We start from the raw sequence: 57,671 nt of genomic DNA, 5'->3' as shown, positions 1-57,671 counted from the left end.
CGCCGAGAACACGGCGACCGACGACAGCCTGAAGTACCTGCGCGTCTACCCCGAGGGGGAGATGTACGGGCCGGTCCTCGGCTACAAGCCGGTCAACATGAGCGCGGTCGGCATCGAGAGCGCGGAGAACGACTTCCTGTCCGGGGAGAGCGACAAACTCTTCGCGGACCGGCTCAGCGACATGTTCACCGGCAACGAGACCAACGGCGGCAACGTCGTGCTCTCGTTGAAGCCCAAGGCTCAGGAGGTCGCCTGGAAACAGATGACCAAGAACGAGCGTGGGGCGACGAAGGGCGCGGCGGTCGCGATCGACCCGCGGACCGGCGCGATCCAGGCGCTGGTCTCGATGCCGAGCTTCGACCCGAACGCACTGGTCAGCCACGACACCAAGGCGGCCGCGGCGGCGTACCAGAAGCTGAACAAGGACGAAGACCAGCCGATGCTGAACCGCGCGGTCGCCAACAACCTGCCTCCGGGCTCGGTGTTCAAGGTGATCGTCTCGGCGGCGGCTCTGGAGGCGGGTTACAGCCCGTCGTCGGAGATCGAGGCCGGCTCGGTCTACCGCGAGGGCGGCGCCACCATCCGCAACTCCGAGGAAGAGGTGTGCACCGGCTCCCAGGTGACCCTCAAGGAGGCGCTGACCCGCAGCTGCAACACCGGCTACGCGCGTCTCGGCGTCGAGCTCGGCGCGGACAAGGTCAAGGCGGCGGCCAAGGCGTTCGGTTTCGAGGACGACACCCTCAAGGTCGGCGACCTGGAGAGCGGCGCGGGTCTCACCGTCGCCGCCAGCCGTACGGGTGACATCGCCAACCAGGACGGCAGCACCGACACCGCCGCTCTGGCGCAGTCCTCGCTCGGCCAGCGTGACGTCCGGATCACCCCGCTGCAGGGCGCGATGATCGCCGCCACGGTGGCCAACGGTGGTGCCCGCAGGCAGCCGTACCTCGTGCAGCAGTTGCTCGGCCCGGACCGGCGGACGCTCTACACCGCCGAGCCGAAGACCCTGAACAACGCCGTCTCCTCGAAGGTCGCCGACGGCCTCAAGGAGATGATGGTCAGCGTCGTCGAGAACGGCACCGGCACGAAGGCTCAGATCAGCGGGATGACGGTCGGCGGCAAGACCGGCACCGCGCAGAACGCCGAGGGCGCCGACCCGCACGGCTGGTTCGTCGGCTTCGCCTTCAACGACAAGGGTGAGGCGGTTTCCGCGGTGTGCGTCATGCTGGAGAACGTTCCCGGCGGTAGCGCCAGCTCCGAGGCGGCCCGGATCGCCGGACTGATCATGAAGGCTGCGGCCCAGTGAACGGCCACCGTGAGCTCGGGAGGGGACTGAGATGATCCGCCCGGGTGTCACGCTGGGTGGGCGATACCGCTTGGAGGAGCGGATCGCCGGTGGCGGCATGGGTGACGTGTGGCGCGGCACGGACGACGTGCTGGGCCGGACCGTCGCGGTCAAGATCCTGCTGCCCGCCCTGCTGGACGAGCCGGGCTTCGCCGAACGGTTCCGTGGCGAGGCCCGGACCATGGCGACGATCAACCACCCGGGTGTGGTGGATGTCTACGACTACGGGAGCGACCAGCAGATCGCTTTTCTCGTAATGGAGTACGTGGAAGGTGACGCGCTCTCCCGTACTCTCAGCCGGGTCGGCCGGCTGACGCCCGCGCGGACCATGGCACTGGTCGCTCAGGCGGCCGACGCGCTGCAGGCCGCGCATGCCAACGGCATCGTGCATCGCGACGTCAAACCCGGAAACCTGCTGGTCCGGACGAACGGCACCCTGGTCCTCACGGACTTCGGCATCGCCCGTTCGGCGCTCGTCGGCCAGCTCACCGTGGCGGGCGCGGTGCTCGGCACCGCCTCGTACATCTCCCCCGAGCAGGCCGCCGGCGACGTGGCGACCTCCGCGTCCGATGTGTACGCGCTCGGCGTCGTCGCCTACCAGTGCCTCTCCGGGCACCGGCCGTTCGACGGCAGCACCCCCATCGAGATCGCCATGAAGCACGTGCGGGAGACCCCGCGCCCGCTTCCCGGTGACATCCCGCCGGCCGTCCGCGCCATCGTGGACCGGGCGATGGCGAAGGACCCGTCGGCCCGCTGGCCGAGCGCCGCGGCGATGGCGACGGTGGCGCGGCAGGCCGCGTCGTCGCTGACCACCTCGATACAGCCGCCGGTCTCGCAGCCGGTGCACACTCCCGGCCCGGCGAGTCCGGCGCCGTCGCACCCGCAGTCCGGGGCCGCCCGGGCCGCGGTGTCCCGCCCGGTCTCCGGGGCGCGGGGTGCCGCCTCCGTCCCGCCGGCCAACGTTCCCTCTTCACCGCCTCCGCCCATGCCGCCGCCCTACCGGCCACAGCCGGGACCGGCGGCCAACGGGTACTCGCCGCCGGTCGCGCCGTCGGCGAAACCGGAGAATTCGTTCGGCCGTCAGGTCCTTGTCGTTCTCGCCGTTGTGCTGGCACTTCTCGTGTTGCTCTGCGCCGGGGTCATCTCTTTCCTGTTACGACATGGCAACGGCAACTTCGCCGCGGACAATGCGCTGGGCTATAACAGCAGCTCTACGGCTATCCTCCGCTCGGGCGTGGTCGTCGACCCAGTGTCGGTGGCGTCGTACCGTCTTATGAAGGCCGATGCCCAGTTCGGCTGGATCCGACCGAACGAAGGACGACAGACGTTATGACGGCTCAGGCCCGCCTGCTCGGTGGCAGGTATCAGGTCGGCGAGCTGCTCGGTTACGGTGGCATGGCCGAGGTGCACAAGGGGCGCGACCTGCGTCTCGGCCGCGACGTGGCGATCAAGATGTTGCGGTCCGATCTGGCTCGTGACGCCACTTTCCAGGAACGCTTCCGTCGTGAGGCCCAGAATTCGGCAGCCCTGAACCATCCGGCAATCGTCGCCGTCTACGACACCGGTGAAGAGATCTCGTCGACCAACGAGAAGGTCCCCTTCATCGTCATGGAGTTCGTCAACGGCGAGACCTTGAAGGAGTTGCTCGCCCAGGAGCAGCGGTTGCAGCCACGCCGCGCCCTGGAGATCACCGCCGACATCTGTGCGGCGCTGGAGTTCAGCCACCGCCACGGGATCATCCACCGGGACATCAAACCCGGCAACGTGATGATCACGCAGAACGGCCAGGTCAAGGTGATGGACTTCGGCATCGCCCGGGCCCTGGCCAGCGGCGCCACCACGATGACGCAGACCAGCGCCGTGATCGGCACCGCCCAATATCTCTCCCCGGAGCAGGCCCGCGGCGAGTCCGTCGACGCGCGTTCCGATGTGTACGCGGCCGGCTGCGTCCTGTTCGAACTGGTCATCGGCCACCCGCCGTTCGTCGGCGACAGCCCGGTCAGCGTGGCGTACCAGCACGTCCGGGAGGACCCGCGGACGCCCAGCTCGATCGTCCACGACCTGCCGCCGGAGATCGACGCGATCGCCCTGAAGGCGCTGGCGAAGAACCCGGTCAACCGTTACCAGAGCGCCCAGGAGATGCGCGCCGACGCACTGCGTGCCGTCTCCGGGCGCCCGGTGATGGCCACCCCGGTGATGAGCCAGGCCGAGACGATGGCGATGGGCGGCGGCGCCGCCACCCAGCGGTGGCAGCCGCAGGGCGCCACCACCATGCAGCGGCCGATCGAGGCCACCATGGGGCCGCCGCGCCGCCAGGACAACAAGTCCTCGATGGTGATGGCGGTGCTGGCCGGTCTGGCCGTGCTCGTCGTGGTGGTCCTCGGCGTGGCTCTGGCGATGAGCAAGGGCAACGACAACGACACCACGGCGCAGACGCCCACCGCGACGGTGCCCAACGTGAAGGGGCTGTCGGAGAAGGACGCCAAGGCCAGACTCACGGAGCTGAAGCTGACCAACGTCACGATGCTCGACCCGACCAAGGAGAAGGACTGCGAGGGCAAGATCGCCACGCAGGACCCGACCGCGGGGGTGACGGTCCCGATCGATCAGGCGATCAGCCTGCAGGTCTGCAACGCGCCGGACGTGGCCACCATCCCCGAGGGGCTGGTCGGCGGCACCGGCAGCGCCGCCGAGGCCGCGCTGAAGTCGGCCGGTCTCGAGTCGAACATCCGCAACGTGGACAGCGGCTCGCCGGAGGGTCAGGTCGTCGCGATCCTGGTCGACGGCAACGAGGTCAAGGGCGGCCAGACGTTCGAGCCGGGCACCACGGTCACCGTGCGGGTCTCCCGGGGCAACCTGGTCAGCGTCCCCGAGCTGGAGGGCAAGACGCAGGCGGTCGCCGAGGCACTGCTCGAGCAGAAGGGCCTGGAGGCCGAGGTCAAGCTGGTTCAGGCCGACGGCGAACCCGGCACCGTGGTGGCGCAGAGCCAGCGGGCCGGCAAGAACGTCGAGAAGGGCACCAAGGTCACGATCAGCGTGGTCGAGGAGACGCCCGAGGTCGACCCGAGCAGCGGCAGTGGCCTGCCCTCGTCGGAGGACCCCGGTGACGGCACCGGTGGTGGCGAGCAGGAGGGCTGAGCCCGTCCGAGCATGAAGAAGGGCCGTGACCCCCTGGGGGTCACGGCCCTTTCAGCGTCACGCTGAGGCGAAAGCGGACCGCCGACGTGTTTCCACCTCGGCGGCGAGCGCCGGGGCCTTCTCCAGCGCTGTGGGGAGGCCGCACGAGGCGAGCCAGTTCGCCAGCATGGTGTGCCCGCCCTGGGTCAGCACCGATTCGGGGTGGAACTGCACACCCTCGATCGGCAGTTCGCGGTGCCGCATCGCCATCACGACACCCGACGCGGTCCGCCCGGTCACCTCGATCTGCGCGGGCAACGTCTCGGGCAGGACGGCCAGCGAGTGGTACCGCGTCGCGATGAACGGCTCGGGCAGCCCGGCCAGCACACCGTCACCCTGGTGGAAGACCTCGGAGGTCTTGCCGTGCAGCAGTTCGGGCGCCCGGGTGACGGTCGCCCCGAACGCCGCGCCGATCGCCTGGTGGCCGAGGCAGACACCGAACATCGGGACGGTTCCCGCGTACGCCCGGATCACGTCCATCATGATCCCGGCACGCTCGGGGGAACCGGGGCCCGGCGAGAGCAGGATGCCGGCCGCGCCGAAGCCGGCCACGTCGTCGACGCTGATCTCGTCGTTGCGCCGCACCTCGCACTCCGCGCCGAGCTGACCCAGGTATTGCACCAGGTTGAAGACGAACGAGTCGTAGTTGTCGATCACGAGAATGCGCACGTCGTCACCTAGCTTGCCTCGGGCGAAGGGTGGTTGGTGGTGTCGCTGTAGGGCAACTCGTCGGGGGCTTCCTCGCCGGGGATCGTGCCGTCGGACCCGCCGTCGACCTCCTGCCCGGTGCCGGACTCGACCTGGACGTCGTCGAACGGCAGCAGCGGGGTCGCCCACGGGAAGATCACGTACCAGAGCAGCGAGCCGACCGCCGTGAGCAGCACCAGCGAGAAGGTCAGCTTGCTCCGGAAGCCACCCGGGAACTTGCGCCAGATCCAGGCGTACACGGCTAGGCCTTCATCTCCGCCGGCATGCCGGCGTCGGCCGCGGTGGTGTCCCGGGGCACCGTCTTGACGAGGTCGGCGTGCACGACGAGGCGCTCGTAGTTGTTGAACTTCGGGTTGCAGGTGGTCAGGGTCAGGACCGCCTTGGTCGCCTTGGCCTTGGGCTTGTTGGGGACCGCCGCGACCACCTCGACCGCGGTCGGCTTGACGACCTGGTGGCCGGAGACCTGATAGACGTACCAGTTGTCGCGGGTCTCCACGCCGATCACGTCGCCGGGCTTCAGCTCGTCGAGGCGCCAGAAGATCTTCCGGATGCGGTGTCCGGCGACCGAGAAGTTGCCGATCTGGCCGGGCTTGGCGGTCTCCGGGTAGTGGCCGGGCGCGTACCGGATGTCGTCCGGCTTCACACCGTCGACGACCACCCAGTTCATGTCGAACTTCGGGATGTAGAGCACGCCGACGTACTGCGAGCCGGGCGGTGCGGGCGCCTGGACGCCGCTGCTGGCGCTGGGTGCGACGGTCGGGTCGGCCCACGAGTCGCGCAGGTCCTGCGCCAGGTGGTCCTGTTCCTCCTGGACCTTGGCCGAGTTGCCGAACACCTGGTAACCGGCGAACAGCAGCACCACCAGGCCGAAAGTGATCATCAGTTCGCCGGCGCCGCGGATGCCGGTGCGGATCCGCGAGCCGATCGTCGGCCGGGTCAGCTCGGAGTAGACGCTCTTGTAGCCCTCCTCGGTCTGCTCCGGCCGGAGCTTGACCACCCGCTCGCCCTTCTTGGGCTCGACCGGCTCGGCCGGCGGCTGCGGGGCACTCGCGACCCGCGCCACGGCGTCCGGATCGACGGTGGCCGCGCCGAGTGTGGCGTCCGGCCCGGCGGCCTCCCGGGCGGCCTGCGCCGCGCTTCCCGCGGCCTCGGTGCCGGTGGTCACGGTGGGCATCATGCTGGTCGGAGCAGCGAGGGTACGAATGACAGCCGTCGGACTGTGATCCCGGTGGGGGACGGCCGCGGCGGCCCACGAACCGGTGTCCTGGCCGGGGGCGGTGGCGGGAGCCGGGGCGGTGGCGGTGGTCGGCTGGTTCCAGCCGGTGGCCCCGCCGACCGCGTCGCGGGACTCGGGGGCCGGCGAGCGTGCCGGGTTCCAGCCGGTGGGGGCGGGGGCCGCCGTGCTCAGACGGCCGCTCCAGTCCGCTCCCGTGCCACCGGCGCCGGGGTCGTGGCCGGGCGCGGGCGGGGTGACCGGTCCGCTGCTCGCGGCCCAGCCCGGTGCCGGCGCGTTCGTGCCGCCGGCCCAGCTGGGGGTCTGCGGCGGCGGGTTGGTGCCGCCGGCCCAGCTCGGGGCCTGTGCCGCGGGGTTGGTGCCCCCGGCCCAGGCCGGAGTCTGAACGGGCGTCTGCGGGGGTGCCGCGGGCGGCACGGTCCAGGCGTCGCTCGCCTGCTGGGCGGCGCGTTCGGCGGACCCGCGATCCCAAGTGGAGGCCGGTCGCGGATCGGCGTTGCCGCCCAGGCCGACCGGGGGCGCCAGCGGGCCGCCGGGAACCCCGTCCGGGGAGGCGTCGCTGAGACGCGGGATGTACGCGGTCTGACCCTCGACGTCGCCGTCGGGTGCGCGGTGGCGGCCGGAACCGGCCCGGGGCGTCGGATTCTCCGGGGAGGTCACTGGGCAGCCTGCGCCGATCGGAGGTCGGTCGATCCGTCGTACGCCTGCACTCTCACGTTCTTCTCCACCTTTTCCGTGTAGCCGAGCCCGAAGTCGGCGACGGCCTCCCGGAACTGCCTGACTCCCTCTGCGGACTCCAACGCGTGACGCATGGATGTGGGTTCGCCAATCGCGGTGATCCTGAAGGGGGGAGAGAATACCTGTCCGTGGAGGAGCAGCGTGTTGCCGACACAGCGTACCGCGCTCGTGGAGATCACCCGGATATCCATGATCGTCATGGCTTCGGCGCCACCAGCCCAGAGAGCGTTCACGACCGCCTGGACGTCACCCTGATGCACGACCAGATCATCGTTGTCCGGAGCGTTCTCCGCGAAGTCCGTCCCACGACGGGGTGAGTCGTTGAGGGTGACGGACAGGCCCGGACCCTGCAGCGCGGTGAAGCCGGCCGGCTCGCGCATCGCGGCGGCGCTCTCCCGGGCGGCGCGGACCGGCTGGTCCACCTCGGCCAGACGCGCGGTCTCCTCGTCCACCTCGGCGAGCAGTTCGGCGGACTCCTCCTCGTGCTGGGCGAACCGTTCCCGCTTCTCGGTGATCAGCTGCGCCAGCTGGGGCCTGCGGTCGTCGCGCAGGGCCGTCCCGTCGGCGGTCGTCGCGGACGTCGTGAAGAGCAGGCCGGCCGCCAGCGCGATCAGCGGCACCCCGGCGGACCAGACCGATCGGCGGTCGCCACGCCGGGGCTTCAGGCCCCGCGCGACGCGCCGAAGAACGAGCCGCCAGGAGGGTCCACCAGCGGCGTTGTCCACGTCGCCGCCCCCTTGAATGACCACTCAGTCCCCCCTCAGAACCCGATCCCGGGTATTTTCCTGCCCCGGCGGGTGCCTGTTCGTGCAACCTCTTGACTACGCTAGCTGTCGAACAGTATTCGCCACGGGCAGCATTCGGGGTTTCCGGAGCCGCTCAGCGGTGGTTGTTCACCACTTGTTGCCCTCAGGAGAGCACCGTGCCGAAGTCACAGGTTCGCAAGAAGAAGGTCTACACCCCGCCGTCGGACATCAGCCCGGCGGTGAAGGCGGCGTCCAACAAGCCGAGTCCGGTCTGGCTGCCGTTCACGGCGGTGACCCTGATCGTCGTCGGCATCGCCTGGCTCGTCGTCTACTACCTCTCGTCGCAGCAGTGGCCGGTGGAGAGCTGGCGTTACTGGAACCTCGCGGTCGGTTTCGGCTGCATGGTCGCCTCGCTGGGCCTGCTGTCGCGCTGGCGCTGACCCGCCTGCTGTTCGTTGTTCCAAGCGCACCCCCGCTCTGCGTGGGGTGCGCTTTCGCCTGAGGGCCGGTCGCCGCGCGCCCATCTATTACTCATGGGTAACATAGGGTCGGCGTCCCGTCGACCGAGGAGGCACTACAGATGGGCATCGCGCAGATCGTCGCCACCGTCTCAGCGGGGGCGGTCACGGTGGTGGCCGTCTATCTCGCGGTGCGCGCCGTGCAGACCATCACGGCGGTGATCCGGCAGGGGCAGCCCGCCCCGGAGCGGTTCACCGAGCCGAAGACCCGGACGAAGACCATGCTGGTGGAGACCGTCGGTCACACCAGGATGCTGAAATGGTCCGCGATCGGCGCAGCGCACTGGTTCGTGATGTTCTCGTTCCTGGTGCTGTCGTTGCTGGTGCTCGAGGCGTACTTCGAGGTGGTCAGCCCGAGGCTGGGGCTGCCGCTGATCGGGCACTGGACGATCTTCGGTCTGGTCACCGAGTGGTTCGGCATCCTCGGCACGGCCGGCATCCTCTACCTGATCTTCGTCCGCCAGCGGCAGAAGCCGGGCGCGGTCAAACGGAGCAGGTTCCTCGGGTCGACCATGTGGCAGGCGTACTTCGTCGAGGCCGTGATCGTCGGGGTGCTGATCTTCGGCTTCCTGATCCGGGGCTTCAAGGTCGCGACGGACCACTTCGAGTACCCGTTGTGGGCGACCCCGGTCAGCCACGCGGTCGGCTCGGTCCTGCCGGCCTGGGAGGACGGCGCCACCTGGATGGCGCTCATCAAGATCTTCATCTCGATGACCTGGCTGATCACCATCTCGCTCAACCCGACGATGGGCGTCGCCTGGCACCGCTTCCTGGCGTTCTTCAACATCTACTTCAAGCGTGACCCGGAGAAGCCGGCCGGTTCCGGTCTCGGCCCGCTGAAGCCGATGATGAGCGAGGGCAAGCCGCTCGACTTCGAGGAGGCCGACCCGGAGAAGGACCAGTTCGGCGTCAACCAGGTCGAACAGTTCACTTGGAAAGGCCTGCTCGACTTCTCCACCTGCACCGAGTGCGGCCGCTGCCAGTCGCAGTGCCCGGCGTGGAACACCGCCAAGCCGCTCTCACCGAAGCTGCTGGTGCTGTCGTTGCGCGATCACGCGTACGCGAAGGCGCCCTACATGCTGGCCGGCGGCGGCAAGGACCTGATGGGCGAGGAGAAGGCCACCGAGGCCCAGCTCGCGCACATGGACGTCCTGGCGCTCGCCGAGGGCAACCGTCCGCTGATCGGCGGCGTCGACGAGAACGGCGTCATCGACCCGGACGTGCTCTGGTCCTGCACCACCTGCGGCGCCTGCGTCGAGCAGTGCCCGGTCGACATCGAGCACATCGACCACATCGTCGACATGCGCCGCTACCAGGTGCTGATCGAGTCGAGCTTCCCCTCCGAAGCCGGCGTGATGCTGCGCAACCTGGAGAACAAGGGCAACCCGTGGGGCGCCCCGCAGAACACCCGCGAGGACTGGACCAAGGGCCTGGACTTCGAGGTGCCGCGGGTCGGCGAGACCGAGGACTTCGAATACCTGTTCTGGGTCGGCTGCGCCGGCGCGTTCGAGGACCGGGCCAAGAAGACCACCCGCGCGGTCGCCACGCTGCTCAACGAGGCGGGCGTGAAATACGCGATCCTCGGCGAGGGCGAGACCTGCACCGGCGACCCGGCCCGCCGCATCGGCAACGAGTTCATCTTCCAGATGCTCGCCCAGCAGAACGTGGAGACGCTGACCGAGGCGCTCGGCGAGAACACCACCAAGAAGATCGTCGCGACCTGCCCGCACTGCTTCAACACCCTCGGCAACGAGTATGAGCAGCTCGGCCTCAAGGTCGAGGTGGTGCACCACACCCAGCTGCTGCAGCACCTGGTCGCCGAGGGCAAGCTGACGCCGGTCCAGCCGATCGAGGGCGACGTCACCTACCACGACCCCTGCTACCTGGGCCGGCACAACCGCGTCTTCGACGCACCCCGCGAGGTCCTGGGCGCGGCCGCCAACGTCATCGAGATGCCCCGCAACTCCGAACGCTCGTTCTGCTGCGGCGCGGGCGGCGCCCGGATGTGGATGGAGGAGCGCATCGGCAAGCGGATCAACGTCGAGCGCACCGAGGAGGCCCTGGCCACCGGCGCCAAGACCATCGCGGTCGGCTGCCCGTTCTGCTACACGATGATCGGCGACGGCGTCACCGGCAAGGGCAAGCAGGAGGAGGTCGAGGTCGTCGACGTCGCCACGGTCCTGCTCCGCTCCCTGAAGCAAGAGGCCTAGATCAAAGGCGAGTTCAAGTTCATGTCGTAGCCGGGTGGTGGGTGCGGACCGTCGCTCCCGCCGAGGGCCCGGCGGCTCCCGCCGGCCGCTGCGCGTCCGTAGCGCGGGAGCCACCGCGCGACCTGCGTGAGCGGTTGCGCTCACCCCTGAGGATCAAAACCACTCAACTGCCGCCGCCCCCACCGCCGTCGCCTCCACCGCCACCGCCGTCTCCGCCCGCGCTGCCGTCGCCGTAACTCATCACGGCGGCGGCGGTGACGGCCGCCTGGACGTCCTGGATGGCGCGGCGGACCGCGGCGGCCGCCCAGTCACCCTCGCTGATCTCGGCCAGCCGGGCGCGTACCCGTTTGCGGTCCAGATCCGGCAGCAGTCCGTGTTCCATGCCGGTGGCGGCCACCAGTGCACACAGTGCCGCGGTCCGGGGCGTGATCGGGTCGGGCCGGGTGACCGCCGAGTGGACCCGCTGCCGGGCGTCGGTGCGGGCCGGCGCCTCCGGACCGGCCACCGCCGGATATCGCGTCCGGGTGAAGACGAGCAGCATCGGGGTCTGCTCGACCCGCAGCACCTCGGCGGCGACCAGATCGTGCAGCACCCGCTTCTGGGTGCCGCGGGCGAACCGGGACACCCAGTGCACCGCCTTGCGCGGCCGGGCGTCACCGGCGATGCGGTCCAGGGCCTCGTCGGCGGCCGGGATCCCCACCGGGTCGCCCGCCGAGACCACGACCTTGCGGTCGGCGACGTCGATCCGGCGGGCCAGGGCGAGCTCCATCAGGATCGCCCCGCCGAGCCCGTGATCGATCCGGCCGCTGTCGATGATCCGGGCACCACGATCGTCATGTGCCAGCAGAACGAACTCTTCGAGTAGGTCCATACCTCGACGGTAGGCCCACTTGTCATCAGCAGGGTTAGTGCCGAACCGGTCCGGTCCGGCACAATGAGGTCCGAGGTGAAGCGATCATGGACGGCCTGTTACTGACCGCGTTGCTCCCACTGGTGGCCTTCGTGCTGCTCACGGGTGGCAACGCGTTCTTCGTGGCCGCGGAGTTCGGCCTGGTCACCGTCGACCGGGCGGAGATCGACGCCCGGTGGGCGGCCGGCGACAAGCGGGCCGGCACGGTCCGCACCGCGATGCACAATCTCTCGTTCCAGCTCTCCGGGGCGCAGCTCGGCATCACGCTGACCGCGCTGCTCACCGGATACCTGGCCGAGCCGGCTCTCTCCGAGCTGTTCAACCCGTTGGTGGAGCCGCTGGCCGGCTCGTCCACCGAGACCGTCACGCACGTGCTGGCCCTGGTGGTCGCGACCCTGCTCTCGATGCTCTTCGGCGAACTCGTGCCGAAGAACGCGGCACTGGCCCGCCCGATGCGGATCGCACTGCTCACGGCCGGCCCGCTGCGCGGCTTCTCCATCATGTTCAAGTGGCTGATCGCCGCGCTGAACGGCACCGCCAACTGGCTGGTCCGCCGACTGGGCATCGAGCCGCAGGAGGAGCTGGCCAGCGCCCGCTCGCCGGAGGAGCTGGGCCTGCTGGCCGCGATCAGCGCCCGGGCCGGCGCGCTGCCCAACGAGACGGCCACGCTGCTGCGCCGCACCATCCGGTTCGGCGAGAAACGGGCGGCCAAGGCGATGACACCCCGCGTCGACGTGGTCGGCCTGAAGATCACGGCGAGTGTCGCCGACCTGATCGCGGTGGCCCAGGAGACCGGGCACACCCGCTTCCCGGTGTACGAGAACACCCTCGACGCGGTCACCGGCGTGGTCGGGGTGAACGAGGCCCTCGGCGTCCCGCCCGAGCGCCGCGCCACGACCCGGGTCTCCACCCTGGCCAAGGAGCCGGTGTACGTGCCGGAGAGCCTCAGCCTGGACAAGGTGCTGGCCGCCCTGCGCGCCGCCGACGCCGACCTGGCGATCGTGGTCGACGAGTACGGCGGCACCGACGGCGTGGTCACCGTCGAGGATCTGATCGAGGAGCTGGTCGGTGAGATCGCCGACGAGTACGACACCGACGTCGCGGAGACCGGCAGCCAGGAGCTGACCGCACCGGGCGGCGAGAAGACGTTCCTGGTCGACGGCCTGCTGCGCGAGGACGAGACGCTGGAGCAGACCGGTTTCCAGTTGCCGGAGGGGCCGTACGAGACGCTCGCCGGTTTCCTGCTCGCCCGGCTGGGCCACATTCCGGTGGTCGGCGAGTCACTCGAGGAAGACGGCTGGGAGTTCACCGTGATGGAGGTCGACCGGCACCGCGTCGAGCAGGTGCGCGTGGTCGCGCCGCTGGAGCCGTCCGATGACTGAGCTGTTGTTCGTCGCGGTCCTGCTGATCGGGAACGGTCTGTTCGTCGGTGGTGAGTTCGCCCTGATCGCGTCCCGGCGTACCGCGCTGGAACCGTTGGCGGAGACCTCGCAGGCGGCCCGCTGGGCGCTCTCGGCGATGAGCCAGATCCCGTTGATGATCGCCGGTGCGCAGCTGGGCATCACGATCTGCACGCTGGTGCTCGGCGCGCTCGCCGAGCCGACCGTCGCGCATCTGTTGGAGGGCCCGATCACGGCCACCGGCCTGCCGGAGAACGCGGTGCACCCGGTCGCGTTCGTGGTGGCGCTGATGATCGTGACGTTCCTGCACACGGTGATCGGCGAGATGGTCCCGAAGAACATCACGCTGGCCGGCCCGGAGCGTTCCGCGCTCATCCTCGGACCGTTCATGCTGGGCTTCTGCATCGCCACGAAGCCGCTGCTCAACGCGATGCGCTGGGCGTCGCGGCTGATCCTGAAGCTGTGGCGGATCGAGACCACCGACGCGGTCAAGACCGTCTTCACCGCCGAGGAGCTGGCCGGCATGGTCACCCAGGCGCGCAGCGAGGGCCTGCTCGGATCCGAGCAGTACGCCCGGATCCACGCCGCGCTCGGCCTCAACAGCCGGACCGCGGACGACGCGCTGCTGCCCTGGTCGCGGGTCACGACGGTGGCGGCGGACGTGTCGCCGGCGACGTTGGAGGCGGTGGCCACCCGCAGTGGCCGTTCGCGGTTCCCGGTGGTGCAACGCGACACCCGCCGGGTGCTGGGCTTCGTGCACGTCAAGGACGTCCTGGGGTACGCGTCCACGCAGCGGCGACTGCCGATTCCGGCGGAGGTGATCCGTCCGCTGGCCGTGGTGCCGCCGGAGCGCAGCCTGGCGGACCTGTTGCTCACCATGCGACGGGATCGGCTGCACATCGTTCTGGTCAGTGACGGCCGGCGGCCGCTCGGAGTGATCACTTTGGACGACGTGTTGCACGCGGTGGTCGGCGAACCGGCGGCATCCGGTCAGCTGGTGGCGCGCGGGCGCTGACCTCGGTGTGTCCGGTCGGAGTCCCCGATACGGGGGAATACTCCATTTGGGCATACTCGCGACAATGCGGACAATAGCCGCATGCTTTCCTCTCGGCGGCGCGTCCTGCCGATCGGCGCCCTGTCAGCCGTCCTCGCCCTCGGCGGCGTCCTGCTCCTGTTCCTCCAGCACCTGCCCGCCGCCGCCCGCCCCCGGACGCCGGCGGCCGCGGTCAGCGTCCCCCCGGCCGTACTGCCGATGCCGGGCCTGCTCGCCAACGTCAGCGCCATCTCCGGACCGGCCCGCTCCGGCCAGATCCGGACCGCCGCCGCGCCGCTGACCGTCCGCTACGACTTCAACGGCGGCATCGCCAAGCCGATCGCCGACCACACCGGTGGGCACGAGTTGCGGCCCCTCGGGCAGAACGGGGGAGCGCTTCGGCTCGTACCCCAGGGGGCCGGTCTCGCCGTCGCCTACCCGGACCGCTGCACCCTGCTGGAGGACCACGCCTGCCCGCGCGCGATCCTCGAAGGACTGCGCGACGACGACCTGAACCCGGGCCGGCGGCCCCTGCGATACGGCGCGGCGGTACGGATGACACACGCCGACCTCGCCGACGGCGCCAACGTGGTGCAGAAGGGCTACTCGGTCGGCGGCGTCAGCCAGTTCAAACTGCAGGTCGACCATCAACTCGGTCACCCGAGCTGTGTGATCGCCGGGACGCAGGCCCGGATCTACCGCGCCGAACCGCACATCGACGTCGCCGACGGCCTCTGGCACCGGCTGGAGTGCCGTCGCGCGCCCGGCCGACTGGTGATGATGGTGGACGGGCTGGCGCGTGCCGGGGTGCCGATCCCGCCGCTGCTGACGATCGCCAACGCGGAGCCGATCCGGGTCGGCGGCAAGGGCCCGAACCGGGGGAACGACCAGTTCGCCGGCGAGATCGACGACGTCTTCGTCAGCATCGGCTGAGTTCCCTCGCGGCCGGGTCCCACTCACGCAGGTCGCCTGGCGGCCTGAGCGTTTCGGACGCGTAGCGGCCGGCGAAGACCGGCAGGCCCTCGGCGGGAGCGACGGTCAGCACCACCCACTCGGATGCGACATCGGTTTTGATCTGATTTTTAATGAGCCGTCCGGGTGAACCGAAATGCCCGAGTCGCGAAGTAGCTTTCCGTGGATGAAGATCCAGGTCACTACGGTTCCGGATGCTCGGCTGGTGGCTACCGCCACGCGGCGCGTGATGCGTCGACCGGTTCTGATCGCTCGCGTGACGGGGTGGGCGCTGCTGCTGCTCACGGTGTCACTGCTGGTGGTCACCGGGGAACTCGAACCGATGCCGCTCGCCGGCGGGGCGCTGCTCGCCCTGGCGCTGCCGGTCTTCCTGCACACCAGCACGGCACGGCAGGCCGCCCGGTCCGGGCGGCTCACCACCTACGAGATCAGCGAGCAGGGGCTGGCCAGTTCCAGCGCGGAGAGTCGGCACGCGTACACGTGGAAGGCTTTCCGCTCTGTCGAGCGGCTCTCCGGGCAGCTGCTGTTCGGCATGGGCGGCGCCCGGTTCGTGCCGGTGCCGACCGGCGGCCTCAGTGCCGCCCAGATCGACCAGGTGCTGGCGGCGGCCTCCGCGGGCGGCCTGCGGGTCGGTTAGTGGCCACCGGCCGGGAGCCCGCCGGTTAGTAGCCGCCGGTCAGGAGCCCGTCGGCCAGGTGCGGAAGTTCAGCGCCGAACGGCTCGCCGTCGGGCCGCGCTGACCCTGGTAGCGGGAGCCGTAGACGGCCGAACCGTACGGGTGCTCGGCCGGGCTGGACAGCCGGAAGATGCACAGCTGACCGATCTTCATGCCCGGCCAGAGCTTGATCGGCAGATTCGCCACGTTGGAGAGCTCGAGCGTCACGTGACCGGAGAAGCCCGGGTCGATGAAGCCGGCAGTGGAGTGCGTCAGCAGCCCCAGGCGGCCGAGGCTGCTCTTGCCCTCGAGCCTCGCCGCGAGCTGCTGTCCGAGACTGATCACCTCTAAGGTGGACGCCAGCACGAACTCGCCGGGGTGCAGCACGAACGGCTCGCCGTCGGCCACCTCCACCTGCGCGGTCAGGTCGTCCTGCTGCTCCGCCGGGTCGATGTGGGTGTACAGGTGGTTGTTGAACACCCGGAAGAACCGGTCGAGCCGCACGTCGATGCTGGACGGCTGGATGAGCGCCGGTTCGAACGGCTCCAGCGAGAGATCACCGTTCTTGATCTCGGAGATCAGGTCACGGTCGGAGAGCAGCATCGCAACACCATACCGACCTGGTTGTATCGGCATGTCCGGTGGATGTCTCGAACAAATGTTCGATAGAATGCCGACATGGCTTCCTGGTCCGATTTCGCCACCGCCGAGCCCCTTCTTGCCGCCGGCGTCCGTGCGCTCCTGCAGCAGTATGGGCCCGGCATGGGCTACCTGGCGACCATCCGCCCCGACGGCGGGCCCCGCGTGCACCCCGTCTCGCCGGTCTTCACCGACGACGGCCTCCACTGCTTCCTCGTCGACTCCCCCAAACGCCGCGACCTCGAACGCGACGGTCGCTACGCCCTGCACTCCTACCCACCGGAGGACAGCGACGACGAGGCCGTCCTCACCGGCCACGCCCGTCCCGTCACCGACCCCGAGATCGTCGCCCGCCTCTCCGCGGCCCTGCACGCCTCCGGCGACGTCGACTGGCGCCTCTTCGAGCTGACTGTCGACACCGCGATGCTGCGCTACCACGGTCCGGCCGGCGCCCTTCCGCTGGCGGTCCCACCCCATCGCACCACTTACGCCCAGACGTGGCACGCGCCCCGGCGGTTACAGCCGGCCCTCGCGATCGCCGGCTGACGTCTGTCGGCTGACAACTGGAGGGCGGTCCCGCCACAGAGCCGGATAATCAGGTACAGTGGGGCCGCTTGCGGGTGTAGTTCAATGGCAGAACATCAGCTTCCCAAGCTGACAGCGCGGGTTCGATTCCCGTCACCCGCTCCAAGTCGGAAGGCCTGTGTCCACGGATTGCGTGGACCGGGCCTTCTCGCATTTCTGCCGGGGGCCGAGCCCCGGACCCTCACGGTGCGAGTGGTTTCAGCTTGGTGGGCACTCCCGGGAATCCGGTGACGGCTGCGGGCCGCCTGGATCGCCCATACCGCGTATCGGCTGGTGGCGTCCCATGATGACGGATGCCGACTTGTCGACTGCCCCGATCTTGTTGCGCCCGGACTGCGGCGTCGCGGTGGGTAGGACGCCTGGCGCGCTGAAATGCCAGTGGCGGCTGTCGCCATGGCGCTACCGAACGATGTATACGCTGCTGTAGACGACTGTGTCATCTCCTGGATACGCTGTGACTATGGGCAGCGTGATGATCCGGGTGGACGAGTCCACCCGTGACGAGCTGACTCGCATCGCCAGCGAGGATCTTGGTGGTGCGTCGGCGGATGAAACGATCCGCCGGTTGTTGGCCGAGCACTGGCAGATGAAGGCCATCGCGGCCGTGGACACGTATCGGGCAACCGATCCTGAGGGCTGGGCAGAGTACGTAGCCGAGGCTGACAGGGAGGACCGGGCTTCCGCACCGTCGGCCGACATGTGGGACGAGGCTGCGTGACGGCCGTCCAGCCGTGGCAGGTCTGGTGGGCCGACCTCGACCCGACCGAGGGCCGCGAGCAGGCAGGCCGTCGTCCGGTGCTCGTGGTCTCCAGCGTCTTCCACCTGCGGTTGACCGGGGAGGCTCTGGTCACCGTGCTCCCAGTGACTACGCGCGAGCGCTCCGGCTGGCTGCATCGCGTCCCGGTGCGCCCCGCCAGCCGTCCGGTGGGGTTCGTCATCACGGAGCAGGTCCGGACGGTCGCCCGGTCGCGGCTGCAGGGGCAGCGGCCGGCATGGGTGCTCGCCGACGACGAGATTTCAGCGGTGAAGACCGTGCTACGGCAGATGATCGATGTGTAGGCGGTCCGCGACGTCATCGAACCCCGAGTCGCCTCTCCGAATCACGACGGTTCACTGAGGGAGAGGGCCCTCGGTGGGAGCAGCGGTCGGCACCACCCGCCGAGATGCGACAGGCACTTGATCGGATTTGATCTGCGCCGCGGCGATGTGGGCCGGATCGAGCTTTACGATGACCGTGTGTATCTGATGATTTCGAAGTATTTGAAGCCGATCGCCGAAGTCGACGCGGCCCGTGAGGATCACCTCACGTTCCTGGCCGAGATCGAGGCGAAGGGGCTGGCGGTGACCGCCGGCCGCCAGGACCCGCCGGTGGGTGGCATCGTGGTGCTGGACGTGGACAGCGCGGACGAGGCGCACCAGGTGATGGCCGGTGACCCCTACGTCGCGCGGGGCCTCGCCGCCTACACCGCCACCGGCTGGGTGCCGACCCGTGGCCTGCTGGCCGGTTACGAGCGGGTTCGCCGGACCGTCTGACGCCCGCTGTCACGGGTCCAGGTCGGCGCCCGTCAGCAGGCTCTTGATGCACAGTTCCGCGGAGACCTCCGGCGGGCACTCGTCGACGATCACCGACGTACCCAGGTACCGGTCGCCGAGGAGGGTGCGCAGGCCGCGGGCCTGTGCGCCGGTCGCGGCCCAGTCGTCGACGACCAGGACCCGGTCGGCGTGACCGATCAGGCGGCTGCGTACGCCCAGCCGCTGCACGTCCCCACGATGGTCGGTGGGCACGTCCGCCCAGATCATCGGTTCGGCGATGGGGCGCCGCGCCCCGGCCCGGTACGCCTCGACGAATCCCACCCCGAGTTCCCGGGCGACCAGCGGCCCCAGCATGAACCCGGTGACCTCGGGGGACACGACCACGGTCGGCTGCTGTGAGCGGAACGGTTCGGCCAGTGCCGCGCCGACGCCCGCGAGGATGCCGGGTTCGCGCCACCAGCCCGAGCGGTCGCTGACCAGATAGTCGCTGCCGACGTCGGTCCAGCGGAACTCGGCACGTAGAAGATCACGGAGATCGTTCGTCACGGGGACATCCTGTCACCGGCGCGCTGCCCTTCTTGGACCGATGGAATGACAGGGGACCTACGGGTGGACAGAACCGACTCAGCCTAGGGGTCAAGTTGATGCCCGACGTAACGCCGATCGGGCATGCTGTTCGGCAGAGCCATGCCTACTTTCACGCCGGGTCGTCGCCCGCTGAGCCCTGGGAACCGCGCCGGACTCGGCGCGGCTCTCGTGCTGCTCGCCGTCGTGTCCGCCGTGGAGTCGTCCGACGGGGCTGCGGTCCACTACGTGGGGTTGCTGGCGGCGGTGCCGTTCGTGGCCGCGGTGTTCGCGTCGTGGCAGCTCGTGGTCGCGGTGGGGGTGGCGTCGACTCTGGTCGGGGCGGCGTTCGTGGGCGCGTCCGGCAGTCACGGTCTGGCCGGCCTGGTCAATCTTCTGGGCATCATGGTGACCACCGGTGTGGCGGCGGCCGGCGCGATGATCCGGCAGCGGCAGGCGGACCGGATCGCCGAGTTGCTGCAGTTGGCGGCGGTGGCCCAGCAGGCGGTGCTGCGCCCGATCGGCCCGCAGGTGGGTGCCTTGGCGGTGGCCGGGCGGTACATCTCGGCGACCGCGGCCGCGGACATCGGCGGTGACCTCTACGAGGCGCTGAACACGCCGTACGGGGTTCGCATCATCATCGGTGACGTGCGGGGCAAGGGCCTGGACGCGGTCCGGCTGGCGAGCATCGTTCTGGGGTCGTACCGGCATGTGGCGTACGAGCGGGCCGACCTGAAATCGATAGTGGCCGACCTGGACCGGGCGGTGGCCCGCAGTGTCGGCGACGAGGATTTCGTGACCGCGGCCCTGGTCGAGGAGCGCGGCGGCACGCTGACCATCGTCAACTGTGGACATCCGGCGCCGTTGCTGCTGCGCCGGGGTCAGGTGATTCCGTTGGAGCCGCCGGCGCCGGCTCCGCCGCTCGGGTTCATGCCCGAGGTGAAGGCACGGGTCGAGCGTCTGGAGCCGGGTGACCGGCTGCTTCTGTTCACCGACGGTCTCGGTGAGGCCCGTCGGGAGGGCGAGTTCTTCCCGACCGCCGACCGGGCGTGGCGTCTGCTGGGCCACGGCACGGTCGGCGACGGTCTGGCGTCGTTGGAGACGGCGTTGACCGATTGGGTCTTCGGCCGTCTCGAGGACGACATCGCCCTGGTGCTGCTGGAGTACGCCGGACCGGACGGCGGCGCTGCCGTCGCGGTCCCGAGCTGGGAGGTCGGCGCCGCCGGTAGTTAGGCGGCGTTCTCCTCCGGTTCGGCTTGCGGCGGCGTGCGTGGCGCCGGCGCCGGGGCGTTGTTCTCGGGCTGCCGGTGCCGGCCGACGTAATTACGTGGCTGGTTGGCCGAGCGCGGCTCCGGGATCAGGCTTTTGATGGTGGCGAACATGGCGGCCCCCTTTAAGGCTCGATGCTTGCCGCGGCGAGATGTTCTTCGCCGTCTATCCGGTGAAACGAGCATGTTCGAACTGCGATACGCGGTCCGAGTGTCGAAGTCGGCAAATGGCCGAACGGCTGTCCCGTCGCCCACCCGATCGGAGTCCTTCGGCACACGAAGCGACGGAGAACGGCCGTAGTGCTGCCCGGCTTGTCGCTGGCTACCGATGAGTAATACAGTGGTAGTTACTGACCGGTAACTCGCGTCCGGAGAGCGGGGCCAGCACCATGACGCATTACAAGAGCAACCTCCGCGACATCCTCTTCAACCTGTTCGAGGTGTTCGGGGCGGACAAGGCGTTCGGGCAGGCCCCGTTCGACGAGATCGATGCGGAGACGGCGCGCGACGTGCTCGCCGAGGTGAACCGGCTGGCCCGCGAGGATCTCGCCGCCAGCTACACCGACAGCGACCGCAACCCGCCCGTCTTCGACGCCGCCACGCACACCGCGCCGCTGCCGGAGTCGTTCAAGAAGTCGTATGAGACCTTCATGGCCTCCGAGTTCTGGCGGCTCGACCTGCCGTCCGCCCTGGGTGGCACGTTCGCCCCGCGGACGCTCTACTGGGCCATCGCCGAGCAGATCCTCGGCGCCAACGCCCCGATCTGGATGTATTCGTCCGGTCCCTCGTTCGCCCACGTGGTGTGGACCGAGGGCACCGACGAGCAGAAGGAGTGGGCGAAGCTCTTCGTCGACAAGCAGTGGGGCTCCACCATGGTGCTCACCGAGCCGGACGCCGGTTCGGACGTCGGCGCCGGCCGGGCCCGCGCGATCCCGCAGCCGGACGGCTCGTGGCACATCGAGGGCGTGAAGCGCTTCATCACCTCGGGCGAGCACGACCTGACCGACAACATCATGCACTACGTCCTGGCCCGTCCGGTGGGCGTCGACGGCGTGGGCGGCCCGGGCACCAAGGGCCTGTCGCTGTTCATCGTGCCGAAGTACCACTTCGACCCGGCGACCGGCGAACTCGGCGAGCGCAACGGCGTCTATGCGACGAACGTCGAGCACAAGATGGGCCTCAAGGTCTCCAACACCTGCGAGATGACCTTCGGCGAGCACGGCGTACCGGCGAAGGGCTGGCTCCTCGGGGAACGTCACGAGGGCATCCGGCAGATGTTCATGATCATTGAGTACGCGCGGATGATGGTCGGCACCAAGGCGATCGCCACCCTCTCCACCGGTTACCTGAACGCGCTGGAGTACGCGAAGAACCGCGTCCAGGGCGCCGACCTGGCGCAGAACACCGACAAGGCCGCCCCGCGGGTGACGATCACGCACCACCCGGACGTCCGCCGGTCGCTGATGTTGCAGAAGTCGTACGCGGAGGCCCTGCGCGCCCTGGTCGTCTACACCGCGGGCTGGCAGGACAAGGTGGCCATCGCGACCGCGGCCGGCGACGAGAAGGCCGCGAAGGTCGCGAGCCGGGTCAACGACCTGCTGCTCCCGCTGGTCAAGGGCGTCGGCTCGGAGCGGGCCTACGAACTGCTCGGCCACGAGTCGCTGCAGACCTTCGGCGGTTCCGGCTTCCTGCAGGACTACCCGCTGGAGCAGTACGTCCGGGACGCGAAGATCGACACCCTGTACGAGGGCACGACCGCGATCCAGAGTCTCGACCTGATCTTCCGCAAGATCGTGAAGGACAACGGGCGTGCGCTCGCCACCGTCGCCACCGAGATCCAGGGCTTCGTGGAGAGCGAGGCCGGCAACGGTCAGCTCAAGAGCGAGCGGCTGGCCCTCGGTAAGGCGCTCGGCGAGATGCAGCAGATCCTCGGCACCACGATGGGCTGGCTGCAGGCCGTGCAGGGTGGCGACAGCCGGGAGCTCTACAAGATCGGCCTCAGCTCGCGGCGGATCCTGCTCGCCCTCGGCGACGTGGTGCTCGGCTGGCTGCTGCTGCGCCAGGCCGAGGTGGCGTTGACCGCGCTGGGCGGCGAGGTGTCCGAGGCGGACCGGAAGTTCTACGCCGGCAAGGTGGCGGCGGCCCGTTTCTTCGTCGGCGAGGTGCTGCCGCGCATCGGCTCGGACCGCCGGATCATCGAGAACACCACCCTCGACCTGATGGACCTGGACGAGGACGCGTTCTGATCAGACTTTTCCCACTCTCCTGAAAAAAGTGGAAGCCGGCGGACAAAGGAGTCCGCCGGCTTTCGCCTTCCGTGACGACGCTACGGTGCCGTAGCATCCTCGGTCGTGCGCCACATACCCTCCTCCCTGTCCACTGTGCTGCTGGCGGTCGGCCTGGGAGCCCTGGCCCCGTCCGCCGCACAGGCCGCGGACACCGCCACGACCCGCCTCGACGTCGGCATCGAGGTCGGTGCCGACCCCGCCGGTGTGGTCGCCGCCCTCGGCGACGGGGTGACCTACCACCGGGTCGACGGCCTGAACGCGATCGCCGTCGACGTCCCGCCCAGCACCCGCGCCGCCGCGCTGAAGACGCTCACCGCCCACCCCGACGTCCGGTACGCCGAGGTGGGCGCCGTCCTCAAGGCCGACGGCGACCCGCTCGACACCACCAACGCGCCCAAGTTCGAGGAGATGACCGTCCCGGAGGCGCGGACCTGGACCACCGGCCGACCGGACGTGCTGGTCGCGGTGCTCGACACCGGCGTCAGCCCGAACCCGGACCTGTCCGCGGACCGGCTCGTGCACCCGCGTGACGTCGTGGACGGCGACGACGACGCCACCGACGACGACAACCACGGCACGATGGTCGCCAACCTGATCGCCGCGGCGGACAACGGCGTCGGCTCCACCGGGGTGTGCAGCTCGTGCGGCATCATGCCGGTCCGGGTGCTGAGCCACCGCGACGGCGCCCCGGCCGAGGGCAGCAGCGCGGACGTCGCGGCCGGCATCGTCTGGGCCGCCGACCACGGCGCGAAGGTCATCAACCTGTCGATGAGCACGCCCACACGCAGCACGCTGCTGGAGGAGGCCGTCGAGTACGCCGACGGCAGGGACGCGCTGATCGTGGCGGCCGCGGGCAACGACCCCGGCTCGCACCGGCGCTACCCGGCGGCGATCGACAGCGTGCCGGTTCTCGGGGTGGGCACCTTCACGATGGGCGCCACCAACGCGCCGGACGACGAGTGGATCACGCTGAAGGCGCACTCCGGGTTCACCGTCCTGGACGCGAGCGGCACCCCGCGACGGCTCGAGGGCACCTCGGGTTCGGCGGCGGTGACCTCGGGGGTGGCCGCACTGGTCCACATCGGCGGACAGGACGGCGTGCCGATGCGGTCGGCCGGCTGGGCGATCGCGGCGTACGCCCAGCAGATCCACGGGTTCCCGGGGCTGCACGCGGCCTGGGCGATGTTCGCCAACGGCGCGCCGAACGGTGAGCAGCCGACGGTCTCGTTCGAGGTCCTTCCGCAGGGGCAGACGGCCCACCGCACGTTGAGCGTGCGCCCGGCCGCCTCGGACGACCACATGGTCACCTACCTGCAGCTGGTGGTCGACGGCAGGGTCGTGCAGGAACGCTACGGCCGGCTGACGAACGAGCCGCTGCGCTGGACCCCGCCCGCCGGATTCTCCGGAACGCTGCCGGTGGAGGTCTGGGCCAACGACTTCGCCGACACCGGCCGGGCGCCCGCCGTCAAGGTCACGTTCGACAACGCCGGACCGGTGGCCACGTCGGTCACGCCGGCGCAGAACACCCGGGTCCGCGGCACCTTCACCAGCGCCTTGTCCGGGGTCACCGACAAGGCCGGCGTGGCGAAGGCCGAACTGACGGCGAACGGCAAGGTCGTCGGCACCGACACCACGGCGCCGTACTCGCTCGCCGTGAAGACCGGAACCACCAGCGGAAACGTCAAGCTGGTCTGGAAGCTGACCGACCGGCTGGGCAACACCCGCAGCTACACCCGGACCGTGATCGCCGACAACACGGCGCCGACCGTGTCGATCACCAAGGCCCCGAAGAACAAGGCCAAGGTCAAAGGCACCGTCAAGGTGTACGCGAAAGCCACCGACGCCAGCGGCATCGCGCGGGTCGAACTGCTCGTCGACGGCAAGGTCGTCGCCACGGACAGGACGACGGCGTACGTCCTGAGCGTCAATGTCGCCAAGCAGAAGAAGACGATGAAGGTGCAGGTCCGGGCGTACGACAAACTCGGCAACGTGAAGTCCACGTCCACCCGGACCTGGTACCGGAAGTAGGCCGGATCAGCCGCGGGCGGTGTGCTGCCGTGTCAGGCGCATCGCCCCCGGCTGGGTGTCCGACCAGGGGTTCTCGCCGGTGTGCACGGCGATGCCGGAGGTCTTCATCTCGGTCACCACGCCGGTGAACTGGTCGTCCGGCATCAGCAGTGCGGACACTTCGGACACGGTCGGGTTGTGGGCGACGACCAGGACCGTGCGTACCTCGTCGGATACCGTGCGCAGCGCGTCGAGGACCTCGGTCCGTCCGCACAGGTAGAGCTCGTCCAGGTAACGGACCTCCGGCGCGACCCCGCCCGGCGCGCCCTGGGACAGGGCGATGGCCGCTGCCTGCCAGGTCTGCCGGGTCCGCCGGGCCGAGGAGCAGAGCACCAGGTCGGGCCGCAGACGTTCGTTCGCCAGCCAGGCGCCGGCCGCGTCCGCATCGGATTCGCCGCGTTCGGTGAGTGAGCGGTCGTAGTCGTCGAGAGTGCCGGGTGTCTCCGCTTTGGCGTGCCGCAGCAGGATGAGCGTCCGCGAGATCATGGACAACAGCTTGCCTGATTGGAACTCGGCCCGTACGGGTATCGCTCGTTCGACGCATTCACCGCGATGAAGACGTATTCACCGCGATGAGACCGAAGAGCGGGCACCCACCGAAGGAGGGTCCGATGGGCATCGGCGCGAGCATCTTCCTACTGGCTCTGGGCGCGATCCTGGCGTTCGCCGTGGAGGCGGACATCAGTGGCCTGGACATCAACGTGATCGGCTGGATCCTGATGATCGCCGGACTGGCCGGCCTGGTCATCACACTCTGGTTCTGGAACAGCCGGCGCCGCACCGTGGTGACCCGGTCGACGCAGGCCCCGGTTGCCGGAGCCGGTTACACGTCGGAGTACCGCGAAGTGCGGCGCGACGACGTGCCGCCGCCCCCGCCCTCGGCGTACTCCTGAGTGGTCGGTGGCCCGGGCTTCGGCCCGGGCCACCGCTGTCAGGCGTTCAGGGTTCAGGCGTAGAGGGCGAAGTACACCGCGATGTGGTGGCAGATCGCGGCGACCAGCGTGCAGGCGTGGAAGAACTCGTGGTGCCCGAAGACGGTCGGCCAGGGGTTCGGCCGCCGCATCGCGTAGAAGACCGCGCCGATCGTGTAGATGGCGCCACCCACGAGCAGCAGCACCAGGCAGGTCACGCCACCGACCTGCAGGACGTCCGGGATGATCGCGACGGCCACCCAGCCGAGCGCGACGTAGAGCGGGGCGCCCACCCAACGCGGCAGGTGCGGCCAGATCATCTTGAGGGCGACACCGCCGAGCGCACCGCCCCAGACCAGGCTGAGCAGCACGACCTGCATGGTGTCCTGCAGCAGCAGCATGCAGAACGGGGTGTAGCTGCCGGCGATGAAGATGAAGATCATCGAATGGTCGGCCCGGCGCATGATCTGGTAGCCGCGTTCGCTCCAGACACGCCGGTGGTACAGCGCGCTGGTGCCGAAGAGGCCGCACACCGTGATGCTGTAGATCAGGCAGCTGACGAAGGGTGCGATCCCGGGCCGGGTGAGGGCGATCGAGCTGAGCACGATGCCGCAGACCAGGGCCACGAAGAACGCGTACTGATGCAACCGGCCGCGTAGTCGCGGCTTGCCGAGATCGGTCGGCTTCATCCGGAACGGGGCTGAGGTCGTCACGCGATCTAGGTTACGGCACCGTAGGTTACTGGGGGGTAGTGATGCCGGATACGGTTCCCTCCGGTGGATGATTTCCACGTGAAGGTTCGGCGAGGTCACGCTGGAAACAGCCGGTTCGGGGCCTGGCGCCGGGTGGGATTCGGGACGAAGGTCCCCTCTTGCGGATCCCGCAGGACTTCGGTCTGGCGAGTCCGGCGGCGATGGCCCAAAATCCACAAGATCACGCCCATTTCGGGTACGCCGTAAGCACTCGTCCCATTCGTTCCCGGGAACGCGTCGTGGTTACAGTGGACAAGATCACATCTGTGGCCGATTCTCAAGGTCAAACGAGTCATCGCCGCCTGACACGGAGTTGATCAAACAGCGGATATCCTCCAGAACGGTGTGTTGGACGACATCACGTCGCTCCAACCGGCCCGACCAGCGACTACGGTACGTTTCCGTGGACTCGATTGACCTGAACGCGGACCTCGGCGAGGGCTTCGGCATCTGGCAGCTCGGCGACGACGACGCGCTGCTCGGCGCCGTGACGTCAGCGAACGTGGCATGCGGCTTTCACGCCGGGGACCCCTCCACGATGCGACGGGTCTGCAAACAGGCCGCGGAGCGCAACGTCGCGGTCGGCGCCCAGGTCGGATACCGCGACCTGGCCGGCTTCGGCCGCCGCCGGATCGACTACGACCCCGACGACCTGCGCGACGACATCCTGTACCAGATCGGCGCCCTGGAAGCGTTCTGCAAAGCGGCCGGCACCCGCGTGCGATACGTGAAGCCGCACGGCGCCCTCTACAACACCGCCGCGATCGACGCCGTGCAGGCCTCCGCCGTGGTGGCCGCGGTGCTCTCCTACGACGCGTGGCTGCCGATCCTCTGCCAGCCGGGATCGGTGCTCGCCGAGATGGCCCAGCAGTCCGGCCTGACCGTGATCGCCGAGGGCTTCGCCGACCGCGGCTACCTGCCGAACGGCCGCCTGGTGCCGCGCAACGCCACCGGCGCCCTGGTGACGGACCGGGAACAGGTCGTCGAGCGGGCGGTCCGGATGGCCGCCGGCGGCGAGGTGATCGCCACCGACGGCTCCGTCGTGCCGATGCGGGTCCAGTCGATCTGCGTACACGGGGACACACCCGGCGCGGTCGAGCTGATCCGGGAGATCCGGAACGCGCTCGAATTCGCGTTGCAGGTGGTGCAGCCCTTCAACCTGAGCCGCGGCTAGACACCTGCCGCGGTCGGCATCCGCGTGGTGACTTGCGGCCCGCAGCACGGCCTCACGACGGGTGTGGTGATTTGGGGCGCTCAGCGCGCCCGTATTCACCACACCCACAACAGTGTGGTGATTTCGGGCGTCCAGCGCGCCCGTATTCACCACACCGCCAGGGGCGTGGTGAATTGGGCGTCCAGCGCGCCCGAAGTCACCACGCGGATGGGCTTCGCGCCCTGACCACGAAACGTGTCTAGCCGTCCAGGCCGCGCAGGACCAGGGGCAGCCGGTCCGGCCCGTTCGCGTCCACCACGATCGGCACACCCCAGTCCTGGCGGGTCAGGTGACAGGCACCGTACTCGGTGTCCGCGTCACAGGTCGCGGCCTGAGCCACCACCTGCAACACCCCCTCGGGTACGCCCGGATTGAGCACCAGGCGGCGGGACAGCTCGGTGCTCACCCCGTCGCCCTCCAGCAGCAGTTCGGCGGGCGACGCCGACACGGTCAGCCGCAGCGGCGAACCGAACTGGCTGTCCAGTTTCTGCCCCGGCGCCGGCGTGAAGATCACGTCGAGGGTGACCTCGCCCGGCGCCAGATGCGACGGCGGCCGCTCGGTCCTGTGCCGCTCCCCGGAGACGGTCCGCACCGCGCCCGGCGCCAACCGGACCAGCCGGTGCGCGGCCGACTCCACGACGAACACCTCACCGGCCGCGGTCACCAGCACGTCACTCGGCTCGGCGAGACCGGAATCCACCGTGGACACCTGGCCGGTCGCCGGGTCGAAACGGCGAACCGCACCGTTGTACGTGTCCGCGACCAGCACCGACCCGTCCGGCAGAGCGGCGACACCGAGCGGATGCTGGAACAGCGCCTCGGCGGCCGGACCATCCACGTGTCCGAAATCGAACAGGCCCTGACCGACCGCGGTGTGCAGCGCGCCGTCCTCGACGTACCGCAGCGCGGACGTCTCGCTGTCGGCGATCCAGAGACGCCGGCCGTCGGCGCTCACCGACAGGCCGGACGGCTGAGCCATCCAGACGTCCGGCAGCGGCCCGTCCCGCAGCGCCTCGACGGTGGTGCCCGCGTACACGCCGACGGTCCGCTTGATCGGATCGAACCACCAGAGCTGGTGGATGCCGGCCATCGCGACGATGACCCGGCCGTCGAACCACGCCACGTCCCACGGCGAGGACAGGTCGGCGGCGAGCGCGTCGTGGGCGTGGTCGTCCACGGTGGAACGCCACGGCTTGCCCGAACCCGCGACCAGGGACAGTTCGCCGGTCGTCGTGTTCAACGCCCGCAGCTGGTGGTTGACCGTGTCGGCGATGACCACGTCGTACCCGGCCGTCTCGGCGACGTCGGCGGGAAGCAGAACCAGGCCCTGCGGCTCGTTGAACGGCTCCCGCCGGTCACCGCCGAATCGCCGGACCAGGGACTCGCCGTCCGCGGACAGTTCGGCCACCGAGTGCCGGGCGGAGTCGGTGACGAGTAGATTCCCGTTCGGCAGCTCGATCGCCTTGCCGGGATAGTTGAGCAGGCCCGCCGGTGCGGGCGGGGGAACGTACGGGCCGTCGCCGCGGTGCAGGGTGCCGTCCGCCTCGTGCTTGACGATCAGCTCGTCGATCAGCCGGGACAGGCCCTCGGCGTGCCCCTCGCCGGCCATCGAGGCGACCAGGTAACCGGTCGGGTCGACCACGGCCAGGGTCGGCCAGGCCTTCGCGGCGTACTGCTGCCACAGGTGCATGTCGCCGTCGTCGATGACCGGGTGGTGCACGCCGTACCGCTCGACGGCGGCGGCCAGCGCTTTGGGGTCGCGCTCGTGCTCGAACTTCGGCGAGTGCACGCCGATCACGACGAGCGCGTCACCGTACTTCTCCTCCAGCGGCCGCAGCTCGTCCAGGACGTGCAGACAGTTGATGCAGCAGAAGGTCCAGAAGTCCAAAACAAGGATCTTGCCGCGCAGATCGGCGAGCGTCAGATCCTTGCCGCCGGTGTTGAGCCACCCGCGGCCCCGCAACTCAGGGGCACGCACACGTCCAGTCATGCCGCCATGGTGCCTCACCGGCGGCGATCCGCCACCGCCACGCGGGCCGATCGTGCCAGGCGCCACCTCACCGGCCCGGCCCCGGCCCCGCCGGGTCGTTTCGGCCCCCTATGCGCCGTTGGGCTTTGTCGCGCCGTTACCGGGTATCTCGCGCCGAGTCCGGGTTGTCGTGACGTTCCACGACCCGGGTTCGTCGTGCCGTGGAAACCCCTCGTCCCGGCGCAGAACCCTGTCCCGCGATCACGGGGTCCCTCATGCCCCGTCCGGGTTCCGTGGTGCCGCTCAGAGGGAGCGCGCCCGGGACCGATGCCCGGGACAGGTCGGAGAGCGCGAGAAACGACGAGGCCGCCCGGGGTGAGCCGGGCGGCCTTCATGTCGGTGGAACCGTGGAACAGTGGCGGTCGGGTGATCAGGCGTTCGGCTGGAGGCAGAGCACCTGGGAACCCAGCTCGATGTACGGCTGAGTCGCGTCCGCGCACTTCTCCTTGCTGTCGGTCACCGAGACGACCTTGTAGACGTCGGCACCCTTCGTGCCGCAGTCGATCTGCACCGGGGAGTTGCCGGACCGCTTCACGCAGTCGCCCTGGGCCACGCTGAAGTCGTCGTCGCCGGAGATCAGGTAGACCAGGCCGAACACCAGGCCGAGCAGCAGCGTCGCGCCCAGGACCACCGCGAGGGTGACCGGGACGGTCCGCACGTTCGGCTTGGCGGGTGCCGGGGCGGGTGCCGGCTCCTCGGCCTTGAACTGGTCGAACTTGTCCTGCTCGTCCGGGCTGGGCCAGCTGGTGGTGTCCTCCGGGGTCGGCGGGGTCACCGTGGCACCCGACGTCAGCGGGTTGTTGTTGTAGAGGCCGGAGAACCGCGGGTCCGGGGCGTCCGGCATCGGCGGGGCACCGGGCGACGGCGCGAACGAGGTGTTGCCGCGACCGGAGACGTCGGTCGTGAACTCGTTGTACTGGTCGGAGCCGGGAGCCGCCGCACCGCGACCGGAGACGTCGGTGGTGAACTCCGAGAACGGCGCCTGCGACGGGTCACCGGGCGTGCTGGGCGAACCGTAGGCGGTGCCGCCGTTCGGGTACTGCGTGCCGCCTCCGGGCGGGGAGAACGGCGACGTCCCCGGTCCCGGGAACGGCGCCGTGCCGGGCGTCTGGAACGTGGAGGTGCCCGGAGCCTGGAACGTCGAGGTGCCCGGAGCCGGGAAGGTCGACGTGCCGGGTGCCGGGAACGTGGAGGTGCTGGGCGCCGGGAAGGGCGGCGTGCCCGGGGCGTCGGGCGTCGAGCCCGGCGACGGCGAGACCGGGGTCACCCGGGCGCTGGCCGAGGCGCGGGCGCTGGCCCGGGCCGGCGACTGCGGCGCGACGCCGGTGTCGCCACCGGGCTGCGGGAAACCGCCGAAGCCGCCACTGGGCTCCTCGTCCCGGCCGAACTGGTTGGCCGGGCCGAAGCTGCCACTGGGCTCCTCGTTGCGCTGCCCGAACGAGTTCGCCGGGGAGAAACCGCCACTGGGCTCCTCGCTGCGCTGCCCGAACTGGTTGGCCGGGCCGAAGCCGCCGCTGGGCTCCTCGTCACGCTGGCCGAACGGGTTCGGCGCGGAGGTCGGGAAACCACTGCCGGCGTCGTTGCCCGACTGGCCGAACGGGGTCCCCGCGGACTGGCCGAACGGGTTCGGGGCGAAACCGCCGCTGGGCTCCTCGGAACGGCCGAACGGGTCCGGCGCGGGGGAGAAGCCGCCGGACGGGGACTCGGCGGACTGGCCGGCCTCCGGCTCGTCGGGGGTCGACGCGGCGGGACGGCCGTAGACGCGGGCCTGCGGTGCGGCCGACGGCGGCGGGATCTCCTCGCCACCCGCCGGGGTGGCACGGATGCCGGTCACCGAGGCGCTGCCGGTCACCGGACGGGCCGAACCGGTCGGGCGGGGCTGCTCGTGGGGGTCGCGCTGCGGCGGGACGTTGCTCGCGGCGAGGTCCGGCGGCTGGATGCTGCCACCGGAGTTGAGTGCGGCGCCGGGCACCCGCTGCGGGTATCCCGGACCGCCCGAGGACGGCTGCTCCGGCTCGGAGGCGTAGGACGACTCGGAACCGTAGGAAGGCGACTCGGAGCCCGACGATCCGTAAGACGAATCGGAGCCTGCGGAGCCGTAGGGCGCGGAATCGGATCCCGGCGACCCGAAGGGCGCGGGCTCGGAGGCCGACGAACCGTAGGGCGACGACTCCGAGGTGGCCGAGCCGTAGGTGCCGGGCTCGGAAGCCGGGGAGCCGTAGGACGACGGCCCGGAGGCGGCCGCACCGAACGGCGACGAGTCGGACGACGGCGCGACCGATCCGTAGGTGCCCGAGGACGACGCGGATCCGTAGGACGAACCCGAGGCGGCGGGGGCGGCCGGGGCGGAACCGAACGGCGACCCGGGCGTCTGGGTGGCGCCGAAGGCCTCCGGACCGCCCTGCGTCGCACCGAAGGCACCCGAGTGGGGCTCGCCCTGGGACGGGAACGCCCCGGACGGCTGCTGGCTGCGGATCGGCAGGTCGAGGCCGGGGGTGGCACCGGACGGCTCGGCGTCGGCGGCTGGGCCGGCCGGGGCGCGCAGCGGGAAGCCGCTGCCGCCGCCGTCACCGCGCCGGGTCGGGAACCCGGGGGTCTCCGGGCGGGCCGACGCGTCGGCGGCGCTCTCCGTGGACCGGGCGGCGTTCTGCTGCTGGAGCCAGCTGTTCTGCGCCGGGCCGGCGGTGAAGCCGCTGGACGGCTGCGCGCCACCGGACGAGTCGGGCAGGTCGGACAGCGAGGCGCCGGGCACCCGGACCGGCTGGTCGCCGAAGGCCGAGAAGCTGCGGTTGGACTCCTCCAGCACGGAGGCGGTGGCGCCCGGGGTGCGGGTCGGCAGGCCGCTCGGCGTGCTCCCACCGGCCGCGGCGGCCGGCTCGGAACGCTGCTCGGGCCGCGGCTCTGGGCGCGCGAACGGGTTGTCGGCCGGCTCGGAACGCTGTTCGGGGCGTGCGAACGGGTTGTCCAGCGACTCCGGGCGTGCGAACGGGTTGTCGCCGGGCGCCGGGGACGGCGGGGCCGACGGCACCGCGGCGGACGCCTGCGGCCGGCCGCCCGGCGAGAAGCCCGCCGGGCCGAACGGCGACGCGGGTGCGCCGGAGTCGATCGGGCCCGGCTCGGCGACCGGGGGCGCCCAGGAGGGCGCGCCGGGGTCGGCGGGTGCCGAACCGTACGTGGAGGGCGAGCCGGGCGCGGCGGGGCCGCCGAACGACTGCGCGGGGGTGCCGTAGGGCGGCGGCTGTGGTGTCCCGTAGGCGCCGGCTTGTTCGGGTGCGACCGAGCCGTAGGGCGATGCGGCGCGCTGGGGGAGCTCGCCACCCGCCTCGGGCTGCGGGACCCGGGCCGAACCGTAGGACGTGCCGGAGGCGCTGGGGCCGGATCCGAAGGTGGACACGGCAGGGACGACGAAGGGTGATCCGCCGTCGGGTGCGGCCTGCGGGGGCGGGCCGTACGAGGTGGGGAAGCTTTCGGCGGGGGAGGGTGCCGACGCACGACCGGCAACTCGCTGACCATCGGCGTCGAGCGGGTAACCGCCCGACGTGGGTCCGCCCGACGTGGCTTCGGCCGGCTGACCGGCGTGGTGCCCCTCGGACGTCATACGCGCCTCCTCATCGATGCGGCCGTGCCGGGTTTGCACGGTCGCGATCCCGGCGGTGACCTTCCGCCAAGGGTGGTGCCAGCTATCCGGACTGGCAGTGCCGGGACCGGGGGAAAGGCGGTGTCGCCTGCGGTCCCGGTCACCCGCGCCGGCCGGTCTCGCCGGTTCGGGGACCGTGCCCACGGTACCGGGCGTACGCGGCAGTCGGAATCCCGGTGTACGCCGTGGAGGTACGGATGCCCGATCTTCACGAGTGGTGTTTCACACGAACACGGAGTGGTATCCGACACGAAAACGGCCCGCCCGGGTGAACCGGACGGGCCGTTACGCGATGTGTTCGTGGCGCGAACAGATCAGAAGATCTGACGCCGCTGCGCGAAGATCGCGATCTCGTCGCGCATCGACTGGCTGGGCGCCGTGGCCCAGGCGCGGTTGATGGCGCGGTTCTCGCGGCTGGCAATCCGACGCTGACGAATGCGGTCGATCATGCTCATGGCAGTGCTCGTTTCCCCGGCAACGTTGCCGGCCTCGCTTATGACGTACTCACCCGATCCGCCGGTGGCGGTTTCCCCTCGGTTGGCCCCTGCCGGGGTTGTTTCCATTATGTAACCGGTAGGGGTGGACTGCCAACTGAATAGAGGGTGACGTCGGTCATCTGCCTAACAATCGAAGGTCCGCACCTCGTTGGGCCGAAGGACCTCAGGACCAGGCGAGCATCGCCTCCTCCGGGTCCGTGAGGAAGTCGCCGACGTCGCGCAGGAACCTCGAGCCCAGCTCGCCGTCGATGATCCGGTGATCGAAGGAGAGCCCGAGGGTGGTCACCTGCCGGATCTTGATCTTGCCGTGGTGCACCCACGGAGTCGGCCGGATCACACCCAGCGCGAGGATCGCCGACTCGCCCGGCGGCAGGATCGGCGTGCCGGTGTCGATGCCGAACACCCCGACGTTGGTGATCGAGAAGGTGCCGCCGGACATGTCGGAGGGTGAGGTCTTCCCCGACTTCGCGGTGCGGACCAGCGCGTGCAGGGACGCGGCCAGTTCGCACAGGGTGAGACGGCCGGCGTCCTTGACATTCGGCACGATCAGGCCGCGATCGGTGGCCGCCGCGATGCCGAGATTCACGTACTCCTTGACGACTATCTCGTTCGTCGCCCCGGACCACGCCGCGTTGACCATCGGATGGCGCCGGATCGCGAGCAGCACGGCCTTGGCGACCAGGAGCAGCGGCGAGACCCGCAGTTCGGCGAACTCCGGGCGGAGCCGCAGGCGTTCCACCGTCTTGACCGTGCGGGTCACGTCGACGGTGAGGAACTCGGTGACGTGCGGCGCGGTGAACGCCGACGCCACCATGTTCTCCGCGGTCAGTTTCCGCACGCCCTTGACCGGGATCCGCTGCTCACGATCACCGCCCGGCCCAGGGCGGACCGCGGTGGCCGGGGTGGGTGCGTTCGCCGCCGGCTCGGTCCGGCCTTCGGCGATCCGGTGTACGTCGTCGCGTGTCACCGACCCCAGCGGGCCGGTACCCGGGACCGTCCCGAGGTCGACACCCAGATCCCGGGCCAGTTTGCGGACCGGGGGCTTGGCGAGGACGTGAGCCGGCGCCGGCGCGCCTGCCGGGACCGGCGGCACCGTTGCCGGGGCGACCGGGCCGACCGGGGGCGCCACGACGGTCGAGGCGGTAGCCGCCGCAGGCGGGGGACCCGCCGGTGCGGTCGGGGAGGTGTGGCTCGTACCCCTTCGGGGTCTCCTGACGGCCGCGCCCTCACGCGGGCCGTAACCGACCAGCACGGCCGTGCGCCCACCAGGGGCCGGTCCTCCGATGAGCCCGGGTTCGACCATGCCCTCGGCGGGGGCGATCGTGACGGCGGCGAGGGACTCCGCGGAGGGCAACGGCCCGGCGCCCGGATCGGTGTCGATGGAGATGATCGGCTTGCCGACCTCGACGGTGGTACCGGCGTCGTGGAAGATCCGGGTCACCACGCCGCCCCATTTCGCCGGGATCTCCACCGCGGCCTTCGCGGTCTCGACCTCGACGATCGGCTGATTCAGCTCGATGGTGTCGCCCACCTTGACCAGCCAGGTGAGGATCTCGCCCTCGGTCAGTCCCTCACCGAGGTCGGGCAGGTTGAACTCCTTGACCCGCGTCATGCCGGTCACCAGCCGAACGCGCGGTCGACGGCGTCCAGGACCCGGTCCAGGTCGGGGAGGTACTCCTCCTCCAGCCGGGCCGCCGGATAGGGGACGTCGTAGCCGGTGACCCGCAGCACCGGCGCCTCCAGGTGATAGAAGCACTGCTCGGTGATCCGGGCGGCGAGTTCCGCGCCCATGCCGAGGTTGCCGGGCGCCTCGTGGACCACGACCGCCCGGCCGGTGCGCCGGACCGACTCGACGATCACCGGGTAGTCGACCGGGGAGAGCGTGCGCAGGTCGATCACCTCGAGATCCCGGCCGTCCTCGGCAGCGGCGGTCGCGGCGTCCAGCGCGACCCGGACCATCGGCCCGTAGGCGAGGATCGTCGCGTCCGTGCCGGGGCGCGTCACCCGTGCCGCGTGCAGCGGGAACGCGTCGGCGAGGGGTGCGTCCAGGTCGACCGTGCCCTTCTCCCAGTACCGCCGTTTCGGCTCCAGGAAGATGATCGGATCGTCCGAGGTGATCGACTGCTGGATCATCGAGTACGCGTCGACCGGATCGGCACAGGTGACGACCTTGAGCCCGGGGGTGTGCGCGAAGTACGCCTCCGGCGACTCGGAGTGGTGCTCGACCGCCCCGATGCCGCCGCCGTACGGAATGCGGATCACCAGGGGCAGGCGCACCGCGCCGTTGGACCGGTAGTGCATCTTCGCCACCTGGGCGACGATCTGGTTGTACGCCGGGAACACGAACCCGTCGAACTGGATCTCGCAGACCGGCCGGTATCCGCGGATCGCCAGCCCGACCGCGGTGCCGACGATGCCGGCCTCGGCCAGTGGCGTGTCGATGATCCGGTCCTCGCCGAAGTCCTTCTGCAGACCGTCGGTGATCCGGAAGACGCCGCCGAGCTTGCCGACGTCCTCGCCCATGATCACGACTTTGGGGTCGTTCTCCAGTGCACGCCGCAGTCCGTGGTTGACGGCCTTGCCCAGGGTGATCGTCTCGGTCATCAGTGCCCACTCCCTTCGAAGGAGGCCTGGTAGGCGAGGAACTCCCGGCGCTGCTCGTCGACCTCGGGCGAGCCGTTCGGGTACGCGTTGTCGAAGAGCCGCACGGGTTCGGGATCGGGCATGGCGAGCACCCGTTCGCGCAGGCCGAGTGCGAGGGCGGTGGCGGCCTCGTCGGTCTCGGTGAAGAAGTCCTCGCCGGCCACCTGCTGCCTGGTGAGGAACGCGCGGAGCCGGCTGATCGGGTCCTTGGCCTTCCACGACTCGACCTCGCTGGCGATCCGGTATCGCGTCGGGTCGTCGGAGCTGGTGTGCGCACCCATCCGGTACGTGTAGGCCTCGATCAGCGTCGGGCCCTGCCCGTTGCGGGCGTTGTCCAGCGCGGTCCGGGTCACCGCGTAACTGGCCAGCACGTCGTTGCCGTCGACCCGGACGCCGGGGAAGCCGTATCCGCCGGCTCGCAGGTAGAGCGGGACACGGGTCTGCCGTTCCAGCGGTTCGGAGATCGCGTACTGGTTGTTCTGGCAGAAGAAGACGATGGGGGCGTTGAAGACACCGGACCAGACGAACGCCTCGTTGACCTCACCCTGGCTGGTCGCGCCGTCCCCGAAGTACGCGATCACGGCCTCGCCGTCGGCACTTCCGGTCCTGCCGTCCATGGTGATGCCCATGGCGTAACCGGTGGCGTGCAGCGTCTGGGAGCCGATGACGATCGTGTAGCTGTTGAACTTGAACTCGTTGGGATCCCAGCCGCCCTGGTCGACGCCGCGGAACAGGCCGAACGGCATGATCGGGTCGATTCCGCGGGTGTAGAGGACACCGTGCTCGCGGTAGGTCGGGAACCCCATGTCCTGCGGCCGCATCGCTCGCCCGGATCCGACCTGAGCGGCCTCCTGGCCCAGCAGGCTGGCCCAGATGCCGAGCTCGCCCTGCCGTTGCAGGGAGGTCGCCTCGGCGTCGAGGCGGCGGACGGTCACCAGGTCGCGATAGAGATCCCGGTATTCCTCGTCGGTGAAGTCGACCGTGTATGTGGTCCCGTCGGCGGTGGTGACGCTGTCGATGCGATCCCCGTCGGGGGTCAGCAACTGGACGAAACCGCCGGCTGGAATGTCGGTCCCGGTTGTGCCTTCGCCTTTCGCCATCCGTGTCTCCTGCTTCCTCTCTGCGCCCGCGGCGGGTGTTGCCCGGCCACGCGGCTGACCACTGGGTCATCGCGCCCGGCCGGGTGAGGACGGCACGCGACGGTCCGGCCGGAGGCGTGCTCCAGTCGGGGCGGCCCGCCGTTGCCCCGCGGGTCTGCGGAGAGCGACGGCGGCGGTGCCGTCACTGCCATCCTGACAGAGCGGATGGGCTCCATTACAGGTTGCGTGGATCAGTTTCTCCTGAAGGGTCGTTAATGGTATTTGTCCGTTTTGTTCCTAAGGTTGATCTCACGGTTGGGCCAAAGGTCCCCGGGTGCCGCTGCCGAATTACCCATGCCTCGTTCACCCTTTTGACCGAGAGCGATCTGAGTGGATCTTTAGACTGGATTACCTGCCGAGGGAGTCTCACCGGTGCCGCACCATTCCGACGACGGCCGTACGCCGCCACCGAAGGTGCTTCGCAAGCGCCTCGACGGCGTGTACCGCGAGGACTTCGGGTTCTCCGGGCCGACCCGGCGGTATGTCCTGACGGTGGTGCTGCTGGTCGGTCTCGCGTCCCTGCCGACGCTGGCGGCACTGACCGTCGGATCGCGGGAGATTGCAGGTCAGGACCGTGGTCGGGCGATGGATGTGCCGTTCTTGCCGCCGCCGTCGACCGGTCCGGTGCGGACCGCTCCGGACCCGGTGGGCCCGGTCCTGCCGTCCGATCTCCGGTCGGCCGGACCGGTCGGGCCGACCGAGCCGGACGTCTCGGTGGAACCGTCGGCACCCGCCTCGGTGAAGCCCTCGGTCACGCCTTCGCCGACATCGAGCGAGGCCGAAAAGGATCACCCGCGGGATCGTGATCGGGAGTCGCCCCGAGGGCACTCGACGACGCGATCCGGCGACGACTCCCACGATTCCCGGCCGCCGAAAAGATCACAAAAACGGCCAAAAAATGAGCCTTCGCGTGTTATTCCGGTGGTTCCGGATTTACCGCGGGTTCCGGAGGAGCATGCCTTCGAATTCCCGTCGATTCCCGATCTCCCCAGAGTGCCCGACGATCATTTCAAGCCGGCTACATCGGACGAGCCCTGTCCCGACGCCGACCGCACCGTCCACAAGCGCCGGTCCACGGACCGCGCCCGAGCAAGCCGGAGGTCAGCAGTGAGCGAACGCCCGTACAACATCCGTGCCACCCGCATTCTCGAGCAGAGCTGGTCCGACAACACCGGCGCCAACTCCCACCGGATGCTCGACGAATCGCGAACCGGCGAGAACCGGGTGCTCAACCGGCCCTACCGGGGCCTGCACCGGGCCGAGCACACCAGCCACGAAGAACACGAAGCCGCACAGCGCGACTCCCGGGTGGGCCGCCACCACGCCGAACCGTCCGACGACCGGTACCGCAACCGGCGGTGAACCGTCACTCGTCGCGATGCGCGTCCAGCCAGGCGTCGATCGCTTCGGTGTCGCTGGGATCCACACCCTCGGAGAGCAACTGCGCCACCGCGGCCGTCGCCGGACTGCGGCGCTCCCCCGTGGTGAAGAGCCGGGCGAACTCCGGGACCAACTCCTCCTCGACCGTGGTCATCGTCTCGGTGACCGCCGCCGCGGGCAGCCGGAGCCGCCGGGTCGCATAGGCCGACCAGGCACGGACCACCCGGGGCAGCATCGCCGCGTCGTCCATGTCCAGCACCGCCCGCCGGTGCACCCAGTCCAGCAGGAACAGCCCGGCCACCGTCGGGCTCCAGCGCAACAGGTCCGCACCCGGCAGGGTCGCCGCGTGATCCAGGATCAGGCTGAGACAGAAGTCGAGCGACGCCTGATCGGTGTCCCGGCCGGTCAGACCGAACCGGGCCGCCTCCTCCGACGACCGGAAATCGCGCACCAGATCGGCGGCTTTCGGCCCGGCCGGCTCGGTCAGCGGCGGCATGGTGACCGCGGGCAGCAGCGCCAGTCGGGACACGGCGAGCGCCCGGTCGGTGGCGAGCGAACCATCGGTCGGCAGATCGGTCAGCTCGTCGGTGATCCGGATGTGCCGGTCGGCCTCGTCCCGCAACCGGCCCGGATCCTCGGTGCGGAACCAGGTCAGCTCGTCGAGCGCGCAGTGCGACCGGACCTGCTCCAGCAGCGACTCGCCGCGGGCCGCGACGAAGACGTCCTTGGCACAACCGACATTGTGGTCGACCAGGACGACCACCGCATGGTCCGGACCGCCGCCGGTGGTGTCCTCGTAGCCGAAGGTGACCAGATAGGACGTCTGATCGCCGTAGACGTCGCCGTATGCGTAACAGCCGGTCGGGCGGACCCGGCCGAGCTGCGCCGCCCAGTGCGGCGTCGCGGTGTCGTGACCGACCGTGGTCGCGCCCTCGGCGTCCGGCACCAGGGCGGCGAACACCTCACGGATGGTCGCGGCGGCCGGTGTGGACGGTGGCACCGTGGCGGTCAGGAAACGGCCGACGAACTCGCGGACCGCGAGCTCGCGATCCTCGTCGGCGACCGCGTAGACGCTGCCGAGCAGCGCCGTCCCGAGCATCTCCGCGTCGAGGGCGGAGTCCAGCTTGATGACGTCGCGCGCTGCGTGGAGTACCGCCTCGTACGCGGTCCGGGAAGCCGGCATGCCGCGAGCCTACGCCCGCGGCACGCCTGTGACCTACTCCGGACGGACCGCCGCGAGCGCTTCCCTCGCCTGGGCGTACGCGTTGAGCACCTCGCGGACCGGCGCCACCACGTGGCTGCGGCCGACATCGGTGACCGCGGCCCGGAGTTTCTGCTCGGTGCGCCGCCGTGCTCGCCGGGCGCCCATCTCCACCAGCGGTTTCAGCAGCAGCCAGAGCAGCACCCCGCCGAGCAGGCCGCCGAGCAGCAGCATCGTCGGCATCGGCACCGAGGTGTCGGACGGATCGTCGATCTCCGGGAGTCCGAGAGCGATCAGTCCGTAGCCGAGCAGGAGCCAGGCCAGGCCGACCAGTCCGGTCGCCAGCAGCGCCCACTGCAGGCCGCCGGCCACCCGCCACCACAGCGGCTGGCGTTCGGTGCCCAGGTCGGTGGTGGCCACCGCCCGGTCGAGTGCGTCCGGCAGGTCGGCGGTCCGGGAGCGGGCCGCGGCCTTGAGCGCCGGCGCCCACGCCTCGGGCAGCGGCGCGGCGGCCCGGGTGGCGACCGCGCGGACCGAGAGGGCCACCGCGGACTGCTGGGCCGCGTCGGCCCGGGGCACCGAGGTGCGCGGCACGATGTCCGTCGAGATCGCGTCGGTCTTCGGCGTCTCGCCCAGGTGCAGCCGGCGCAGCGGGTCCGGCCGCAGTCTGCGCAGGCCCCGGATCAGCGGCCAGCCGGTCGCCGCGGCGGCCCGCTGCCGGTACGACCCGGCGGCCGCGTCGGCGACCGCGGGCACACCGGCCGACGCCGACAGCGCCTCGGCCAGCTGACGGACCGTCGCCCGGTCCACCTCGTCCTCGGCGGCCGGCGGCCCGATCGTGGTGGCCAGCTCACCGGCGACCACGTCCAGGTCGGCGGCGAGCCGGCGCAGGGCGGCCTGCCGTGCCGCGACGGTCGTCTCCAGGGCGGCTCGCAGATCGCTGAGCATCCCCGGTTGCTTGGCCGAACTGGCCAGCACCGGGGTGCCGGTCAGGCCGTCCTCCTCGAGCAGCCGCTCCAGGTCGCCGAGCACCACCTCGGTGTCCGACGGGCTGAGCCGGTCGGCCTGGTTGAGCACCACGATGGTGATGCCGGCGTGCGAGCTGAACTGGGAGAGGTACGCCTGGTGCAGGATCCGGTCGCCGTACTTCTGCGGGTCGACCACCCAGACGATCTGGTCGACCAGACCGAGCAGGCGGTCCACCTCGAGCCGGTGGGTCTGCTCGACCGAGTCGAAGTCCGGCAGGTCGAGCAGGACCAGGCCGTGCAGGGCGGCCTCGTCGTCGCCGTCCAGTGCGCTCTCCCGGCGGAACCGCTGCCGCGGCAGCACCCCGATCAAGTCGAGCAGCAGGTTGGCCGGTTCCAGCGGGCCCCAGACGCAGGCGTGCGCGGTGCCGGTGGTCGGCCGGCGCACCCCGACGTGCGAGAGCTTGAACCGGGCCAGCGCGTTGAACAGGCTGGACTTGCCGCTGCCGGTGCTGCCGGCCAGCGCGACCACGGTGTGGTCCAGGGAGAGCGAGAGCCGGTTGCCGGCCCGCTCCAGCAGGGTGTGCGCGGCGACCAGGTCGCCGTCCGGAAGGTACGGATCGGCCACGCGCAGGAAGCGGCCGAGACCCTCGAGCCGCCGCGCCAGCCCGCCGACGTCCATCACGTCGGCCTTGTCCTTCTCGATCAGATTCATGACGCCGGCCCGGTCAACGCGAGTTCCTTTCGGGCGTTCTCCACCTCGGAGGCCACCTGGCGCAACAGTGTGCCCGGCTCGGCCTCGAGGCGTACCGCCGCGGTCCGCTCGGTGAACCGGGCGGCCTCGGCCTCCAGTAGTTCGTCGACCCGGGCCAGCAGTTCGGTCCGGGCCCGGGTGGCGAGAGTGCGGATGGCCTGGTCACCGAAGACGGCCTCGAGCACCTTCTGTGCGGCGACCGTGGTGCCGGTGCCCACCGCGACCTCCAGGCCGGTCGGGATGAACGCGGTCGAGGTGAACACCGCGATCATCACGGCCAGGCCGGCGCCGTTGACCGCGTAGGCCGCACCGCGCGCCACCGACCGTTTGTCGGCGGCCTCCCGGCGGACCAGGTCGAGCACCCACTGCTGCCAGTCGCGGACCAGGCGGTCGGCGCGCTGCGGCAGGTCGGCGGAGGCGGTCTGCAGGTCCTTGGTGAGCAGCGCGTCGCCGGCCGGGTGGGCGTGCCAGGCGGCCCAGGTCTGCTCGGCCGCGTCGGTGGCCAGCCCGCGTAGCAGCGTGACCAGCTGTGACTCCAGGGCGACCTGGAGGCTGCGGCTGGGCGCCGGGCGGCCGGTGAGGGTGGCGAGGAGACGGTCACGCAGATGGCCGACCCGGGATTCCAGACTGCGCAAGAACTCCCCGGTGCCGACGAACTCCTGCCAGCGGGCCAGCACCTCACCGCGCAGCAGACGGCCGTCCTGCAGGCCCTCCTCGGCGGTGGCCCGGGCCTGGCGGTAGGCCGCCGTGACCCGCTCGTCCAGGCCACCGGCCACCCGGCTCTGCTCGTCGGAGGCCTCGGCCAGTCCGGTCAGCGCCGGGGCCAGGGCACGCAGGGCGCCGTCGAGGGTCTGCCGGACCACGGTGGCCCGCGCCCCGGCGTCCCCGGCGAGCTGGCCGAACCAGGCGCCGATCGGGCCGGCCGCGGTGTCCGGCAGCAGGCCCTTCTCGTCCAGACCGGCCTCGGGCACCACGAACAGCGGCGCACCGCCCAGGTCGTGGGCGGTCAGCATCTCGCCCAGGTGGGCGGCCACCTCGGCGGCGGCGTCGATCGGCACCCGGTCGAGGACCAGGGCGACCACCGTGCCGCGCAGCCGGGCGGTCTTGAGCAGCTCCCAGGGGACGGCGTCGGCGTACCGCGCGGCGCTGGTCACGAAGAGCCAGAGGTCGGCGGCGGCGAGCAGTTGGGCGGCGAGCTCGCGGTTGTGCTCGACCACCGAGTCCACGTCCGGCGCGTCGAGCAGGGCCAGCCCGGGGCCGACCGAGGCCGCCGGGATCACCTGGAGCGCCTTCGGGTCGTTGCTGGGGTCGATGGTGCGGACCAGGCCGGGCAGCAGGCCGCCCCGGCCGAACCAGGCGAGATCGTCCGGGTGGGCCACCAGGACCGGGCAGCGGGTGGTCGGCCGGAGCACGCCCGCCCTGCTCACCGGGGCCTGGACCAGGCTGTTGACAAGCGTGGACTTGCCCGCGCCGGTGGAACCGCCGACGACCACGAGCAGCGGTGCGTCGAGCCGCGCCAGGCGCGGCAGCAGATAGTCGTCCAGCTGCGAACTCAGGGCACTGCCGACCTTGCGGGCCTCCTCGGCGGAGGGCAGCACCAAGGGGTACGCCACCGCGCCGAGAGCGGCTCGTAATCGGCTGAGCGCCGCGGCGAGGCGGCTGACCGTTGCCGGGATTTCGCCCGGTTCGGTGCTGTTATCGTCGTTTGCCGGACGGGTCCAGCCCGTCCCCGTACGCTCTGATGGGCCACCTGCGGCCACGTTGACCTGCTGATTCTCATCCGATGCGGCGGGGACGGCGGACAGGGCCGACGGTCCGACCGCGTCTCCGTGCGTCGTCACGGGTAAAGCGTGCACGATCTATGCATCCAGGACAACGGGTCCCGGTATGCCGTGACCGGACAGGTATGTAGGTGATTTCCAAACCTCACCCGTCCCGGACCAGGACTTGCGCCCCTCCGGCTCAACTTCGATTTGACCACGTGCCGACCCGTGGCATCATTGAGTCGGTTCCACTCAACCCTGGTGCGAACCCAGCGGTTCAGAAGCCCAGCTGTTTAGAAGCGAGGAACACCATGGCACGTGCGGTCGGCATCGACCTCGGCACCACGAACTCCTGCGTCAGCGTTCTGGAAGGAGGCGAGCCCACCGTCATCGCCAATGCGGAGGGCTCCCGGACGACGCCGTCGATCGTCGCCTTCGCCCGCAACGGCGAGGTGCTCGTGGGCGAGGTCGCCAAGCGTCAGGCGGTGACGAACCCGGACCGGACCATCCGTTCGGTGAAGCGCGAGGTCGGCACCACCTGGTCGATCGACATCGACGGCAAGCAGTACACCCCGCAGGAGATCTCCGCGCGGGTGCTGATGAAGCTGAAGCGGGACGCCGAGGCCTACCTGGGCGAGAACATCACCGACGCGGTGATCACCGTTCCGGCGTACTTCAACGACGCGCAGCGGCAGGCCACCAAGGAGGCCGGTGAGATCGCGGGCCTCAACGTCCTGCGGATCGTCAACGAGCCCACCGCGGCCGCCCTGGCGTACGGGCTGGACAAGGGCTCCAAGGAGCAGACCGTCCTGGTCTTCGACCTCGGTGGCGGCACCTTCGACGTCTCGCTGCTCGAGCTGGGCGACGGCGTCATCGAGGTGAAGTCGACCTCCGGTGACAACCACCTCGGCGGTGACGACTGGGACCAGCGGATCATCGACCACCTGGTCAAGACCTTCCGCGGCGAGCACGGCATCGACCTCTCCCAGGACAAGATGGCCCTGCAGCGTCTGCGCGAGGCCGCGGAGAAGGCGAAGATCGAGCTCTCCGCCGCGTCGACCACCAGCATCAACCTGCCCTACATCACGGCCGGCGCCAACGGCCCGCTGCACCTGGACACCACCCTCAGCCGGGCCGAGTTCCAGCGCATGACGCAGGACCTGCTGGACCGCTGCAAGGGCCCGTTCGAGTCCGCGATCAAGGACGCCGACATCAAGCTGGCGGACATCGACCACGTCATCCTGGTCGGCGGCTCGACCCGGATGCCCGCCGTCACCGAGCTGGTCAACGGCCTGATCGGCCGCGAGCCGAACAAGGGCGTCAACCCCGACGAGGTCGTCGCGGTCGGCGCCGCCCTGCAGGCCGGTGTGCTCAAGGGTGAGGTCAAGGACGTCCTGCTGCTCGACGTGACCCCGCTCTCGCTGGGCATCGAGACCAAGGGCGGCATCATGCACAAGCTGGTGGAGCGCAACACCACCATCCCGGCGCACCGCTCCGAGGTCTACACCACGGCCGACGACAACCAGCCGTCCGTGCTGATCCAGGTCTACCAGGGCGAGCGCGAGATGGCCGCCTACAACAAGAAGCTCGGCACCTTCGAGCTCAGCGGCATCGCGCCGGCCCCGCGTGGCGTCCCGCAGATCGAGGTCTCCTTCGACATCGACGCGAACGGCATCGTGCACGTGTCCGCCAAGGACCTGGGCACGGGCAAGGAGCAGAAGATGACGATCACCGGTGGCTCCGCGCTGCCGAAGGAAGACATCGAGCGCATGATGCGCGACGCTCAGGACCACGCCGACGACGACAAGAAGCGTCGCGACGAGGCGGAGATCCGCAACCTGGCCGAGCAGCTGCAGTGGCAGACCGAGAAGTTCCTGGCGGAGAGCGGCGACAAGCTCCCCGAGGACAGCAAGAACAAGATCGGCGAGGCGCTCGGCGAGCTGCGCGGCGCGCTCGGCGGCACCGACATCGAAAAGATCAAGGCCGCCCACGAGCAGCTGTCGAAGGTTTCCCAGGAGGCCGGTTCGCTGCTGTACTCGCAGGGTGGTGAGACCCCGCAGGCCGGTCCCGGTGCGGCTCCGGGCGGCGCGGCCGGTGCCGGCGCGACCGGCCCGGCGACCGGCGGCGGGGACGACGTCGTGGACGCCGAGATCGTGGAGGACGACAAGAAGTGACTGCTACGGACGACGAGAACGACGGTCCCGTGACCGAGCGCGAAGTCGCCCAGAGCGAGACCGAGACTCCGGCTGAGGAGACTCCCGCCGAGGCGACCACGCCGTCGGGGAAGTCGAAGAAGCCGGTCGGTGCGCACCGCGCGCCCGAGGGGGAGGACGAGACCTCCACCGAGGACGCCGTGGCCGACACCGATGTCGAGGCGCTGCGGAGCGAGCTCGAGGAGCGGACGCACGACCTGAAGCGGGTGACCGCGGAGTACGCCAACTACCGCAAGCGGGTCGACCGCGACCGGGGTGCGGCGGCCGAGCAGACCACCGGCGCGGTCCTCACCGCGCTGCTCCCGGTCCTGGACGACATCGACCGGGCCCGTGAGCACGGTGATCTGGTCGGTCCGTTCGCCTCGGTGGCGGAGCAGCTGACCGCGGTGACCGGCAAGTTGGGCCTGGTGGCGTTCGGCGAGAAGGGTGACCCCTTCGACCCGAACCGGCACGAGGCCGTCGCGCATCAGACGTCCGCGGACGTCTCGGAGCCGACCTGTGTCGAGGTGATGCGCCGCGGTTACACGCTGGGCGAGCGTTTGCTGCGCGCGGCGTTGGTCGCGGTCGCCGATCCGGAGTGAAGCCATTGATTCCCGCCCGCCGGTTCGCCGGCGGGCGGGGCGTTCCCGCCGCGTCGAGGAGGTGGACCGAGTGAGCTCGAAGGACTGGCTCGAGAAAGATTTCTACGCCGTGCTCGGCGTGACCAAGTCCGCCTCACCCGACGAGGTCAAGAAGGCGTACCGCAAGCTCGCCCGTGACCTCCACCCGGACCGCAACCCGGGCAACAAGGAGGCCGAGGAGAAGTTCAAGGCCGCCTCCGAGGCGTACGACGTCCTCTCCGACGACAAGAAGCGCAAAGAGTACGACGAGATGCGCTCCCTGTTCGGCTCCGGAGCGTTCCGGCGGGGAGCGCGCCCGGGCGCCGCGGGAGGCACCCAGTTCGATCCGTCCGACCTGTTCGGCGGGTTCAACGGCGGCGGCGCGGCGGGGGCCGACCGGCGGTTCGGCGGGACCGGCTTCTCGGACATCTTCAGCTCGATCTTCTCCGGCGGTGGCGGCCCGGCCGGACCGGCGGCGGCGCGGCGTGGCCCGCAACGCGGCCGGGACGTGGAGACCGAGGTGACACTCGACTTCGCGCAGGCGGTCCGCGGCACCACCCTGCCGCTGACGCTGCGCACCCCCGGCGCCTGTGACACCTGCCGGGGCAGCGGCGCGAAGCCCGGCACCACACCGCGGGCGTGCACGAAATGCCAGGGCACCGGCATGATCTCCAGCAATCAGGGCTCGTTCAGCTTCTCCGAGCCGTGCCGGGACTGCCAGGGCTCGGGCAGCATCGTGGACGAGAAGTGCGCCGAGTGCCGGGGCACCGGCGGGGTCACCAAGTCCCGCACGATCAACGTGCGGTTCCCGGCGGGCGTCTCCGACGGCCAGCGCATCCGGCTCAGCGGCCGGGGCGAGCCGGGTGACCGCGGTGGTCCGGCCGGTGATCTGTACGTGCAGGTCAAGGTGCGTCCGGACGACCTGTTCGGGCGCAGCGGCGACGACCTGACGCTGACCGTGCCGATCACGGTGGCCGAGGCCGTGCTGGGTCTCGACCTCAAGGTCCCGACCCTGGACGGGCCGGTCACGCTGCGGGTGCCGCCGGGCACGCCGAGCGGCCGCAAGCTCCGGGCCCGGGCCAAGGGGGTGTCCCGCAAGGAGGGTCCCTCCGGCGATCTGATCGTCACGGTGGAGGTACAGATTCCGACCGGGCTCTCCGACGAGGCCAAGGACGCGCTGGAGGCCTTCGCCAAGCTCACCCCGCCGCCGGCACGTGAACGGCTCGACGAGCGACTGCGCCGGGCCGGTTAGGACCTCTGGAGGAGGTGGCACATGTATGAAGAGATCCACATCTCGACCGAAATGTCCTCCGACGCTAAGGTTTTGATCATCTCGGTGGCCGCTCGCCTGGCGGGCATGCATCCGCAGACCCTGCGGCAGTACGACCGTCTCGGCCTGGTGCAGCCGGGCCGTGCCGGTGGTGGTGGCCGGCGGTACAGCGAGCGTGACGTGGAGTTGCTCCGCGAGGTGCAGCGGCTCAGCCAGGAGGACGGTGTCAACCTGGCCGGGATCAAGCGGATCATCGGGCTCGAGCAACTGGCCGGGGAGTTGCAGCACCGGGTCATGGAGCTGGAGCAGCAGCTGGAGGCCGCGTATGCGCGGATCGCTCAGCTGGAGTCGATGAACCCGTACGCCGGTCGGGGTGATCTGGTTCGCCAGGAGCCTCAGTCCACCGCGCTGGTGGTGTGGCGCCCGCGACGGCCGCAGGACAAGTAGGAAAAGCCGCAGCAGGCGGAAAACGCAGCGGCGGCCCTCTCTCGGGATGGGCCGCCGCTACACCTTGTCGTCGCCGTGTGATTACCGACGGTTGAAGAGCCCCAGCCGGCGCGGGTTGCGCACCAGGCCGCCCTCCATCCAGTCGTGGTGATCGAAGAGCTCCGGTCGTGTCATCAGGACACGGCAGTTGTGGGCCCACAACTGCATCGGCTCGTCACCGACCTCCTCCGCACGTTCCACGAACTTCTTGAGCCGGCGCTTGCGCTGACTGCTCGCGTTCTGCCGCACCCCGTCCGCGGCGTAGATGTACATGCAGTGCTGTGCGAACCGGCGGGACGGGCACTGCCTGTCCATGGCCAGTTCGAAGAGGGTCGGGCCGAGCACGTCTCCGGAGATCAGCAGGTCCCAGTCACGCGGCATGGTGCTCAGGGGAACGGAATCGGGTTGGTAGGCCCAGGCATGCAGCTCGTCCGGCCGAGGATCGACCGGGTTTCCGAATCCGGGGAAAGTTGCCTCACGCACGCTCACGCAGCCGCCTCACTCATGCGTTCGCAGCCGCGACCAGAGTCGGTGACGCTGGTCGCCGGTGCCGAACGCCCCAATACTCAGAGTCGTCGCTCCGGAACCGTAGCGCGCCGGATGTTTGAGCGGAAGTGTCAGGACTTCACATTCGGATACTGGACGGTAACTTTAGGCTTCGATAAGGATTCAATCCGTGGCGGCTAGCGGCTTTTTGACTGTTCGGCGGGCTGCCATCCGCTTTCGTACGATCTCCTTGAACCAGGGGTAGTCCGGCAGACGCGCCAGCATCGGGCCGGTGACGACCGTGATCAACACGTAGGCGGTGGCGAGCGGGGCCAGCCGGGGGTCCACCCCGTACGCCACGGCGAGCCCGGCGATGACGACGGAGAACTCGCCGCGCGGCATCAGCGCCAGCCCGGCCCGGACCTGGCCGGGCAGCCCGATCCCGGCCCGCCGGGCGGCCAGGTAACCGGTCAGCACCTTGGTCAGCATGGTCAGCACCGCCAGCGCGAGGGCCGGCAGGATCACGCCCGGCATGTCGTTCGGATCGGTGGAGAGACCGAAGAAGACGAAGAACACCGCGGCGAAAAGGTCACGCAGCGGCGAGAGCATCTGGACGGCGTGATGCGCGACCGGGCCGGACAGCGCGATGCCGACCAGGAACGCGCCGACCGCCTCGGAGACCTTCAGCTCGCCGGCCACCCCCGCGATGAACAGCGTCATGCCGAGCACACTCAGCAGCAGCGCCTCCGGATCCTTCACCGACATGAAGTCGCTGATCTCGCCGCCGTACCGGATCGCGATGACCAGCACCGCGATCACCGTGACCACCGCGACGGCGAGTGTGCCCAGGCCGTCGACCAGACCGACCCCGGCCAGCACGGCGGTGGCGATCGGCAGGTAGAACGCCATCGCCAGGTCCTCGATGACCAGCACCGACAGGATCACCGGGGTCTCCCGGTTGCCGACCCGGCCCAGATCGCCGAGCACCTTCGCGATCACGCCCGACGAGGAGACCCAGGTGATGCCGGCCAGCACCAGCGCGGCCTTCCAGTCCCAGCCGAGGATCAGCGCGAAGGCGGCCCCCGGCAACGCGTTGAGCAGCATGTCGATCAGGCCGGCCGGCGCCGCGGACCGCAGGTTGTCCACCAGCTCGTCGGCGCTGTACTCCAGCCCGAGCATGACGAGCAGCAGGATCACACCGATCTGGGCGCCGATGCCGATGAACTCCTCGCTCGCCGAGAGCGGGATCACCCCACCGTGGCCGAAGGCCAGGCCGGCGAGCAGATAGAGCGGAATCGGGGAGAGGCCGAAACGGCGACCCAGACGGCCGAGCATGCCGAGACCGAACAGGAGTGCGCCGATCTCGATGAGCAGGATCGTCGTGTCGTGGTTCACGACCGTCAGCCGTCGGTGTCGCCGGCCAGGATGGCGGTGACACCGTCCAGACCCTGCCGGGTGCCGACCGCGACCACCACGTCGTTCGCCTCGAACCGGAACGACGGCACCGGCGAGGCGATCACCTCCCGGTCGCGGAGCACCGCCACGATCGAGGCACTGGTCCGGCTCCGGGCCCGGGTGTCCCCCAGCAGGCGGCCCACGAACGGCGAGCCGGCCGGCAGCGCGATCTGCTCGGTGAGCAGGCCGGCCGCCTGCTGCCGCAGACCGGCCAGCTGGCCCAGCATCAGGGAGGCGCCGAGCACGTCGGCCAGGGCCTCCGCCTCGTCGTCGGTGAGCGGGATCGAGGCCAGGCTCGAATCCGGATCGTCGACGTCGTAGAGCACGAGATCACGCCGGCCGTTGCGGTGTGAGACCACCCCGACCGTCCGACCGGACGATGTGACCAGGTCATGTCGGACGCCGATACCCGGCAGCGGAGTCTGTTCCACCCGTACGCGCACGATCCCCACGTTAACCCTCAGGCGGTGATCCCGATCCCAAACCCGACGAACGGACCGCCGGGCGGGCGATCAGCAGCAGCACCAGTCCGACCACGGCAAGCACCAGGTTGACGGCGAACGCCAGCCGGAACCCGTAGTTCTGGGCCAGACCGAAGAGCGGGGCGGACAGGATCTGCCCGATCGCGTTGGTGTTGGTGAACATCGTCGTGGCCCGGCCCGGGAAGTGCGGCATCCGGTCCTGCACGTACGTGATGCCGAGCCCGGAGATCGCCGCGATGAACAGCGCGTTGAACAGCTGACCCGCGCCCAGCTGCCACACCGAGGCCGCCGTGACGGCGGTGAGCTGGTAGACGACCGCGCACGCCGCCCCGGCGACGATGATCCGCCGCAGCGGGAACCGGGTGCCGAGCCAGCCGAACCAGAGCAGCAGCGGGATCTCCAGCGCCGCGCACACGCCGAGGACGACACCGGCGTCACCGACCGAGCCGCCCAGGTCGGTGCTGACGAACAGAGCCATGGCCTGGACACCGAGTACGCCGGTGGTCTGCAGCAGGGTGAAGGCGACCAGGATCGGGTACATGCCGGGTGGCACCCTGGCCGAGATCTTCACGCCGTCGCGGGGTGCGGCGGGTGCCTCGACCTCGGGGAGCCAGCGGGCGACGGTGAAGGCGGCGAGGGCGTACATGACGGCGGCGGTGCCGTAGACGTACCGGAAGTCGCCGACCTCGAGCAGGAACGCGGCGAGGGCCGGTCCGCCGACCCAGGCGAGGGAGAAGACGGTACGGAGTGCGCTGGTCCCCATCGCCGCGCGGGCCGGGTCGTCACGTTGGAGGACCTGCCGGGCGTACGCGAAGGATTGCGGATAGAGCGAGGTGGCGACCGCCGTGACCGTCGCGGTGAGCGCGAGCAGCACCCAGTAGTCCCGGATCATGGCGGTGACGCCGGTGCCGGCGAAACCGGCGAGGGTGGCCGCGATGAGCAGCGTGCGCCGCATCGGCCGCCGGTCGGAGAGCCGGCCCAGCGCCCAGGACATCACCACGCTGGAGAGCGAGGCGGTGATCAGGAATGCGGTGACCTGGAACGGGTTGGCATGAACGGCGGTGCTGAGGAACATCCCGAGGAACGGGCCGACCACCGCGGTGGCGATGCCGGAGGTGAGGAAGACCAGGACCAGGGGGAGGAGTCGCTGCGTGGCGCTGCGCGTCCCGAGTGACACGGACACGACTTCGTACGTTACGGCTCACGACGGCGTGCAACCCCCGGCTGGTGGTGACCGTCACCTCGGATATCCGGTTCGACGTGGCGGGTTAAAGTTGAGTTGAGTACGCTCAAGTCTGTCCACGGTGGGATCCGATCAGGGGAGCTCATGAACACCGAACGTCTGACGACCAAGAGCCGCGAAGTGATCACCGCTGCCGTCGCCGACGCCGGCCGCCGCGGCCACGCCACGGTCGAGCCGTGGCACATGCTGCTGTCCTTGCTGGACACCGGGGGTTCCACGGCGACCGCGCTGCTGCGGGCGGTCGGCGCCAACCCGGCCGACGTCCGCCGGGCCGCGGCCCGCGCGGTCGAGCAGCTGCCCTCGGCGCGCGGTGCGAGCACGGTCGAGCCCAGCCTGTCCCGCGAGTTCGTGAACGCGATCGGCGAGGCCGACCTGATCGCCAAGCCGCTCGGCGACGAGTACATCTCGACCGAGCACCTGCTGGCCGGGCTGGCCCGCGTCGGTGGCGCGGTGAGCCAGGCGCTCAAGGCCGCCGGCATCACCGAGGACAGTCTGGTCGCCGCGTTCCCGCAGGTGCGCGGTGGTGACCGCCGGGTGACCACGGCCGATCCGGAGCAGACCTACAAGTCGTTGGAGAAATACAGCGTCGACCTGACCGCCCTGGCCCGGGACGGCAAGATCGACCCGGTGATCGGGCGGGACACCGAGATCCGCCGTGTGGTCCAGGTCCTCTCCCGGCGCACCAAGAACAACCCGGTCCTGATCGGTGAGCCGGGCGTCGGCAAGACCGCGATCGTTGAGGGCCTGGCCCAGCGGATCGTGGCCGGCGACGTGCCCGAGACGCTGCGGGACAAGAAGCTGGTCTCCCTCGACCTGGGCGCGATGGTCGCCGGCGCGCAGTACCGCGGTCAGTTCGAGGAGCGCCTGAAGAGTGTGCTGGAGGAGATCCGCAGCTCGAACGGGCAGGTGGTGACGTTCCTCGACGAGCTGCACACGGTCGTCGGCGCCGGCAAGGGCGAGGGCTCGATGGACGCCGGCAACATGCTCAAGCCGATGCTGGCCCGCGGTGAGCTGCGGATGGTCGGCGCGACCACCCTCGACGAATACCGCGAACACATCGAGAAGGACCCGGCCCTGGAACGCCGGTTCCAGCCGGTGGTCGTCGGCGAGCCGACGGTCGAGGACACCATCGGCATCCTGCGCGGACTCAAGGGCCGCTACGAGGCGCACCACCGGGTGCAGATCACCGACGCCGCCCTGGTCGCCGCGGCCAGCCTCTCCGACCGCTACATCAGCGACCGGTTCCTGCCGGACAAGGCGATCGACCTGATCGACGAGGCGGCCTCCCGCCTCCGCATGGAGATCGACTCGCGTCCGGTCGAGCTGGACCAGCTCCAGCGCCAGGTGGACCGGATGCGGGTGGAACGCCTCGCGCTGGAGAAGGAGACCGACCCGGCGTCGGTGGCCCGGCTGGAGCGACTGGTCCGCGACCTGGCCGACCGTGAGGAGCAGCTGACCGCGCTCAACGCCCGGTGGGAACGCGAGCGTGGCGGGCTGAACCGGGTCGGTGAGCTGAAGAAGCAGCTCGACGAGGCACGGGCCGCGCAGGAGCGGGCTCAGCGCGACAACGAACTGCTCGAGGCGTCCCGGCTGCTCTACGAGGTCATCCCGGCTCTGGAGAAGGAGATCCAGGCCGCGTCCGAGGCCGAGGAGGAGAAGACCGAGCCTCCGATGGTCAAGGAGGAGGTCGGCGCCGACGACATCGCCGAGGTCGTCTCGCTGTGGACCGGCATCCCGGCCGGCCGGATGATGGAGGGCGAGACCGCCAAGCTGCTGCGCATGGAGGAGTCGCTGGCGGCCAAGGTGATCGGCCAGCACGAGGCGGTGGCCGCGGTGGCCAGCGCGGTGCGCCGGGCCCGGGCCGGCATCGCCGACCCCGATCGCCCCACCGGCAGCTTCCTGTTCCTCGGACCGACCGGCGTCGGCAAGACCGAGCTGGTCAAGGCCCTGGCAGGGTTCCTCTTCGACGACGAGCGGGCGATGGTCCGCATCGACATGAGCGAGTATGGCGAGAAGCACTCGGTGTCCCGCCTGGTCGGTGCGCCGCCCGGATACGTCGGCTACGAGGAGGGCGGCCAGCTCACCGAGGCGGTCCGCCGCCGGCCGTACAGCGTGGTGCTGCTGGACGAGGTGGAGAAGGCCCACCCGGACGTGTTCGACCTGCTCCTGCAGGTGCTCGACGACGGCCGGCTCACCGACGGCCAGGGCCGCACGGTCGACTTCCGCAACACCATCCTGGTGCTGACGTCGAACCTGGGCTCGGCGAACACCGACTTCACCCTCACCGACGAGGAACGGCGCGACGAGGTGCTGGCCGTGGTCCGCGCCCACTTCAAGCCGGAGTTCCTCAATCGGCTCGACGACATCGTCGTCTTCCACGCCCTCACCAAGTTCGACCTGACCAGGATCGTCGACATCCAGCTCGGCCGTCTGCGCAGCCGGCTGGCCGAACGCCGGCTCGCCCTGGTCGTCGCGCCGGAGGCGGTCGAGTGGCTGGGCGAACACGGTTACGACCCGATCTACGGCGCCCGCCCGCTGCGCCGCCTGGTCCAGTCGACCATCGGTGACCTGCTGGCCAAGGCCCTGCTCTCCGGTTCGATCACCGACGGCGACACCGTCCTGGTCGAGCTGGGTGCGGCCCGGGACGGTCTCTCGGTGCGCAAGGGCTGATCCTCCACCGTACGCACGGAGAAGGGTCCCGGAATCATCCGGGACCCTTCGCGTGTCACTCCTGGTCGTCGGCCACCCGATGTCGGTAGGCCTGTGTCATCAGAACGTCCGTGATGGCGTGCTCGCCGTCGGCGGACCAGATGTGTATGCCGTCGCGGTGCAGCTGGTAGCGGACGTCGGAGAAGCTCGTCCGGGTGTCGTCATGGTGAACGACGGTCAGGGTGTCGGCGTGGGGCATGGGACTCACCGGTCCTTAACAGGTCTGGGACGGCCGCGGGATGGTCACGCGGCCGCGGTAACGGGAAAGGTGCCGTCAGCCGGTCTGCCTCGGCCCCGGTCAGGTGTGCGCGGGGCGGGCGACTCGTGCTGCGGACAGGTGGGGTCGCTGGAGGGCTGGGTTGCCTCGATTGCCAGCTGGACGCCACGGCATCGAAGTCTAAATGCCCAGCTCCGCCGCCGTCGCCCCCCGAACGAGTTACCCGGGTCGGGTGTTCGGGTCATCGTTGCCCGATGCTGCCACAGAGGCACGGTGGGTGAGGTCCGGTCGCGGTACATGGCGTCAGGCCGATACCGTGAATGGATCTATAGGAGGGCACTGTGACCGTTCCCACATATCCGGGCGCACATCCCGCGCCGTCCCCGCCGGGACGGCCGGCGACCGTGACGATCTCGTCGATCCTGCTCTACGGGGTCGCGTTCCTGCAGGCGATGAGCGCTCTGCTGGTGCTGTCCTCGATCGGGACGCTGCGGGAGGTCTACACCGAGGCGATGGCCGACGCGGGCGCCGACGAGGTGGACCTCGCCGGCCTCTTCACCGGCATCATGGTGATCATCGTGGTGATCTACGCGGTCATCGCGGGCGGCATGGTGGTGCTCGCCATCTTCAACAACCGGGGCAAGAACCCGTCCCGGATCGTGACCTGGGTCTTCGCCGGCATCGGTCTGTGCTGCAACGCGCTGGGCCTGACCAGCTCGGCGAGCGACATGGCGGCCGGCACCGGGTCGGGCACCTCGGGCGACGTCTTCACGGAGGCCTCCGCCGACGCGCTGCCCGGCTGGTACGACGGGGTCGAGCTGCTGCTCACCCTGCTCACCGTCCTGGCGCTGCTCGCGGCGATCATCCTGCTGGCGCTGCCGCAGTCGAACGCGTTCTTCCGCCCGCCGACCACGTGGAACCCGGGTTACCCGGGCGGATATCCCGGTGGCGGTGCCTACCCGCCCGGTTACACGCCCTACCAGGCGCAGCCGGGTCAGCCGGGCTACGGGCAGCCGGGTTACGGGCAGCCGGCCCAGCCGGGCTACGGGCAGCCGGGTTACGGGCAGCCGGCCCAGCCGGGCTACGGGCAGCCCTATCCGGGTCAGCCGGGGCAGCCGCCCTACTACGGTCAGCAGCCGCAGCAGCCCTACCCGGGGCAGCCGGGATCACCCAGTGGTGACGCCAGTCACTTCGGGACACCGGAGCAGTACGGCCAGCCGGGGCAACCGGCGCCGGGACTCTCCCCGTACCCCGGACAGGCCGGGCCTGGAACGTCCACCCCGGGCCCGCTGACGCCGCCGCCGTTCTCGGCGCCGCCGGCGTCCACCCCACCCGCTGCCGGGCCGCCCGCGTTCCCGCCGGCCTTCCCGGAACCGCCGGCCGCCCCGCCGCCCAGCGACCCGTGGGCCCGTCCCCCGGCCGAGGAGCAGCCTCCGGCCGACGGCGACCAGCCGCCGCGCCCGCCGGCCTGACCCGGCACATCGAGCCTTCTCCGGACCGGTTCGCCCTCGGGCGGACCGGTCCGGCCACGTTCCGGTCCGGTAGGCGATAGGTTCGTGCCAGTCGAACCTTGCAGGAGCCGTCGATGTCGTACGCCGTCCAGCCGCCCGTCGCCGTGCCCGCGCCCGGCGCCGCCCGGCCCACCGCCGTCACCGCGGCCGTTGCTCTGCTCTGGACCCTGGCCGTCGCCGGCCTGGTCTACGCGGTCGGCGGCGTGGCCGTCGCGGTCTCCGCGGACAGCCGGTTCCGCGAGCTCGCCGGCAGCAGCGAGCAGGTGGAGAACCTCGTCTCGGTGATCTGGCTGGGTGCCGCGCTCGCCGCGGTGGCCGCCGTCGTGCTGCTCGGGCTCTTCGTCGTGCTGGGGCTCGGCCTGCGCCGGGGCAACCGGATCGCCCGTGGGGTGACCCTGGGCGTCTGCGGGATCGGTGCGCTGGCGGGTCTGGGCACGCTCGCCACGATCGCCGTGCAGCGTTCCGGTGAGGCGCTGCCGGGCACGATGGGTGCCGCGCTGGGTGAGGCGTACCCCGGTGGGTGGATCGCGTTGAACGCTGTCGTGGCCGGCGTTCAGGTTCTGGGCTATCTCGTCGTGGGGGTTCTGGTCCTCACGGCCCCCGGGAGCCACTTCGGCACGGTGGCGGAGACGTCCTCTTTCGAGTCACACTCGGCGTGGACGGGTGCCTATTCCACCCCCTGGACGGGTGATCGAACGGGGACAGCGCCGGTGAATGATCCGGCCGCGTTCCCGACTTCCGGTGCCGAACAAATCTCGGCTCCCCGGTCCGATGACGACTTGTGGACCCGACCGGCCAACTGATTACCCCCCAGTAACGGGGTAACGCACTGCCGTATCGACGACTGTGGGTCACACGAACGGGTACGGTCAGTTTCTGTCACCCGTCACTCGATCGGCTGTCCGGATAGATCGAGATCGGCCGTACGGTGAGTGTTTTCGGCTCAACGTCCAAACGTGATTTCGTGAGTTCACAGCACTCTCACAGCCCAACCACCAGGTAGTCCTGAGGAGCGGGTGGGTACCGTGACGGCGTTACCTGCTTTGAGCTGCGTCTATGGTCGGGGGGAAGGTTGAGATCCGTTGTTCGATCCGTAAACCTTCTTTACAGAGCCGGGTTAAGCCGTGGGTCAATAGTTCGGTTCCGCCCCGGCGGGGCGAAAGATTCCGGTTTCCTTCCAGCCAGTACTCTCGATGTCATGGATGCACGGTACGACCTGCGTAAATTCATCACTGAATTGCCCGTCGCGCAGCGTGGCGCCGTGCTTTCATCGGGTCGTGGGTCGTTGGCTTCGGAGAGTGCCGACCAAATGATCGCGCAGTGTCGCGTGATGATGTCGACGCTTTCCGTGTCGGGGTCTCGTCGAGGTTCGTCAAGCGGAAGCAATCGACGAATTGACAATGTGGGCCGCCTCACTCCGGAGACGGGGATCGAGAGCTCGACACGGATGGGCAGCGACCAGATCGCGGCTGAGGCGTTGCAGGAGGCAGAGACCGAAGTCGGTGTCGAGGTGAGGTCCGGTTGGACGA

At 70.1% G+C, this 57,671-nt stretch carries 51 protein-coding genes and 1 tRNA gene (2 of these 52 cut by a window edge); 28 read left to right on the top strand and 24 right to left on the bottom strand.

The window, feature by feature from the left end:
* The 3 genes in view from QSK32_RS37840 to pknB are tightly spaced (at most 31 nt apart) and all read left to right on the top strand, a layout consistent with a single transcriptional unit that may run on beyond the window.
* Positions 1-1,303, top strand: partial view of a penicillin-binding transpeptidase domain-containing protein gene (locus QSK32_RS37840; protein ID WP_045742541.1) — the 3' portion only. It extends 188 nt beyond the left edge of the window; 1,303 of the gene's 1,491 nt are visible here — the last part of the coding sequence; the start codon falls outside the window, past its left edge; it ends in the stop codon at positions 1,301-1,303.
* A 31-nt stretch (positions 1,304-1,334) separates the two neighbouring features.
* Positions 1,335-2,675, top strand: coding sequence for a serine/threonine-protein kinase (locus tag QSK32_RS37835; RefSeq protein WP_045742542.1), 1,341 nt, complete (start codon positions 1,335-1,337; stop codon positions 2,673-2,675).
* A complete protein-coding gene (gene pknB, locus QSK32_RS37830; protein WP_045742543.1) occupies positions 2,672-4,480 on the top strand; it encodes a Stk1 family PASTA domain-containing Ser/Thr kinase in 1,809 nt (602 codons plus the stop codon). Before QSK32_RS37835 ends, pknB begins: the two co-directional genes overlap by 4 nt.
* A gap of 57 nt (positions 4,481-4,537) precedes the next feature.
* Here the strand turns inward: pknB and QSK32_RS37825 are convergent, their stop codons facing one another.
* The 4 genes from QSK32_RS37825 to QSK32_RS37810 are packed head-to-tail and all read right to left on the bottom strand — an operon-like array spanning position 4,538 to position 7,924.
* Positions 4,538-5,188, bottom strand: coding sequence for an aminodeoxychorismate/anthranilate synthase component II (locus QSK32_RS37825; protein ID WP_045742544.1), 651 nt, complete (start codon positions 5,186-5,188; stop codon positions 4,538-4,540).
* An 8-nt stretch (positions 5,189-5,196) separates the two neighbouring features.
* The gene (locus tag QSK32_RS37820) at positions 5,197-5,466 is read right to left on the bottom strand and encodes a hypothetical protein (protein ID WP_045742545.1); all 270 of its coding nucleotides are present in this window, start codon (positions 5,464-5,466) and stop codon (positions 5,197-5,199) included.
* A gap of 2 nt (positions 5,467-5,468) precedes the next feature.
* Positions 5,469-7,121: a class E sortase gene (locus QSK32_RS37815; protein WP_285474643.1), complete on the bottom strand. Its 1,653-nt coding sequence runs from the start codon at positions 7,119-7,121 to the stop codon at positions 5,469-5,471.
* Positions 7,118-7,924, bottom strand: a complete 807-nt coding sequence (locus QSK32_RS37810; protein WP_045742546.1) for a DUF881 domain-containing protein — start codon at positions 7,922-7,924, stop codon at positions 7,118-7,120. The genes QSK32_RS37815 and QSK32_RS37810 overlap by 4 nt, the downstream gene beginning before the upstream one ends.
* Positions 7,925-8,121: 197 nt before the next feature.
* Here QSK32_RS37810 and QSK32_RS37805 point away from each other — a divergent pair, with 197 nt between their 5' ends.
* Positions 8,122-8,385, top strand: a complete 264-nt coding sequence (locus tag QSK32_RS37805; RefSeq protein WP_045742547.1) for a cell division protein CrgA — start codon at positions 8,122-8,124, stop codon at positions 8,383-8,385.
* 140 nt (positions 8,386-8,525) lie between these two features.
* Complete coding sequence (locus QSK32_RS37800; RefSeq protein ID WP_045742548.1) at positions 8,526-10,673, top strand: (Fe-S)-binding protein; 2,148 nt, start codon at positions 8,526-8,528, stop codon at positions 10,671-10,673.
* A gap of 163 nt (positions 10,674-10,836) precedes the next feature.
* On the opposite strand, the gene QSK32_RS37795 is transcribed toward QSK32_RS37800, so the two are convergent.
* On the bottom strand, positions 10,837-11,544 hold the full coding sequence (locus QSK32_RS37795; RefSeq protein WP_045742549.1) for a GOLPH3/VPS74 family protein: 708 nt from the start codon (positions 11,542-11,544) through the stop codon (positions 10,837-10,839).
* 86 nt (positions 11,545-11,630) lie between these two features.
* Between QSK32_RS37795 and QSK32_RS37790 the strand changes: the two genes are divergently transcribed.
* The 4 genes from QSK32_RS37790 (at position 11,631) to QSK32_RS37775 (ending at position 15,625) form a co-directional block, all read left to right on the top strand.
* On the top strand, positions 11,631-12,965 hold the full coding sequence (locus tag QSK32_RS37790) for a hemolysin family protein (RefSeq protein ID WP_045742550.1): 1,335 nt from the start codon (positions 11,631-11,633) through the stop codon (positions 12,963-12,965).
* Positions 12,958-13,998: a hemolysin family protein gene (locus QSK32_RS37785; RefSeq protein WP_045742551.1), complete on the top strand. Its 1,041-nt coding sequence runs from the start codon at positions 12,958-12,960 to the stop codon at positions 13,996-13,998. Before QSK32_RS37790 ends, QSK32_RS37785 begins: the two co-directional genes overlap by 8 nt.
* Positions 13,999-14,079: 81 nt before the next feature.
* Positions 14,080-14,949 (top strand): LamG-like jellyroll fold domain-containing protein, encoded by an 870-nt coding sequence (locus QSK32_RS37780; protein WP_285474642.1) that lies wholly within the window; start codon positions 14,080-14,082, stop codon positions 14,947-14,949.
* Positions 14,950-15,244: 295 nt separating this feature from the next.
* Positions 15,245-15,625 carry a YcxB family protein gene (locus tag QSK32_RS37775; RefSeq protein WP_285474641.1) on the top strand — a complete coding sequence of 127 codons (381 nt, stop codon included), beginning with the start codon at positions 15,245-15,247 and terminating at the stop codon, positions 15,623-15,625.
* A gap of 39 nt (positions 15,626-15,664) precedes the next feature.
* Here QSK32_RS37775 and dcd read toward each other — a convergent pair whose 3' ends face one another.
* On the bottom strand, positions 15,665-16,246 hold the full coding sequence (dcd, locus tag QSK32_RS37770; protein ID WP_045742554.1) for a dCTP deaminase: 582 nt from the start codon (positions 16,244-16,246) through the stop codon (positions 15,665-15,667).
* A gap of 75 nt (positions 16,247-16,321) precedes the next feature.
* Between dcd and QSK32_RS37765 the strand changes: the two genes are divergently transcribed.
* The 5 genes from QSK32_RS37765 to QSK32_RS37745 all read left to right on the top strand — a co-directional run bounded on the left by QSK32_RS37765 (position 16,322) and on the right by QSK32_RS37745 (position 18,400).
* Positions 16,322-16,828 carry a pyridoxamine 5'-phosphate oxidase family protein gene (locus QSK32_RS37765; RefSeq protein WP_045742555.1) on the top strand — a complete coding sequence of 169 codons (507 nt, stop codon included), beginning with the start codon at positions 16,322-16,324 and terminating at the stop codon, positions 16,826-16,828.
* Between the two features lie 70 nt (positions 16,829-16,898).
* Positions 16,899-16,972, top strand: a tRNA-Gly gene (locus QSK32_RS37760).
* A gap of 355 nt (positions 16,973-17,327) precedes the next feature.
* Positions 17,328-17,585, top strand: a complete 258-nt coding sequence (locus QSK32_RS37755; RefSeq protein ID WP_285474640.1) for a hypothetical protein — start codon at positions 17,328-17,330, stop codon at positions 17,583-17,585.
* A complete protein-coding gene (locus QSK32_RS37750; protein WP_285474639.1) occupies positions 17,582-17,926 on the top strand; it encodes a type II toxin-antitoxin system PemK/MazF family toxin in 345 nt (114 codons plus the stop codon). The genes QSK32_RS37755 and QSK32_RS37750 overlap by 4 nt, the downstream gene beginning before the upstream one ends.
* Before the next feature lie 186 nt (positions 17,927-18,112).
* Positions 18,113-18,400 (top strand): YciI family protein, encoded by a 288-nt coding sequence (locus QSK32_RS37745; RefSeq protein ID WP_045742629.1) that lies wholly within the window; start codon positions 18,113-18,115, stop codon positions 18,398-18,400.
* Positions 18,401-18,409: 9 nt separating this feature from the next.
* Here the strand turns inward: QSK32_RS37745 and QSK32_RS37740 are convergent, their stop codons facing one another.
* Positions 18,410-18,946, bottom strand: coding sequence for a phosphoribosyltransferase (locus QSK32_RS37740; RefSeq protein ID WP_045742557.1), 537 nt, complete (start codon positions 18,944-18,946; stop codon positions 18,410-18,412).
* A gap of 123 nt (positions 18,947-19,069) precedes the next feature.
* Between QSK32_RS37740 and QSK32_RS37735 the strand changes: the two genes are divergently transcribed.
* A complete protein-coding gene (locus tag QSK32_RS37735; RefSeq protein WP_045742558.1) occupies positions 19,070-20,197 on the top strand; it encodes a PP2C family protein-serine/threonine phosphatase in 1,128 nt (375 codons plus the stop codon).
* On the opposite strand, the gene QSK32_RS37730 is transcribed toward QSK32_RS37735, so the two are convergent.
* A complete protein-coding gene (locus tag QSK32_RS37730; protein ID WP_157411012.1) occupies positions 20,194-20,346 on the bottom strand; it encodes a hypothetical protein in 153 nt (50 codons plus the stop codon). The genes QSK32_RS37735 and QSK32_RS37730 overlap by 4 nt on opposite strands.
* A gap of 275 nt (positions 20,347-20,621) precedes the next feature.
* Here QSK32_RS37730 and QSK32_RS37725 point away from each other — a divergent pair, with 275 nt between their 5' ends.
* Both QSK32_RS37725 and QSK32_RS37720 read left to right on the top strand, forming a co-directional pair.
* Positions 20,622-22,478 carry an acyl-CoA dehydrogenase gene (locus QSK32_RS37725; RefSeq protein WP_285474638.1) on the top strand — a complete coding sequence of 619 codons (1,857 nt, stop codon included), beginning with the start codon at positions 20,622-20,624 and terminating at the stop codon, positions 22,476-22,478.
* 105 nt (positions 22,479-22,583) lie between these two features.
* Positions 22,584-24,548 carry a S8 family serine peptidase gene (locus tag QSK32_RS37720; protein WP_285474637.1) on the top strand — a complete coding sequence of 655 codons (1,965 nt, stop codon included), beginning with the start codon at positions 22,584-22,586 and terminating at the stop codon, positions 24,546-24,548.
* A 6-nt stretch (positions 24,549-24,554) separates the two neighbouring features.
* On the opposite strand, the gene QSK32_RS37715 is transcribed toward QSK32_RS37720, so the two are convergent.
* On the bottom strand, positions 24,555-25,073 hold the full coding sequence (locus QSK32_RS37715; RefSeq protein WP_285474636.1) for a SixA phosphatase family protein: 519 nt from the start codon (positions 25,071-25,073) through the stop codon (positions 24,555-24,557).
* 125 nt (positions 25,074-25,198) lie between these two features.
* Between QSK32_RS37715 and QSK32_RS37710 the strand changes: the two genes are divergently transcribed.
* Positions 25,199-25,480: a DUF6458 family protein gene (locus QSK32_RS37710; RefSeq protein ID WP_045742562.1), complete on the top strand. Its 282-nt coding sequence runs from the start codon at positions 25,199-25,201 to the stop codon at positions 25,478-25,480.
* Positions 25,481-25,533: 53 nt separating this feature from the next.
* Here the strand turns inward: QSK32_RS37710 and trhA are convergent, their stop codons facing one another.
* Positions 25,534-26,211: a PAQR family membrane homeostasis protein TrhA gene (trhA, locus tag QSK32_RS37705; RefSeq protein WP_045742563.1), complete on the bottom strand. Its 678-nt coding sequence runs from the start codon at positions 26,209-26,211 to the stop codon at positions 25,534-25,536.
* A 451-nt stretch (positions 26,212-26,662) separates the two neighbouring features.
* Here trhA and QSK32_RS37700 point away from each other — a divergent pair, with 451 nt between their 5' ends.
* Positions 26,663-27,424, top strand: a complete 762-nt coding sequence (locus tag QSK32_RS37700; protein WP_045742630.1) for a LamB/YcsF family protein — start codon at positions 26,663-26,665, stop codon at positions 27,422-27,424.
* A gap of 238 nt (positions 27,425-27,662) precedes the next feature.
* Here the strand turns inward: QSK32_RS37700 and QSK32_RS37695 are convergent, their stop codons facing one another.
* The 6 genes from QSK32_RS37695 to pdhA form a co-directional block, all read right to left on the bottom strand.
* The gene (locus QSK32_RS37695) at positions 27,663-29,453 is read right to left on the bottom strand and encodes an NHL domain-containing thioredoxin family protein (protein ID WP_285474635.1); all 1,791 of its coding nucleotides are present in this window, start codon (positions 29,451-29,453) and stop codon (positions 27,663-27,665) included.
* Between the two features lie 409 nt (positions 29,454-29,862).
* A complete protein-coding gene (locus tag QSK32_RS37690) occupies positions 29,863-32,886 on the bottom strand; it encodes an LppU/SCO3897 family protein (RefSeq protein ID WP_285474634.1) in 3,024 nt (1,007 codons plus the stop codon).
* Positions 32,887-33,443: 557 nt separating this feature from the next.
* The gene (locus QSK32_RS37685; protein ID WP_169792446.1) at positions 33,444-33,584 is read right to left on the bottom strand and encodes a hypothetical protein; all 141 of its coding nucleotides are present in this window, start codon (positions 33,582-33,584) and stop codon (positions 33,444-33,446) included.
* A 205-nt stretch (positions 33,585-33,789) separates the two neighbouring features.
* Positions 33,790-35,247, bottom strand: a complete 1,458-nt coding sequence (locus QSK32_RS37680) for a dihydrolipoamide acetyltransferase family protein (protein ID WP_285474633.1) — start codon at positions 35,245-35,247, stop codon at positions 33,790-33,792.
* Positions 35,244-36,233: an alpha-ketoacid dehydrogenase subunit beta gene (locus QSK32_RS37675; RefSeq protein ID WP_285474663.1), complete on the bottom strand. Its 990-nt coding sequence runs from the start codon at positions 36,231-36,233 to the stop codon at positions 35,244-35,246. The genes QSK32_RS37680 and QSK32_RS37675 overlap by 4 nt, the downstream gene beginning before the upstream one ends.
* The gene (gene pdhA / locus QSK32_RS37670; RefSeq protein ID WP_045742566.1) at positions 36,230-37,369 is read right to left on the bottom strand and encodes a pyruvate dehydrogenase (acetyl-transferring) E1 component subunit alpha; all 1,140 of its coding nucleotides are present in this window, start codon (positions 37,367-37,369) and stop codon (positions 36,230-36,232) included. The genes QSK32_RS37675 and pdhA overlap by 4 nt, the downstream gene beginning before the upstream one ends.
* 531 nt (positions 37,370-37,900) lie before the next feature.
* Between pdhA and QSK32_RS37665 the strand changes: the two genes are divergently transcribed.
* Positions 37,901-38,770 (top strand): hypothetical protein, encoded by an 870-nt coding sequence (locus QSK32_RS37665; RefSeq protein WP_285474632.1) that lies wholly within the window; start codon positions 37,901-37,903, stop codon positions 38,768-38,770.
* A 4-nt stretch (positions 38,771-38,774) separates the two neighbouring features.
* Here QSK32_RS37665 and QSK32_RS37660 read toward each other — a convergent pair whose 3' ends face one another.
* The 3 genes from QSK32_RS37660 to QSK32_RS37650 are packed head-to-tail and all read right to left on the bottom strand — an operon-like array spanning position 38,775 to position 43,549.
* Positions 38,775-39,971, bottom strand: a complete 1,197-nt coding sequence (locus QSK32_RS37660; RefSeq protein WP_285474631.1) for a hypothetical protein — start codon at positions 39,969-39,971, stop codon at positions 38,775-38,777.
* 33 nt (positions 39,972-40,004) lie between these two features.
* On the bottom strand, positions 40,005-41,669 hold the full coding sequence (locus QSK32_RS37655; protein ID WP_285474630.1) for a GTPase: 1,665 nt from the start codon (positions 41,667-41,669) through the stop codon (positions 40,005-40,007).
* A complete protein-coding gene (locus QSK32_RS37650) occupies positions 41,666-43,549 on the bottom strand; it encodes an ABC transporter (protein WP_425394647.1) in 1,884 nt (627 codons plus the stop codon). Before QSK32_RS37650 ends, QSK32_RS37655 begins: the two co-directional genes overlap by 4 nt.
* Positions 43,550-43,782: 233 nt before the next feature.
* Here QSK32_RS37650 and dnaK point away from each other — a divergent pair, with 233 nt between their 5' ends.
* The 4 genes from dnaK (at position 43,783) to QSK32_RS37630 (ending at position 48,000) form a co-directional block, all read left to right on the top strand.
* Positions 43,783-45,645 (top strand): molecular chaperone DnaK, encoded by a 1,863-nt coding sequence (gene dnaK / locus QSK32_RS37645; RefSeq protein ID WP_285474629.1) that lies wholly within the window; start codon positions 43,783-43,785, stop codon positions 45,643-45,645.
* Complete coding sequence (gene grpE, locus QSK32_RS37640; protein ID WP_045742572.1) at positions 45,642-46,265, top strand: nucleotide exchange factor GrpE; 624 nt, start codon at positions 45,642-45,644, stop codon at positions 46,263-46,265. The genes dnaK and grpE overlap by 4 nt, the downstream gene beginning before the upstream one ends.
* Before the next feature lie 70 nt (positions 46,266-46,335).
* Positions 46,336-47,535, top strand: a complete 1,200-nt coding sequence (dnaJ, locus tag QSK32_RS37635) for a molecular chaperone DnaJ (protein ID WP_045742573.1) — start codon at positions 46,336-46,338, stop codon at positions 47,533-47,535.
* A 21-nt stretch (positions 47,536-47,556) separates the two neighbouring features.
* Entirely contained in the window at positions 47,557-48,000 is a 444-nt protein-coding gene (locus QSK32_RS37630) for a heat shock protein transcriptional repressor HspR (RefSeq protein WP_045742574.1), read from the top strand.
* Between the two features lie 81 nt (positions 48,001-48,081).
* Here the strand turns inward: QSK32_RS37630 and QSK32_RS37625 are convergent, their stop codons facing one another.
* The 4 genes from QSK32_RS37625 to QSK32_RS37610 all read right to left on the bottom strand — a co-directional run bounded on the left by QSK32_RS37625 (position 48,082) and on the right by QSK32_RS37610 (position 51,645).
* A complete protein-coding gene (locus QSK32_RS37625; protein ID WP_045742575.1) occupies positions 48,082-48,528 on the bottom strand; it encodes a hypothetical protein in 447 nt (148 codons plus the stop codon).
* A 180-nt stretch (positions 48,529-48,708) separates the two neighbouring features.
* Positions 48,709-49,860, bottom strand: a complete 1,152-nt coding sequence (locus QSK32_RS37620; RefSeq protein ID WP_502872582.1) for a cation:proton antiporter — start codon at positions 49,858-49,860, stop codon at positions 48,709-48,711.
* A 65-nt stretch (positions 49,861-49,925) separates the two neighbouring features.
* The gene (locus QSK32_RS37615) at positions 49,926-50,423 is read right to left on the bottom strand and encodes a cation:proton antiporter regulatory subunit (protein WP_045742635.1); all 498 of its coding nucleotides are present in this window, start codon (positions 50,421-50,423) and stop codon (positions 49,926-49,928) included.
* 10 nt (positions 50,424-50,433) lie between these two features.
* On the bottom strand, positions 50,434-51,645 hold the full coding sequence (locus tag QSK32_RS37610; RefSeq protein ID WP_285474627.1) for a sugar efflux transporter: 1,212 nt from the start codon (positions 51,643-51,645) through the stop codon (positions 50,434-50,436).
* 144 nt (positions 51,646-51,789) lie between these two features.
* On the opposite strand from QSK32_RS37610, the gene clpB reads away from it, so the two are divergent.
* Positions 51,790-54,375 (top strand): ATP-dependent chaperone ClpB, encoded by a 2,586-nt coding sequence (gene clpB, locus QSK32_RS37605; RefSeq protein ID WP_045742576.1) that lies wholly within the window; start codon positions 51,790-51,792, stop codon positions 54,373-54,375.
* Between the two features lie 55 nt (positions 54,376-54,430).
* Here the strand turns inward: clpB and QSK32_RS37600 are convergent, their stop codons facing one another.
* Positions 54,431-54,613, bottom strand: a complete 183-nt coding sequence (locus QSK32_RS37600) for a hypothetical protein (protein WP_045742577.1) — start codon at positions 54,611-54,613, stop codon at positions 54,431-54,433.
* Between the two features lie 359 nt (positions 54,614-54,972).
* On the opposite strand from QSK32_RS37600, the gene QSK32_RS37595 reads away from it, so the two are divergent.
* From QSK32_RS37595 to QSK32_RS37585, 3 genes are all read left to right on the top strand, one after another.
* Positions 54,973-56,103, top strand: a complete 1,131-nt coding sequence (locus QSK32_RS37595; RefSeq protein ID WP_285474626.1) for a hypothetical protein — start codon at positions 54,973-54,975, stop codon at positions 56,101-56,103.
* 113 nt (positions 56,104-56,216) lie between these two features.
* On the top strand, positions 56,217-56,945 hold the full coding sequence (locus QSK32_RS37590) for a hypothetical protein (RefSeq protein WP_045742578.1): 729 nt from the start codon (positions 56,217-56,219) through the stop codon (positions 56,943-56,945).
* A 395-nt stretch (positions 56,946-57,340) separates the two neighbouring features.
* Positions 57,341-57,671, top strand: the 5' portion of a protein-coding gene (locus tag QSK32_RS37585) for a hypothetical protein (RefSeq protein ID WP_285474625.1). Its footprint extends 74 nt past the window's final position; the window shows 331 of its 405 coding nt (coding positions 1-331); it begins with the start codon at positions 57,341-57,343; its stop codon lies beyond the right edge, outside the window.

This window comes from Actinoplanes sp. NBRC 101535 (assembly GCF_030269225.1).
Lineage (GTDB): Bacteria > Actinomycetota > Actinomycetes > Mycobacteriales > Micromonosporaceae > Actinoplanes > Actinoplanes rectilineatus.
Note: the sequence above shows the minus strand (reverse complement) of the source record. Positions and strands in the feature narration are given on the sequence as shown.

Excerpts from the sequence above, each read along its gene's own strand:
- QSK32_RS37685 (WP_169792446.1), bottom strand. The coding sequence starts at position 33,584 with ATGAGCATGATCGACCGCATTCGTCAGCGTCGGATTGCCAGCCGCGAG.
- QSK32_RS37620 (WP_502872582.1), bottom strand. The coding sequence starts at position 49,860 with ATGCTCGGCCGTCTGGGTCGCCGTTTCGGCCTCTCCCCGATTCCGCTC.
- dnaK (WP_285474629.1), top strand. The coding sequence starts at position 43,783 with ATGGCACGTGCGGTCGGCATCGACCTCGGCACCACGAACTCCTGCGTC.
- pdhA (WP_045742566.1), bottom strand. The coding sequence starts at position 37,369 with ATGGCGAAAGGCGAAGGCACAACCGGGACCGACATTCCAGCCGGCGGT.
- QSK32_RS37790 (WP_045742550.1), top strand. The coding sequence starts at position 11,631 with ATGGACGGCCTGTTACTGACCGCGTTGCTCCCACTGGTGGCCTTCGTG.
- QSK32_RS37795 (WP_045742549.1), bottom strand. The coding sequence starts at position 11,544 with ATGGACCTACTCGAAGAGTTCGTTCTGCTGGCACATGACGATCGTGGT.
- dcd (WP_045742554.1), bottom strand. The coding sequence starts at position 16,246 with ATGCTGCTCTCCGACCGTGACCTGATCTCCGAGATCAAGAACGGTGAT.
- QSK32_RS37735 (WP_045742558.1), top strand. The coding sequence starts at position 19,070 with ATGCTGTTCGGCAGAGCCATGCCTACTTTCACGCCGGGTCGTCGCCCG.
- QSK32_RS37725 (WP_285474638.1), top strand. The coding sequence starts at position 20,622 with ATGACGCATTACAAGAGCAACCTCCGCGACATCCTCTTCAACCTGTTC.
- QSK32_RS37800 (WP_045742548.1), top strand. The coding sequence starts at position 8,526 with ATGGGCATCGCGCAGATCGTCGCCACCGTCTCAGCGGGGGCGGTCACG.
- QSK32_RS37755 (WP_285474640.1), top strand. The coding sequence starts at position 17,328 with ATGGGCAGCGTGATGATCCGGGTGGACGAGTCCACCCGTGACGAGCTG.
- QSK32_RS37785 (WP_045742551.1), top strand. The coding sequence starts at position 12,958 with ATGACTGAGCTGTTGTTCGTCGCGGTCCTGCTGATCGGGAACGGTCTG.
- QSK32_RS37835 (WP_045742542.1), top strand. The coding sequence starts at position 1,335 with ATGATCCGCCCGGGTGTCACGCTGGGTGGGCGATACCGCTTGGAGGAG.
- pknB (WP_045742543.1), top strand. The coding sequence starts at position 2,672 with ATGACGGCTCAGGCCCGCCTGCTCGGTGGCAGGTATCAGGTCGGCGAG.
- QSK32_RS37655 (WP_285474630.1), bottom strand. The coding sequence starts at position 41,669 with ATGAATCTGATCGAGAAGGACAAGGCCGACGTGATGGACGTCGGCGGG.
- QSK32_RS37730 (WP_157411012.1), bottom strand. The coding sequence starts at position 20,346 with ATGTTCGCCACCATCAAAAGCCTGATCCCGGAGCCGCGCTCGGCCAAC.
- QSK32_RS37600 (WP_045742577.1), bottom strand. The coding sequence starts at position 54,613 with ATGCCCCACGCCGACACCCTGACCGTCGTTCACCATGACGACACCCGG.
- QSK32_RS37715 (WP_285474636.1), bottom strand. The coding sequence starts at position 25,073 with ATGATCTCGCGGACGCTCATCCTGCTGCGGCACGCCAAAGCGGAGACA.
- QSK32_RS37630 (WP_045742574.1), top strand. The coding sequence starts at position 47,557 with ATGTATGAAGAGATCCACATCTCGACCGAAATGTCCTCCGACGCTAAG.
- QSK32_RS37745 (WP_045742629.1), top strand. The coding sequence starts at position 18,113 with ATGATTTCGAAGTATTTGAAGCCGATCGCCGAAGTCGACGCGGCCCGT.
- QSK32_RS37590 (WP_045742578.1), top strand. The coding sequence starts at position 56,217 with ATGTCGTACGCCGTCCAGCCGCCCGTCGCCGTGCCCGCGCCCGGCGCC.
- QSK32_RS37660 (WP_285474631.1), bottom strand. The coding sequence starts at position 39,971 with ATGCCGGCTTCCCGGACCGCGTACGAGGCGGTACTCCACGCAGCGCGC.
- QSK32_RS37695 (WP_285474635.1), bottom strand. The coding sequence starts at position 29,453 with ATGACTGGACGTGTGCGTGCCCCTGAGTTGCGGGGCCGCGGGTGGCTC.
- QSK32_RS37765 (WP_045742555.1), top strand. The coding sequence starts at position 16,322 with ATGGCTTCCTGGTCCGATTTCGCCACCGCCGAGCCCCTTCTTGCCGCC.
- QSK32_RS37780 (WP_285474642.1), top strand. The coding sequence starts at position 14,080 with ATGCTTTCCTCTCGGCGGCGCGTCCTGCCGATCGGCGCCCTGTCAGCC.
- QSK32_RS37710 (WP_045742562.1), top strand. The coding sequence starts at position 25,199 with ATGGGCATCGGCGCGAGCATCTTCCTACTGGCTCTGGGCGCGATCCTG.
- clpB (WP_045742576.1), top strand. The coding sequence starts at position 51,790 with ATGAACACCGAACGTCTGACGACCAAGAGCCGCGAAGTGATCACCGCT.